Source organism: Micromonospora sp. B9E7 (genome assembly GCF_039871815.1).
Classification (GTDB): Bacteria; Actinomycetota; Actinomycetes; order Mycobacteriales; family Micromonosporaceae; genus Micromonospora.
This window is the reverse complement of sequence record NZ_JBDPLX010000005.1, coordinates 287,515-345,185: the sequence shown is the minus strand read 5'-3', so window position 1 is coordinate 345,185 and position 57,671 is coordinate 287,515. Positions and strand designations below refer to the sequence as shown.

Below are 57,671 nucleotides of genomic sequence, written 5' to 3'. Positions count from 1 at the left end.
CGGCTACATCGGGCCGCAACTGCTCGACAAGCTGGGCATCCGTTTCCTGGTCGATCCTCGGGTGGTGAGCGGCTCGGCCTGGTTGACCGGCGCGAATGAGCCGGGCCGCCACGCGACCGATGTGGTCTGCGGGCGGGACTTCACACCCGACGGCACGATCGAGGCGGCCGAGGTGCGGGCCGGTGACCCCTGCCCGGACTGCGACGACGGTGCGCTGACCATCCGGCGGGGCATCGAGATCGGGCACATCTTCCAGCTGGGCCGCCGGTTCACCGACGCCTTCGCGGTCGACGTGCTCGGGCCCGCCGGCAAGCCGGTCCGGCCGACCATGGGTTGCTACGGCATCGGGGTGTCCCGGGCGGTGGCGGCGGTCGCCGAGCAGCACCACGACGACCGAGGACTGGTCTGGCCGGCGGCGATCGCGCCGTGCGACGTACACCTGGTGGTCGCGGGCAAGGGCCCGCAGCTCGACGCGGCGCTGGAGCTCGGCAGGCGTCTCGCCGCCGCCGGCCTGCGGGTGCTGGTCGACGACCGCACGCACGTCTCGGCCGGGGTGAAGTTCACCGACGCCGAGCTGATCGGCATCCCCCGGGCCGTCGTGGTCGGCCGCGGACTCGCCGACGGGTACGTCGAGCTGCGCGAGCGGGCCGGCGACGGGCGCTCCGAGCTACCGCTGGAAGGTCTGGTGGAGCGGCTCGTCCACGAGGTACGCCAGGAACGTGGAAACCTGGTGTAGCTGCCGCGTCACGGGGTAGTGCTGTCGGATCGGTGGAAACGTCTTCGGAGAGGCTCTCATGACCGAATACCGGGTCAGTGACGTGATGACCAAACAGGTCGTGTACCTGCCGGCCGAAACCACCCTGGACGAGGCGGCCCGGGTGATGAAGGAGGCCGACATCGGCGACGTGGTGGTCACCGACGGCGCCAGCCTGGCCGGCATGCTCACCGATCGGGACATCGTGGTGCGGGCCGTGGCGGAGAACAGCTCCCCCGCGGCCACCACCATCGGCTCGATCGTCACCCGCGAGGTCGTCATGATCGAGCAGCACTGCACGGCGGGTGAGGCGGCGGCGCTCATGCGGGATCGGGGCATCCGACGGGTGCTGGTCTGTGACACCGACCGCAAGCTGGTGGGGATCGTCTCGCTCGGCGACCTGGCCATGCAGCTCGACCCCACCAGCGCGCTCAGCGAGATCAGCGAGCAGTCGCCCACCGTCTGACCGGGGCCCCGGCACGACGGCGGTAGCCTCGACGCATGGCTGACATGCCGGCCCGACTGGCCGAGATCGTTGACGAGTTCGCCGCCGCGCCGCGCGATCTGGTGCTGGAGATGCTCCTGGAGTACGCGGACGTCATCCCGGTGCTGCCGGAGGGCACCGCCGAACGCGAGGGCATGGAGCAGGTGCCCGAGTGTCAGACATCGTTCTTCCTGCGCGCCAAGGTGACCCCGGACGGCACCGTGGCGACGATCTTCGACTGCCCGCCGGAGGCGCCGACCACCCGGGCGTTCGCAGGGATCCTCGCCGAAGGGCTGGCCATGGCGAGCCCGGAGGAGGTACTCGCCGTACCGGACGACCTCTACCAGCGGATGGGGCTGGCGCAGGCGATCAGCCCGCTGCGGATCCGCGGCGGCACGGCGATCCTGGGGCGCCTCAAGCGTCAGATCCGGGAACAACTCGCCTGACCGCGAGGTTGCCAACGACCATGGAGATCGAGATCTACGCGGACGTGATCTGCCCGTGGTGCTACATCGGCAAGCGCCGCCTGGACGAGGCCATCGCCAGTTACGAGGGTGAGGTGACGGTCCGCTACCGGCCGTTCCAGCTCGACCCGTCGCCGGTCCCCGAGCCTCTTCCGCTGGTGGAGGCGCTGGCTGGCAAGTTCGGCGGCCCGGAGCGCGCCCGGCAGATGGTCGCCCACGTGACCCAGGTCGCGGCGGGTGACGGTCTCCACCTGGACTACGACCGCGCGGTGATCGCGAACACCTTCGACGCGCACCGGCTGGTCTCCTACGCCACCGACCACGGTCGGACGGCCGAGATGGTGGAGGCGCTCTACCAGGCGCACTTCAACCATGGCGTCGACGTCGGCTCCCGGGAGGCGCTGGCCGCGCTGGCCGGTGACATCGGTCTGGATCCGGCCGACGCACGACGATTCCTCGACTCCGACGAGCGCGTCGCCGACGTCGAGGCCCAGCTCGCCACCGCTCGGAACCTCGGCATCACCAGCGTGCCGATGTTCGTCCTGGCCGGGAAGTACGCGGTCTCCGGTGCGCAGGAGGTGCAGACGCTGCTCGCCGCGCTCGCCGAGGTCGAGCAACGCGAGGCCGCAGCCCACTGAGTCAGCGCGGCACCCGGCACCCGGCACCCGGCATCGATGATCACGATGTTTCACGTGCAACAACATCGATGCCGGTTGCTGGTCAGGCCGGCCTGGCCAGGCCTTCCACCACCTGAGCACCGGGCAGTGCACCCAACGCCGGCCCCGGCAGTGCGATCTTGCTGTGCCGTACGCCCGATCCGACGATCACGTGCGGGGTGGCGATCACCCGCGAGTCGACCAGGATCGGCCACTGCGCCGGCAGCCCGATCGGGGTGATGCCGCCGTACTCCATACCGGTCAACTCCACCGCATCGGCCATCGGCGCGAAGCTCGCCTTACGGACGTCCAACGTCCGGCGGGCCACCCCGTTCACGTCGGCCCGAGTGGTGGCCAGGACGATGCAGGCCGCGTAACGCACCACACCGTCACGCTTGCCCGCCACCACGACGCAGTTGGCCGACACGTCCAACCCCACCTCGTACGCCTCGCAGAATGCGGCCGTGTCGGCGAGGTCCGCGTCGATCGGCGCCACCAGTACGTCGTTGACGTCCACCGGCGCGTCGGCGGGCCACTGCGCGATGGCCTCCGCCACCGGCGGGGCGAGCAGGTCGGGGCGAGCGCGGGCCGGTTCGGTCTTCAGCGTTCCCATCACGGGTGCGATCCTCGCATCCGTGCTGCCGAACCGCCCGGCGGCTCCCGGGCCGTCCTGCGACACGACCGGTCCGGGCCGGACCGCGCCGGTGCTCAACTGCCGGCGAGGAACGCGTTGTCGCGCATGAAGGAGCGGTCGCGGTCAGCCGCCAACTCCTCCTCACGCCGGGCCTTGGCCCGTTGCAATTCCAGGTCCTCCATCGCGTGGCGGACACCCAGCCGGATCACGCCGTAGAGGAAGACGAAGCCGAAGACGTAGAGAATCACCGTGGTGACGACAGCGAACATGGCGTCACCGTAAGACGAACGTGAACCGTTGTTGCTCTCATCTCCGGTCGGTTCCCCCGTACGTGTCGGCGAGGTGGTCGGCCCAGGTACGGACGCCCCGGGGCAGTGCCTCGGTGACGAGGCCACCGGCTCGCAACTCGCGACCGAGTCGGCCGGGGATCCGCACCGGCAGCAGCGGTCGGTGTGAGCCTCGGGCCTCCCGCCACGCCCGAACCGCCTCGTCGAAGCGGAGCACCTGCGGCCCGCCGAACTCCTCGATGCCGCCCAGCGGACCGGCGACCAGCCGAGCCGTCAACCGCGCCGCCACCTCGCCCGGATCGACCGGTTGGGCGAGCACCGCCCGGTCCCCGATCACCGGTCCCAGCCGCGAGCTGGTGGTGAGCAGCTCGTCGAGGAACTGCGGGAACTGGGTCGCCCGCAGCACCGACCACGGCACCGGTCCGGCCGCGACCACCTGTTCGGCGGAGAGCTTGTGCCGGTAGTACGGGATCGGCACCCGGTCCACCCCGACGATCGAGATGTAGACGAGGTGTCCCACACCGGCGGCACCGGCGGCCACCACGAGCCGGCGGGTACCCAGCACGTCCACCTGGTAGGTCTGCCCGCCCTGCGGGGCGGACGCCAGGTGCAGCACGGCGTCCACCCCGGACACCGCCTCGTCCAGCCCGTCGCCCGTCGTGAGGTCCGCCACCACCCACTCGACCTCGGAGCCGGTACGCCACTGCCGGCTGGTGGCCCGGACCGTGACACCGTCGTCGTGCAGCCGGGCGAGCACCGCGCGCCCCAGGCGACCGCCCGCTCCGGTGACCAGAACCCTCATCTCGTCCTCCTCTCTCCGGCCGCGAACCGCGGCACACCCGCCCGATCGATGAGCCGTCGGCCCACTCGGTGTCGACGGCACAAGCGGCGCTCCCGTGACCGGGAGTGCGGCGGCTCACCCGGAACGGATCAGGTCCAGCACGGTCAGCAACGCGAAGAACGCGATCACGATCTCGTTGACGATCCAGGCGTGCCCCTCGGCCCATTCCCGCATCCGGGTCAGCGCCCGAGCCGCCCTGTCCCCGAGCAGCAGCAACGCCAGCAGGGGCAGCGCGAGCAGGAGCACGGTGAGCAGCACGAACGGCACCAGGTGCCACCACGGCAGGTTGTGCCGGGCCACGCTCGCGCCGACGGCGGCCATGGTCAGGTCGTCGGTAGGGGTCACCACGAAGAGCAACGCGCCCAGTCGCATCGCCCGACGGGGGTCGGCACGTTCGATGCCTCCCAGCCATCTCGGTGGCCCGGACCGGTTGCGCCTGACCCACACCACCACGGCCAGGCAGACCAGCAACGCGAGAACCACCAGGTCGATGGCGGGACCGCGATCGACCTTGCCGGCGACGGCACTGGCGTCGGTGGCCAGGCCGCCCACCCAACGGGTCAACAGCCAGCTCACCGTCACTCCGGCCGCGACCACCAGCCCGGCGCCACCGAGGAAGCCCAGCGACGCCGCCCGGGGCCGGTTCGACGAGGCGAGGAAGACCGCCACGACCAGCTGGGAACCGGCGACCATCACCACGGCGAGCGGCAGGATGGTCAGGAGGTTCATCGCCCGTCATCCTCCCGGCCCGACCGGGTCGGATGGGGCCGTTTCCCCGGATCACCCGAGCGGTCGCGTGCTCCCGCCCACCACGACACGACCGGCCAACAGCGCCCCGAGCAGCGCGAGACCCGCCGCCACCACCAGGGTCAGCGTGTAACTCGCCGGGCCGGGCGCACCGCCCGCCGCCAGCACGGCCCCGGTCAGCGCCAACACGGTCGCCGCGAAGAGAGAGTCGCCCAGTTGCAACGACGAGCTGTTGCGGCCCTGCTCACCTGGGGCGGACAGCTCCAGGGTGAGCACCGACAACGACGGGTAGAGCAGGCCCATGCCGAGACCGGCGACCGCCCAGCCGACCACGGCGACGCTCACCGGCAGCTCCGGCCGAACGGCCAACGCCACCGTGGCGGTGCCGACGGTGATGCAGGTCAGTCCGGCGCGCGGCAGGCTGGCCCGGGAGTCCGGCACCGGAATCCGACCCTGCAACCAGGAGCCCACCGACCAGGCCAACGCGCCGACCGTGAGGACCAGCCCGGCCGCAGTCGGCGAGAAGCCCCGCTCCCGGGAGAGCATCAACGGGATGACGACCTCGGCGCCGACGAACGCCGCCGACGCCAGACCGCGCAGACCGACGACCGTCGGCAGCCCGCGAGCCGCCCTGAGGAAGCCGGCCGGCAGCAGGCGCGGGGCGCAGACCAGCAGGCCGGCCACCGCGATCACGATCAACATCAGGGCGGAGGCGCCGCGCTGCTGACCCCCGATGTGCAGCAGCGCGGCACTCAGCGCGGCACCGCACGCCCACCCGATCCGCGTCGCCGCGCCGGCCGGCGGACCGGTCGCCGCACTCCGACCCAGCGACCGAAGGCCCGGGTGGATCAGCAGGACCGCCGGCACGGCCACCGCCGGGACCGCCAGGAAGACCCACCGCCAGCCCAGGTACTGCACGATCAGGCCGGCGACCGCAGGACCCACCAGCGACGGTACGACCCACGCCGCCGCGAACGCCGCGAAGATCTTCCGGTGCAGTTCCTGGGGGTACGCCTGCCCGACGATCACGTAGAGCGCCACCGAGAGCAGCCCGGAGCCGAAACCCTGCACCGCCCGCCCGACGACCAGCGCACTCATCACGGGCGCGGTCCCGGCGATCAGCAACCCCACCACGAACCAGGCGACGCCGTGCCACATCGGTCCCCGCGGCCCCCGGGCGTCACACCAGATGCCGGACACGACCATGGCCAGCACACCGGTGGCGAACGGTCCGCCGAACGCGATTCCGTACAGCGCCAGCCCGTCCAGGCTGCGGGCGACGGTCGGCATCGCCGTACCGACTGCCAACGCCTCGAACGCGAGCAACGAGATCAACGCGACGCTGCCCACCGTCATCGCTCGCAGCCGGGGTGCGAACAGCCCGGCTGCGGCGGGTGTGGCGGGGGCGACTGTGCTCGGCATGGACCGAGCATGCGACCTCAACCCGGATTCAGGTCAATCGCCGGTGACCTGGCTCTCGTCAGGCGTCCTGCAACGCCTCCCCGATCCCGCGCACCAGGCCGGAAAAGTGCTGGTCTGCCAGGAGGTGACCGGCGGTGATCACCAGAGCGATCGGCCACTCGATGACCTGGAGAGCGGCCAGCACGCCGAGCCCGGCGTAGTACACGACCTTGTCCGGTGGCGGCACCGCCACCTCGCCCAGCATCGGCAACTCGACTCGTCGCTGGTACATCTGGACGTTCTCGTGCGAGCCGTTCAGGTGTCGCGTCAGCGTGCTCATTCCGGCCTCCCCGTGTCCGGTGATGGTCGTCGGATTCCACGCCGCACCCCGTCCATGCGCCGGCCTCGGCGCAAAGTTCCGCCACCCAGGGGGCATAACGGACGGCAGGTCGGGAAGCCAGGCCGCCGGACGTGCGGCGGTGGGAGGACGAGATGGCGAAGGTCAGGACCAACAGCAACAGGGAGCCGGGCCGGCGCCCGTCCAGCCGTACGCCTCGATGACGGCGGCGGGCCGCGCTGCCGGCCGCATCCTGCCGTCCTTCGGCGTGCCGAACCTGGTCGGCGAGGCGTCCCGGACCCTCGGGTCGGCCGCGACCCGGCTGGCCCGGTCGGTCGGGCTCGCCCGGCGTCGGGTCTGGTCCCGGCCCGGTCGGCACCACATCGAGGTGCACGGCGTGTGCCAGGACGGCGGCGACAAGCTCGCCCGGCAGGTGGAGGGTGCGCTGGAGCGGATGCCCGGGGTGGCCTGGGCCAGGGTGAACGCCCCATCCGGGCGGGTGGTGGTGGCCGTGCAGGCCCCCGAACCGGATCTGGCTGACCTCATCGCCACGATCAGCCGGGTCGAGCAAACCTGCGACCACGAGCCCGACCCCGAGATCCCGCCCCCACATCCGCCCGAGGAGGGCCCTCACAACCCGCGCACCCTCGGCGCGCTCGCCTCGGACGCGCTGGGTCTGACCCTCTGGGCGGCCACCCGGATCCTGCCGTTCGCACCGTTGCCCGGTGAGGTGGCCGGCGCGCTGTCGGCGGTCGACCTGCAACCGAAGCTGCACGCGTTGCTCGGCAAGACGTTGCGCTCCGACCCGCGCGCGGAGGTCCTCTTTCCCCTGGTCGAGGCGGTGGTGCAGGGCCTGACCGGCCGCTGGACCGGGATCGTCCTCGACGGCGCCCAACGGCTCGTGCAGTGGGGCGAGGACCGGGCCCAGCTTTCCGCCTGGGAGAGCGCCGAACCGCGGTTGACCGGCGACCCCGAGCGTGCCGTCGCCCGGTGGCCGGTGGCCGACCGTCCCCGACCGAAGCCGCACGGCCCGGTCGAGCGGTACATCAATCGGATGCTCGCCGCTGGCACGGCGGCCGGTGCGGCGGCGGTGCCCTTCGCCGGGCGCAAGCGGGCCGCCGCGCTGGGCCTGTCCGCGCTGCCGAAGGCGCCCGGCAGCGGACGCGAGGGGTACGCCGCCCAGCTCGGCAGGATGCTGGCCCGGCGCGGGGTGATCGCGATGGACCGCAGTGTGCTGCGGGAGTTGGACCGGATCGACACGCTCGTGCTGGACGCCGCGGTGCTCGGCTCGGATCGGGGCGTACTGGCCGATCTGGCACCGGCGACCGGAGCGGACGTCGACCAGGTGGCGGAGCGGGCCTTCGCGCTGTTCGACCCCGACGATCCGGCCGCCTCCCGGACGGCGGACGGCTGGCAGCTCGGACCGCTGGACCAGATGCCCGCTCACGATCCCGGCAACGTCCCGGACGGCGACCGGCTGCGCTCGGCCGGCGGGAAACTGCTCGGCCTCGCCCACGGTGACCGACTCGCCGCCCTGTTGCGGGTCGAGCCGGAACCCGCACCCGGTGTCGCCGGGCTGCCGGCCGCCGCGCGGCAGGCCGGCCTGCGGCTGGTCGTGGCGGGCGGTGACGAGCAGCGGTACGGATTCGCCGACGCGATGCTGCCCGGCGGGGACCGGCTGGCCGAGTCGGTACGCGCGTTGCAGCGCGACGGCGCGGTGGTGATGCTCGTTTCCGCAGACCGCAAGGCCCTCGGCGCATCCGACTGCGGTCTCGGGTTCGCCGCGCCGGAGGACCTGCCGCCGTGGGGCGCGCATCTGCTGGTCGGTTCCGACCTGCGGGTGGTGGCCCTGGTGATCGAGGCGACCGGGGTGGCTCGGCGTACGGCCCAGCAGAACATCCGACTGGCCATGGCCGGCACCGGTCTCGGGGCGCTGGGCGCGTTCACGGCCCCGCCGACCGAGCTGCCCGGCCGCTCGCTCGTCGCGGTGAACGGCGCGGCCGGGTTGGCCTTCGCGAACGGGGTGTGGCAGGCCCGTCGGTTGCACGACCAGTCGGACACCCCGGCGCCGGTCACGACCGCCTGGCACCTGATGCCCGTCGGCACCGTGCTCGACCACCTGCGCACCACGCCGGACGGTCTGGCCAGCACGGAGGCGCAGCGCCGGCACCAGGGAGCCAGCGGAAACGGTGATGCCGGACCGGGGAGCGGAGGGCTGCTGCGTGCCTTCGTGGAGGAGCTGTCCAACCCGCTCACCCCGGTGCTGGTGGCCGGGGCGGTGCTCTCCGCGTCGTTCGGATCGTTGGTCGACGCCGCGCTGGTGGGCAGCGTGGTCGGTGGTTCCGCGCTGATCGGCGCGGTACACGAACGGAACACGGAACGGTCCCTGGCGGAGTTGCTGTCCCGCTCGGCGGTGACCGCACGGGTCCGTCGCGACGGCGCCGAACAGGTGGTCGCGGCCGGAGACCTGGTCCTCGGAGACGTCATCTCCCTCGAACCGGGCGACTCGGTACCCGCCGACTGCCGGGTGCTCGAATCGGTGGGCCTGGAGGCGGACGAATCGTCGCTGACCGGTGAGTCGTTGCCGGTCGCGAAGTCCAACCGGCCGGTGGTGGCCGCCGCGATCGCGGACCGACACTCGATGCTCTACGAGGGAACGACCGTCGCCGCCGGGCATGGCACTGCCGTGGTGGTCGCGACCGGCTCGGACACCGAATCCGGCCGTAGCCTCGCCCTGGTCAAGCAGGCTCCACCGGCCAGTGGAGTGGAAGCCCGACTCGGCTCGTTGACCAGCGCGGCCATCCCGTTGGCCGCCGGCTCCGCGGTGGCGGTGGCGGGCGCGGGGCTGCTTCGGGGCGTACCCCTGGCCGAAACGGCGGCGACCGCCGCGAACCTCGCCGTGGCGTCGGTGCCGGAGGGGCTGCCGTTCCTGGTGAGTGCGGCGCAGCTGGCCGCCGCCCGACGTCTCGCCGAGCACGGCGCGTTGGTCCGCAACCCGCGCACCATCGAGGCGCTGGGCCGGGTGGACGTGCTCTGCTTCGACAAGACCGGCACTCTCACCGAGGGGAAGTTGCTGCTGGCCGGTGTCGGTGACAGCGCCGGCGACCGGTACGCCCCGGTTGACCGGCTGGACGACCGCCTCCAGTTGACGCTGGCCGCCGCGCTGCGGGCCACTCCCGCCGCGGCGAACCCGGAGGAGCTGGCGTTGCAGACCGACCGGGCGGTCCGGCGGGGTGCCGGGGAGGCCGGGGTGGTGGAGCAGACCGGCGCTCCCGGTTGGCGGGCCGCCGGCGGGCTTCCGTTCGAGCCGTCCCGCGGCTACCACGCGAGCATCGGCGAAACCGACGGCCACCTGCTGTTGAGTGTCAAGGGTGCTCCGGAGACGGTGCTGCCGCGCTGTTCGGCCCGGCGCATGGACGGCAGTCAGCAGCCGCTGGACGACGCCGGGCGCGCGGAGCTGGAGCGGATGCTCGCCGACCGGGCCGGGGCGGGGAACCGAATCCTGGCCGTCGCGGAATGCCCGGTGGACGACCCGAAGGTGACCGACTCCGACGTGCGAGGGCTGACCTTCGTGGGCTTCCTGGCCCTCGCGGACGGGGTTCGGGAGAGCGCCGCCCCGGCGGTGCGTCGGATCCGGCAGGCCGGCGTACACACCATCATGATCACCGGCGATCATCCGGCCACCGCCGAGGCGATCGCCGCCACCATCAGCGATCACGACGAGCAGCGCGTCGTCACCGCCGGTGAACTCGACCAACTGGAGGACGACGCGCTCGCCGACCGACTGGCCGACACCGACGTGGTGGCTCGCTGCACGCCGGCCCACAAGGTGCGGATCATCCAGGCGTTGCAGAAGTGCGGGCGAACCGTCGCGATGACCGGCGACGGGGCCAACGACGCTCCGGCGATCCGGCTGGCCGACGTCGGCATCGCCCTCGGTCAACGGGGCACCCCCGCGGCGCGCGCCGCCGCCGACCTGGTGGTCACCGACGACCGGTTGGAGACCATCATCGCCACGCTGGTGGAGGGGCGGGCGATGTGGTCGTCGGTGCGCCACGCCCTCAGCATCCTGGTCGGCGGCAACCTGGGCGAGATCGCGTTCAGCGTGCTCACCGCCGCGGCGACCGGTCGTTCCGCGCTCACCGGGCGACAACTGCTGCTGGTCAACCTGCTCACCGACCTGGCGCCGGCGCTGGCCATCGCGGTCCGGCCACCCGCGTCGGACCGTACCGACAGGCTGCTCCGGGAGGGCCCGGACGCGGCGCTCGGGGAGAGCCTCACCAGGGAAATCGGACTGCGGGCGACAGCCACCACGCTGGGCGCGACCGTGGGTTGGACGTTGGCCCGCTACACCGGACGTCGTCAGCGGGCCGGAACCGTCGCCCTGGTGTCCCTGGTCGGCACCCAGCTCGGGCAGACCATCCTGGCCGGGGGCACCAGCCCGACGGTGCTGGCGTCCACGGCCGCGTCGCTGGGGGTGCTGGTCGTGGTGGTGCAGACGCCAGGCGTGAGCCAGTTCTTCGGTTGTACCCCGCTCGGGCCGGTGGGCTGGACCATCGGGGCCGGCTCGGCGCTCGGTGCCACCTTCGCCAACGGCGCGCTCACCAAGCTGGTGGAACACCTACCGGAGGCACGACCCGACACCGCCCAGCCCTCGCCCGAGGTCGAGCGCACGGATTGACCAACGCCGCCGTACCGGCCGGCGTGCCGTCATCGCCGTTAGGCACGGAAGGGGTCCCGGGCCGGACCCTGCTCGGCCCAACACAGACCACCGCGGAACTCCACCCCCGGGATGCCGTCGCCGAGCTGGCTGATGTCCACCACACCCGCCAACGCGGTGACGAGGTCCGACCGTAGTTCCTCGACGGCCGTTTCGAGATCGTCCTCCTCTTCGGACCAGTCGATGTCAGCGGCCCGCAGGTCGGCGATCGCGTGACCGGTGACCGCCGCGGGGTCGGTGACGACCACCTCGATCCGGCAGTAGATATGCACGGTGACGGGGGTTCGCTGCTCATCCATCCGCTGATCATGACAAGTGCGATGCACGACCCGACAGGTCATTACCGGAGCGGCCTGGGGAGAGGCACTTCCCCTCTCATCGCCTTCCCGGCCAACTCGATGTGCTCAGGGCGTTAGTCGCTACTGTCGACGCGAAACAAGCTCTAGCATCGTCGGCATGGCAACCCGGCTGGTGCAGATCAACATGAAGGCTCGAAACGACTCCGCGCTGGGCGGTTTCTGGGCGGAGGCGCTCGGCTGGGGAGTTTCCAGCGAGGAACCCGGCGTGACCAACCTCGAACCCGAGGGCTTCGTCTACCCCGACCCTGTCGCTGTCTGCATCGACCTCGTCGTCTCCTCCGAACCCAAGACGGTGAAGAACCGGGTGCACGTCGACCTCGCCACCACCTCGGCTGCCCATCAGGCGCAGGTCGTCGCGCGCCTGACGGATCTCGGTGCGACACCTGCCGACGTGGGCCAGGGCGACGTCCCATGGACGGTCCTGGCCGACCCGGAGGGCAACGAGTTCTGCGTGTTGGAACCCCGAGCGATCTACCGGGACACCGGACCGATCGCCGCGGTCGTGGTCGACTGCGCGGATCCGCGTGCCATGGCCCAGTTCTGGGGACAGGCCACGGACTGGATTCTGCACGAGGTGACCGACCGTCAGGCGGTGCTGCGCTCCGCCAAGGGCGTCGGACCATACCTGGAGTTCGTCCGGACACCCGACGAGAAGACCGGGTGGAACCGCGTCCATCTCGACGTCCGCCCGTACCCGGGGGACGACCTGGAAGCCGAGGCGACCAGACTGAGCGCTCTCGGTGCCACCGTGATCGACCTGGGCCAGGACGACATTCCGTGGAAGGTCCTGGCCGACCCGGAAGGCAACGAATTCTGCCTCCTCACCCCTGCCTGACCTGAGCCTTCGTCCGTACCCCGCATCGCGCCGCCGTCGGAGATGAGCCGCCGGTCGACGCCTCCGCTCGCGGTGGCGGCTGGAGCGGCCATCGGCGACCTGTACCGGGCGCTGCTGCTCGTCCCGCTCGGCGCCGTCGCCGTGTGGGCGCTGAGACATCGGGGACCACTTGTGATCCCACGGGCGGCTAACATCTCCATGCTTTGATCTACAACGGGGGAGGAATATCCACATGCGATGGAAGATCCCGGCCGGCGCCCTGATAGCGCTGGCCTTTCTGGTTCCGGCGGCACCGGCGGCTGCTCAGCTCGAATCGCCCGGGCTGAACGAGACCTGCCAGACGGTCGAGCGCAAGGTTTACCAGGACATCCGCAAGCTCGTCACCATCGACCTGGACACCGCTAGTGACCAGCAGCTTCGGGTGTTGACCGCCCAGATCCTCCACGCGGCAGACGTCGACGCATTGCCCGTTCTGCCAGACGTTATTCAGGAGCGACTGAAGGGCACCCCGGATGAACTCCGGGCATTCCTCAAGTCGGACGTGCAGAAAGTCTGGTCGACGGCTCTGCGGGTCACGGTGGTTCGGACGTTGACGAACGCTGGCACCAACGTGGAGGCTGCCGCGCAGAAGGTGCTCAACGACGCGAGCACCGACGTCTACCTGGCCTACCTGAACGACGGTGTGTACGCCGCACGTGCGCTTGACTGCGCGTCCCAGCCCACCCCGACGCCAAGCGTCACGCCCAGCGTGACGCCGAGCGCCACGCCCAGCGTCACGCCGACCGATGCGCCGACGCCTGCTCCCTCCGTGAGCCTGGGCGCCTCCGGCGGCGACGGCGGCGGACTGCCCCTGACCGGTGCCAACACCGCGACCGTGGTCAGCGTTGGCGGTGCGCTTCTGCTCCTCGGCGGCGCCGGCTACCTGATCGGACGCCGACGCCGTTCCCGCTTCGTCGCATAGCTCCACCCGACTCGCCCGGCTCGATGCCTCATCGAGCCGGGCGCTCTCTTTGCGCTACCACCACAGTCCCACCGGTCGGCCCGTCCACTGCCGCTCTGGCCGGTCAACGGCGCACCCGATAGCGCAGGTGAAGCACCCGGTTGCCCTGAATCATCACGTCCGGATCCTCCAACAGGTGCTGCGCGTCGACCGACCCGAAGTAGCGCTTGCCGGACCCGAACACGACGGGCACGACGTCCATGCGCACCTCGTCGACCAGGCCCGCGGCGAGCACCTGGCCACCGACGTCGCCAGCGGCGACCTCGACCACGCGGTCACCCGCAAGCTCCTGCGCCTTGGCCACGGCTGCCTCGACGCCGTCGACGAAGTGAAACGGCGCCTCGGGGTCCCAGCCCTCGGGCTCCGGCCGGTGCGTCACGACGACCACGTGGTCGATCCCGCCCGGAGGCTTCCCGTCCCAGCCGTCCGTCAGGTCGAAGACGTGACGGCCGACGATCGTCGCCCCGATCTGGTCCCAGTACGGCCGGGTGTAGTCGTAGGACGTCTGCGACACCTTCACCTCGCCGCTCTCGTCCAACGGGACGTCACCACTGGTCAACCATTCGAACAGCGGTCCGGGATGGTCATTCTCGTCCGCGACGAAGCCGTCCACCGACACCGAGCTGTACATGACCACCTTGCCCACGGGGCTCTCCTCTGCTTTAGGGTGCCCCCAAATTAGCGTTTCGTGAGCTGTCGCTCTGGTAAGAAATCAGTCGGCCGGCAGCGGCCAGCGGTCCAGCGCGTGGCCGGGATGCTCGTGCAGGGAACCGCCGCCGGACTGACATCGCCGACCCGCAGCTTCCTCATCGGCTCGACGGCATCGGCTCGCCGGACAGGACTCCGTGAACGAGAACGATCAAGAACGTCACGCTGGCCGCAGCGAAGATCGCGCCAATTACCCGCTCCAGCAGAACGAACCGCGCCAGACGCTCGTCGTACTGGACATCCGGAAGCCAGCGCCACGGCGGAACTCGCCGTAACACACTCGCGGTGGCCATCGACCGGCGCATGTGCCACTCGGTCACGCCTCGAAAGTTTGTCGCTAGGGCGACACCGATGAGGCCCATGGTCAAAATCATCGTGACGGCGGCCACGAAGCGCCATGTCTCCATCTGACCTCCTTGACGGGGGCCACCGATCATAGGTGCTCTCGTCCTGCAAAAGATCAAGGCTGCTGTCAGCCGGCGTGGGCAAGGCCCTGTTCCTGCGCTTCAAGCCCATCTCCACCGTGAGTCCGGGCGGAGGCAACGGCCGGGCACCTGGCGCGTCTGCGACTGTCGGCTGTCAACGCCGGCTCAACCTTGACCCCTCTGTTCCGGCCGAATTTTGACCCCCTCGCTGGTTGTTGATGTTCAGTCGTTGGTCTTGGTGGCTGCGGGAACGCGGCCGAGGTCGCGGTCTTTGAGCCGGTAGCTGTCGCCCTTCATGGAGATGACCTCGGCGTGGTGAACAAGGCGGTCGATCATGGCGGCGGCCACCACGTCATCGCCGAAGACTTCGCCCCACCGGCCGAAGGGCTTGTTGCTGGTGACGATCAGGCTCGCTCGTTCGTAGCGGTTGGAGACCAACTGGAAGAACAGGTTCGCGGCTTCGGCTTCGAAGGGGATGTAGCCGACCTCGTCGACGATCAGCAGCGGGATACGGCCGAGTTTGACCAGCTCGTCTTGGAGACGGCCGGCGTGGTGGGCGTCGGCGAGGCGGGACACCCATTGGGCGGCGGTGGCGAACGCGACCCGGTGTCCGGCCTGGCAGGCCCGGATCCCGAGGCCGATGGACAGGTGGGTCTTGCCGGTGCCGGGCGGGCCGAGAAAGACGACGTTCTCCTTCGACGCCACGAAGTCGAGAGTGCCGAGGTGGGCGATCGTCTCCCGCTTCAACGACCGCTGGTGCTCGAAGTCGAACTCCTCCAGGCTCTTGCGGGCCGGGAACCTCGCGGCCCGGATACGGCCCTCACCGCCGTGGGCCTCCCGGGCAGCCACTTCACGTTGCAGGCAGGCGGCGAGGAACTCCTCATGCGTCCACGACTCGGCCCGGGCCCGCTCCGCCAGCCTCTCGACGGCGGCGGCCAGAGACGGCGCCTTCAGGGCGCGGGTGAGGAACGCGATCTCCGAGACGACGTTGCGACTGGTCTTGGCGGCCATCACGCAGCCACCTCATCAAGGCCGAACATGCGGTCGTAGTCGCTCAACGGCCGGCGTTCGACCTGGGCGTCGACGGCAGTCGCCGGAGTGCGTCGGGCGGCCATGCGTAGGTCGACGGCGGCTTGCCGGTGGGCGGGATCGGTGATGCTCTGATGCTTGGCCCAGCAACGGTCATGCCGGGCCACGAGTCGGCCGTCGTAGAACACCGTCACCTGGTCGCAGTCGGCGGTGACCTCGATCCGCCGCCCGACCACCGAGGGATGCACCGAGTAGTCGTTGCCGTCCAAGCGCACGTAATGATCCCGAGGCAGCCGTGTGGTCTGCCGCCAACCGACCACCGGCGCGACCGGCGGCAGCGCCAGCATCACCTGCCGATCAGCGTCCCACCGCTCAGCTGGCCGGCAGCCCAGCATCCGGTGCTGGCGGTTGTTCGCCCGCACCAACCACTCAGCAAGCTGGGTGTTGAAGTCCTGCGGTGAGGTGAACCGGCGCCCGGGCAGAAACGAGGTCTCCAGATAGCCGTTGGCCCGCTCGACCAGGCCCTTCGATTCCGGGTCCGCTGGCCGGCACTGGATCACCTTGATGCCGAGGGTGCCGCGGAAGGCGTTCATCGCCTCCGTCAGCTGAGGCCTGCCGGCCCGCCACTGCCCGACCGCTGATTCGTTGTCCCACACCAACGCCTTGGGCACCCGCCCCCAGCCGGAGATCAGCGTCCAGTGCCCGACCAGCAGGTCCGCCGACTGCCGCGACGGGATCATCGCCGCCGACAGCCACCGCGAATACCCGGACACCATCACCAGCACCGGCGGCCTGCCGACCTGCCCGAAGCCCAACGGCACGTCCGCAGGCGGGAACCACAGATCACACTGCGCCAGCTCTCCCGGCAGATATTCCGTCCGCTGAGCCGGGTCCGGACGGCGGAACAACGGCCGCAGCTGCTGCACCCGATCGGCGAACACCGTCTTACCGCGGGCCCACCCGACCCGCTCCATGATCACCGTCGTGGGCATGTCCGGGAACTCCGCCAACAACGCCCTGATCTGCGGCTCGACTGAGTCCACGATCGAGCCCTTCGCCGCCCGCTGATAACGGGGCGGCTCATGACTCGCCAAGGCCTTGCGCACCGTGTTCCGCGAGACACCCAACCGACGGCAGATGGCCTTGATCGCCATCCGCTCCGCCCGATGCAACCGACGGATCTCCGCCCAGTCCTCCACGCTCAGCACCTCCCGATGCTTCCGGAAGGGGTCAAAATTCAGCCGGAACCACGGGGTCAGTTTTCAGGCGGAGCCGACATCGGCCGGCGCGCCGGCCGTTGCACCGCAAGCAGGCCGAGCGCGGCCCGCTGGCGGGCCACCCTCATGAGCGCGTTGGCCTCCTCGTCCATGGCAAAATTTCTCGATGGGATTCTTCGACGACCTCCTACCCGTATTGGAGCCGCAACCCGAGCCACCCCGGCCGCCTCGGCCTGAATGGATGGAGCCTGAGGGGATGCTGGCCGGCGCCATACCCTACGAAGTCCTGTTGGCACGCACTCCTGACGCTGCAGTTGCCGTCACCCGCCTGCTGGCATTTCCTACCGGATTCGAGTTCACTCTCACCGCCGTGCTGCGCCGTGAGCGTGTCGGCCGACCGTTCGATCCGGGACCACCGCACGGCATCAGGCGCTTCGGCGCTGGGCCGTTGCCGGATGAGATCCTTCGATTCGGCGTGCAGTTCTCTGACGGACGGGTTGCCACGAACCTGGCCCGACCGCCGTTGGCGCATATGCCCGAACCCGCTACACCGGTGCTCCTGCACCAAGGCGGCAGTGGGACCAACCGACGGAACGACATGCGCTACTGGCTCTGGCCGCTACCACCGCCGGGGCCGTTGACTTTCGTCTGCGAGTGGCCGGCCTTCAAGATTCCGGAGTCCCGCGTAACCGTCGACGCTCGGCCGATGATCGATGCTGCCAATCGCGCCGTTGAGCTATGGCCTGACGACGAGTCGTCGGCTTGACGTAGGGCGCTTGCGGTAGTCGGCGGATCTCCTCGTCGGGCGGTCGTAGACCTTCCGGCCTCCCTGGACGGGGGGACAAGGTGGAGCGCCCTACCGGACGAACGGCCCTGCCGTCCGGGGTCCTGAACGCACAGCGTGTGGGCCAGGCCAAGGAACGGCTCGCGGCGGGAGGTGTGGTCGCATCTGGGCTTGGTCTTCGCCAGCACCATCGGCACCGCGATGGAGCTGCGGAATGTCAACCGGCGCTGTGTGTGGTGGAGCCCAGGGGACTCGAACCCCTAACCCGGCTGGCGGCGGCAGATCCACCGAAAGCGGACCGGTCACCCCTCTGACCTGGTTCGCGTTCCTCGGTGTCGCTCAACGCTTCGCATGTCTTGCCGCTGTCGGATGTGCCGGATTTGTGCCCGATGATTTTCCTGAGGCGCAGTGTCACCCCCCGGTCCTATCCTCCAGCCATGAGTACAAATACATGGCCTCGCGATCGATACACGGGGCCTGGTGGCGGTCTTTACACCGGTCCCGGTGGGGGTCTCTCCACCAGGCCTCGTGGTGGAGCATCGATCGGCCCAGGTGGAGGGTTGTCGACCGGCCCGGGTGGTGGAATGTCGACCGGCCCGGGTGGTGGAGTGTCGACCGGCCCGGGTGGTGGAATGTCGACCGGCCCGGGTGGTGGCCTTCAACTGGACCGAGAGGCGGCCTATCCACGGGGCCTGGTGGCGGCCTCTCGACTGGGCTGAGAGGCGGCCAGTCCACCGGACCTGGCGGCGGCCTCTACACGGGACCTGGCGGCGGTCTATGCACCGGCCCCTGCGGGAACGCCTATCGCAGCAATCAGCCGCCCCCCTGGGTGATGCGCGAGTACCTAGAGCGGCTGGGATTGACGCACCTGCTCCGGTACTTCCCACCTCGCTAGCTGCTGTCCATCCCCCGATGCTCTTATGGATGTCAACTCCGCCGGCAGCATCGCTGGCGGAGCTTGACTTCTTCGTTCCGAAAGAACCATGGTGGCGGGCTGGCCTGCTTAGACGCCAGGGCTGAACAGCTGTGACAGTCCACTTGCGTCCATGGCTGTCCGTGCTGGACCGTCGTGGCTGTCACTCAGCTAGTCACTCACTGCACTCGTTCACCGGCTGTCGCTGCCCTGCGTAGAGCAAGCTGGCTGTGTAGCCCGTCGATATAGTCGGTGACGATCGCTGAAACTCCAGGTTGAAGGTGACCACTTGGTCGCCGAAGCTTTTCTTCCCGCAGACGCTTCGGCTTGTGCCGTCAAGGGTCATGTGCCAGCCGTTGGCATTGCCCAACGAGGCGTAGAAGCCTTCGACGGAGGTGTCCCCTGGCGGGGGCGTCTTCGTATGGGAGCGAGTAACAAACGCCCCGCCCCAGTAGTTGCTACCCCACCCCCTGCAGGGTTCGAAACTGTCCGCCGTCTGCAGCTTCGAATCTGGGAAAGCTTGAACCAGCATGGGATCGAACCTCAGCTCATCCGTCAGCCGTGCCTCTACATCTGAGCAAGGGCCACCGGGATAGACGAAGGCATCGACGTAGCTTGTCACGGCCCACCAGCCGGTCGCAGCGATGAGCCCCAACGTGGCAACAACGGTCAGCGCGATAGTGGGAACTCGACCGGGACGCTGCACGAACGCTCTCCTTGTCGGGTTGCCTGCCTTGCTCCTCGATGGTTGACCATATCCTCAAGGGTGCTTGAGTCCGCCGGGCGTTGACGCCTCGACCACGGCGGACCCTGCCATCCCGTCTGCCATCGACCCGCCCTCCTGGGAGCGGACCGCCGCCCGGCCCGCCACGTCAAGACGGCCTTGACGCCCGTTCGGACGCTGACGGGCTGAGCGGTGGTCTGCTCGGCTTGCCCCGGGTCGATGGCAGGCGGGATGGCTACCGCAACCACTCACGGACCGTGACGCGCCGATGGAGCCCCGGCCATCCTGGAGCCGGAGCGCCCCCGCCGGAGAGGCAGTAACCGCAACCCCGCGACCGCCGCCGGCTCGCCGACGCGGCCGGCGTGCGCTCTCCTACGCCGCGCGGGCTCGTGGCCGCGCGGCCCGGCTGCCGGCCCACCCCTCATCGGTCAACGGCCTTTCCTTCTGCGGGCGGCCCACCGGGCTTTCCGCTTCCGCGCCAGCCGCCGGGCGTGTTGCGTGGCCGGAGTCGGAGCACCAGCGGAGCGACGGACGCGCGCCCAGGCGGCGGCGCGTGCGGCCCGTCTAGGGCCGCCTTGACCTGGACCAGGCCGTGCGGGAAGCGCTCGAAACTCACGTCCGCGACTTCCCACCGGTCGAGGTCGAGATGGTCGACATAACCTCCGGCGACCCGGTCCGCCGCTCGGTGCCACTGTTGTTCACGACCACGCGAGGGAATCCGTTCACGGACCGGACCTGGTCGAACGATTGGGTCAAGTGGCGGGACAAGGCGGGATGGCCCAAGAAGCAGGGAGGGTTTCACGCGCTGCGGCACTTCTTCGCCACGACGCTAATCACCATCACGCCGAACCACAGGACGTGCAACGGCTCCTGCGTCACCAGACGCTACGGATCACCTTGGAGACCTACGTCCACTGGTGGCCTCGCCGAGAGCGGCGGCGCGGTGTCATCGGTGATGTCCTGCGGGCTGCGGCGCACCGCCGGTAGATGTCGACCGAGGGAAGATCATTCCCGGTTTGTGCCGGATGATCTCGAACCTAGCTCCGGTGCAGCTCACAGGCTGTGTGTGGTGGAGCCCAGGGGACTCGAACCCCTAACCCCTGCCTTGCAAAGGCAGTGCTCTGCCAGTTGAGCTAGGGCCCCGTGCGTGGGCGCGGGCGTCGAACGCTCGTCGCCCGGCCGGACGTCAGCGCAGGTCGGGCGCGGTGGTCGCCTCGTGCCACAGGGCACGCTCGTCGTTCGAGGCCTTGATCTTGTTGAACACGACGGCAGCCACGCCGACGACGCCAGCCAGAATCAGCAGCTTCTTGAACATTGGGGCGACCCCTCGTGCTCGACTAACGTCGGACGACCGTGCGGTGGGGCTAGATGGAATCGAACCATCGACCTCAGAGTTATCAGCTCTGCGCTCTAACCGACTGAGCTATAGCCCCGCGTTGCGACGAGCAAGATTAACCCATCCACTCAGCCAGCCCCAAATCGGGGTCCAGCCGGACGAGCCAGTCCGTCGACGCCTGCAAAACCTACCTGAGTACGGGACGCCGGAGCGACCGCTTTGCGCGGTGCCCCGGCGTCCCGGTCGCTCAGTCCCGCTCGGCGAGGGTCAGCTCGATCCCGCCGACCAGGTCGGCGCAGACGTTGTAGACGAACGCTCCCAGCGTGGCCAGCGCGGTGAACAACACCACGTTGACCAGGCCGATCAGCGCCGAGCTGAGGATCACGCCCTTGGCGGTGATCTGGAAGCCGCTGGTGCTCTGCCCACCGCCGGCGTTCACCAGGTCACTCAGGCTCTCGTTGACGCTCTGGAACACACCCATCGCGTCCAACGCCAGGTAGAGCACCGACGTGGCGACCACCACGACGATGAAGAGCACCACCGAGACGGCGAACGCGAACTTCATCACGGACCACGGGTCGATCCGCTTCAGGTTCAGCCGGGCCCGGCGCGGTCCGCGGGAGGCGGCCGAGCTGACCGAGGTACGCGCAGCACGCACCGCGTCACCGACGCGGGCGGCCCCGACGGCGGACGCGTTGCCGATGCCCGGTGGCAGACCGCCGCCGCTGGCCGGGCGGCCGGCAGCGGCGGTACGGGCCGTCTCGGGCTGTGGCTGGGTCATGCCCGGTGTGATCCGCGGTTGGGTGCCGGTCGACCCGGTCGACGCCGCCGGACCGGGCCGCACGTTGATCGGCTGGGTGGTCGCCGGACGGGCCGAAGCCGCCGTCGCCGAACCCGAGGGGGTGGCGGCGGTGGACGACGTCGGCGCATCGGTGCCGGAGGACTCGGTCTTGTCGGCCGACCCAGCGTCCTCAGCTTGCGGCTCCGGCGGGGGTGTCATGCCCGGAGCCCTGGTGAATTTCGGGGCAGGCGCGTCGGCGGGGACCGTCGCCCGGCCCACGGCCGCGCGGCCGGTCGCTGGTGTGCCGCCCTTGGCGGCCTCCTCGTCGACCGGGTTGGCCGAGGTCCCCGTGTTCCCCGACTTCGCCTGTGTCTCCGTCATTCAACTAGTCCTGTTCGTCAGGCTCGTCGGCATTGCGAGCAATCGCCACGATAGTCACGCCGTCCGGGAGGTCCATCAGCTTGACCCCCATTGTGTTCCGGTCGCGCGTACGGCGTACAGGCTTCACCGGAGTCCGAATGACACCACCATTGCTGGTGATCGCGAACAGCTCGTCGTCCGGATCGATCACCACCGCGCCGACCAGACCACCGCGCCGTTCGGTGATCTTCGCAGTCAACACGCCCTTACCTCCCCGGCCCTGCACCGGGTATTCCTCGATCGGGGTGCGCTTCGCGTATCCCCCGTTCGTGGCCACCAGAACGTCCAGACCGTCCCGCACGACCTCCATGGCGAGCAGGACGTCGTCGTCCGTGAAGCGCATGCCGATCACGCCCGAGGTGGCCCGGCCCATCGGCCGCAGCGCGTCGTCCGAGGCGTTGAACCGGATCGCCTGTGCCTTCTTCGAGACCAGCAGCAGGTCGTTCTCCGGCGCAACCAGCGCAGCACCGACCAGCTCGTCCTCATCGCGCAGGTTGATCGCGATGATGCCGCCGGAACGGTTGGAGTCGAACTCCTCGAGCCGCGTCTTCTTCACCAGGCCGTTCTTCGTGGCCAGTACCAGATAGGGGGCTACCTGGTAGTTCGGGATCTCAATGATCTGCGCTATCTGCTCGTCCGGTTGGAAGGCGAGCAGGTTGGCCACGTGTTGGCCCTTGGCTACCCTACTGGCCTCCGGCAACTCGTACGCCTTGGCCCGGTAGACACGACCCTTGTTCGTGAAGAACAGGATCCAGTCGTGGGTCGAGCAGACGAAGAAGTGGCTGACGATGTCGTCCTGCCGCAGCGTAGCGCCACTGACGCCCTTGCCGCCGCGCCGCTGCGAGCGGTAGAGATCGACCTTGGTCCGCTTGGCGTACCCGGTCCGGGTGATCGTGACGACCACGTCCTCGCGGGCGATGAGGTCCTCCATCGAGACCTCGCCGTCGAACGGGATGATCTGCGTCCGCCGGTCGTCGCCCCACTTGGCGACGATCTCGCCGAGCTCCTCCGAGACGATCTTCCGCTGCCGCTCCGGCTTGGCGAGGATGTCCTTGAGGTCGGCGATCTCGATCTCGAGCTTGGCCAGGTCGTCCACGATCCGCTGCCGCTCCAGGGCGGCGAGCCGGCGCAGCTGCATGTCCAGGATCGCGGTCGCCTGGATCTCGTCGATGTCCAGCAGCCGGATCAGGCCCTGGCGGGCGTCGTCCACGGTAGGCGAACGCCGGATCAGCGCGATGACCTCGTCCAGCGCGTCCAGCGCCTTGCCCAGACCGCGCAGGATGTGCGCCCGCTCCTCGGCCTTGCGCAGCCGGAACGCGGTCCGCCGGCGGATCACGTCGATCTGGTGCTCGACGTAGTAGCGGATGAACTGCGCCAGGTTGAGCGTGCGCGGCACCCCGTCGACCAGGGCCAGCATGTTGGCGCCGAAGGTCTCCTGGAGCTGGGTGTGCTTGTAGAGGTTGTTCAGCACGACCTTCGCGACCGCGTCGCGCTTGAGCACCAGCACGATCCGCATGCCGGTACGCCCGGAGGACTCGTCGCGGATGTCGGCGATCCCGGCGAGCTTGCCCTCCTTGATCAGCTCGGCGATCCGCTCGGCGAGGTTGTCCGGGTTGACCTGGTAGGGCAGCTCACTGACGACCAGGCAGGGGCGGCCCCGCTTGTCCTCCTCGACCTCCACCACGGCGCGCATCCGGATCGAGCCGCGACCGGTGCGGTACGCGTCCTGGATCGCGGTCTGGCCGACGATCAGGCCGTAGGTCGGGAAGTCCGGGCCCTTGACGATGCCGAGGAGGGCTTCGAGGGTGGTCTCCTCGTCCTCCTCCGGGTGCTCCAGGCACCACTGCACCGCCGCGCCGATCTCCCGCAGGTTGTGCGGTGGGATCTTGGTGGCCATGCCGACCGCGATGCCCTCGGAGCCGTTCACCAGGAGGTTGGGGATCCGCGACGGCAGGATGGTGGGCTCCTTGGCCCGGCCGTCGTAGTTGTCCTGCAGGTCGACGGTGTCCTCGTCGATGTCCCGCAGCATCTCCATGGCCAGCGGGTCGAGCTTGCACTCGGTGTATCGCATGGCGGCAGCCGGGTCGTTACCCGGCGAGCCGAAGTTGCCGTTGCCGTCGACCAGCGGGTAGCGCAGCGACCAGGGCTGCGCCATCCGGACCAGCGCGTCGTAGATCGCCGAGTCGCCGTGCGGGTGGAACTGACCCATCACGTCACCGACGACCCGGGAGCACTTCACGTAGCCGCGGTCCGGCCGGTAGCCGGAGTCGAACATGGCGTAGAGGATCTTGCGGTGGACCGGCTTGAGCCCGTCCCGGACGTCCGGCAGCGCGCGCCCGACGATGACGCTCATCGCGTAGTCGAGGTAGGAGCGCTGCATCTCCACCTCGAGCCCGACCGGTTCGATCCGGTCGTGCGCAACCACCGCGGCGATGGCCTCGGCGGGGACCTCGGGCTCGTTCGGTGTGGACTCGGGAGAATCGGTCACTGTATACCCTTATCAGACTCAGTGTCGTTTTCGTGCTGTGGATAACCGCTGTGGATACCGGCCATGCTGTGGATAACTCTGTGGACCGGTGGATCGACCGGGCAGCACCCGGCCGATCCACCGCAGTCCGTCAGATGTCCAGGAACCGCACGTCCTTGGCGTTGCGCTGGATGAACGACCGGCGCGCCTCGACGTCCTCACCCATCAGCACACTGAACAACTCGTCGGCCGTCGCCGCGTCGTCGAGAGTGACCTGACGCAATGTACGCGTCGCCGGGTTCATCGTGGTTTCCCACAGCTCGGGATAGTTCATCTCGCCGAGGCCCTTGAAGCGCTGGATGTCGTCCGGCTTGGCGTTCGGCTTCTTCTGCTGGCGCAGCAGGATCAGACCGTCCCGCTCGCGGTCGGAGTACGCGTACTGGGCGTCGTCGCCCTTCTTGTTCCACTTGATCTTGTAGAGCGGCGGGGCGGCCAGGTAGACGTGCCCCATCTCGACAAGCGGCCGCATGAAGCGGAACAGCAGGGTGAGCAGCAGAGTCTGGATGTGCTGACCGTCGACGTCCGCATCGGCCATCAGCACCACCTTGTGGTACCGCAGCTTCTCCATGTCGAAGTCGTCGTGGATGCCGGTGCCCAGCGCGGTGATCAGCGCCTGGACCTCGTTGTTCTTCAGCACCCGGTCGATCCGGGCCTTCTCCACGTTGAGGATCTTGCCGCGGATCGGCAGGATCGCCTGGGTGCGTGGGTCGCGGCCCTGCTTGGCCGAGCCACCGGCCGAGTCACCCTCGACGATGAACACCTCGGACTCGCGGGGGTCGGTCGACTGGCAGTCGGCCAGCTTGCCCGGCATCGAGCCGGACTCCAGCAGCGACTTACGTCGGGCCAGCTTGCGCGCCTGCTGGGCGGCGATCCGGGCCCGAGCCGCCTGGGAGGCCTTCGTGATGATCATCTTGGCCTCGGCCGGGTTGCGGTCGAACCAGTCGACGAGCCGGTCGTTGCAGACCCGCTGCACGAAGCTCTTCACCGGGGTGTTGCCCAGCTTGGTCTTGGTCTGGCCCTCGAACTGCGGATTGGCCAGCTTGACCGAGATGATCGCCGCGAGCCCTTCGCGGATGTCCTCGCCGGAGAGCTTCTCGTCGCCCTTGAGCAGCTTCTTGTCGGTGCCGTACCGGTTGACCACGCTGGTCAGCGCGGACCGGAAGCCCTCCTCGTGGGTGCCGCCCTCGTGGGTGTTGATCGTGTTGGCGAAGGTGTAGACCGACTCGCCGTACGACTCGTTCCACTGCATGGCGATCTCGAGGGACATGCCCTCTTCCTCGGCCTCGAACTCGACCACTGTCTTGTGGATCGGGCTCTTCGAGGCGTTGAGGTGCCGGACGAAGTCGGCGATGCCGCCCTCGTAGTAGAAGGTCACCTCGCGCTGCCGGCCGTCCTCTTCCTCGGCCACCCGCTCGTCGAGCAGGTGGATGCGCAGGGCGCGGTTGAGGAAGGCCATCTCCTGCAGGCGTCGGTAGATCGTCTGGAAGTCGAAGTCGACGGTCTCGAAGACGTCGGGGTCGGGCCAGAAGGAGACGGCCGAGCCGGTGCGGTCGGTGGGCTCGCCCTTCTCCAGCGGGCTCGGCTTGGAGTTGGTGTAGTGCTGCCGCCACACGGAGCCGGACTTGTGGATCTCGACGAACATCTTGGTGGAGAGCGCGTTCACCACTGAGACACCGACGCCGTGCAGACCTCCGGAGACCGCGTACGCCTTGCCGTCGAACTTGCCACCCGCGTGCAGGATGGTCAACGCGACCTCGACACCCGGCTTCTTGAGCTTCGGGTGGAGGTCGACCGGGAAACCACGGCCGTTGTCGGTGACCCGGACGCCACCGTCGGCCAGCAGCACCACGTCGATGGTGTCGCAGTATCCGGCGAGCGCCTCGTCGACCGCGTTGTCGACAACCTCCCAGACGAGGTGGTGCAGACCGCGCTCGCCGGTGGACCCGATGTACATACCGGGCCGCTTGCGGACCGCCTCCAGCCCCTCGAGAACGGTGATCGACTCTGCGCCGTACTCCTGCTTTTCCTGCGCTGCCACCCTCGGCCACTTTCTCGCGTCAGCCGCGCCGGTAGGGCGCGGCGGGCGCGGGTTCGGCGGACAGGACGCGACGTCGGCGCGCGGACCGGTGCCGGAGACCTCCGGACCACGGGTCGAACGCGCCGGTCGCCGCGGTTGCCCGCGGATCGCGATCGGCTCGACCCGCCGTGGAGAATGAACCTGGGGCCACCGGCCCCCGTCCCCCGCACCGGGTCTTCGTCTCGCTGTCAATCCTACTGTGCGCGGAGGACAGAACCACCACTCGGCACCCTCGGAGAGGCGGCTGAGAAGTCCGTAGCCGGCAGAACCCCATCGCCCGCGACTCCCCCCACACGCCAGGCTCGGATCGCACGCGCCGCCGCCGAACGGGTTGACCCGCGTCCGGGCGGGTCGGGGGTCGCGGCCGAGGCGTCCGTGCCGTACGTTTGCGGCGCCCAGGAACCAGCCTTGATCTTTACGGGCTGGAACCGGGACGATCGACCCGAACGACCCGACACGTGCTCTTTAAGAGGTGACAGATGGGGCTGGACAACGTCGCGGTGCACTGGCCGCGGACCGGCCGCTTCTACGATCCGGTCGCACCGGCCGAGTTCGTCGACTTCGGCGAGATCGTCGACCTGCCGCGAATCTCCGCGCCGACGGCTGCCCTGGCCGAGCTGATCGCGAAGACCGGCACCATCCGGGCGACCGCGTACACCGAGTTGGTGGACCTGCTACTCGGCCTCGAAGGTGTGTTGTACGCCACAGACGCCGCTGCCGAGGACGAGGATCCGGTGATCGATCCGGACGGCTGCTCCTGGATCGCCAGCGGGATCGAGCGGTTCGTGGCGGGGCACCGCGCGCACGGCGAGGCGGTCACCTTCGAGTCGGTGAGCACGGTGCTGCGTTCCCTGCTCGGGGACGGCAGGCTGGCCGAGCAGCAGTTGCGATGGCTGGAGAGCCGGCTCGACGCGCTGCGCGACGAGCGCGGCGACCCGCCGCAGTGGAACTTCACCTGCGCCGAGCTGGGCGTGCTGGCAGCGTTCTACCGGCGCTGCGCGGAACGCGGCTTCGCCGTCTACGCCGACGCCTGACCCGCGCCGGCCTCCTGGGCGGCCGGGCCGTCGCCGCTCGGTCGGCTGGCCGCCGCGATCAGCTGGGTGAGCACCGCGTGCAGGTGTTGCAGGTCCTCGACGGGCAGCCCGAGGCGCTGCACGATCGCCGCCGGGATCAGTTCGGCCTGGCTTCGGAGAGCGGCGCCGCTGGCGGTCAGGGTGACGGCGAGGCTGCGCTCGTCGCTGGGGTCGCGTTCCCGGCGCAGGTAGCCGGCCGCTTCGAGCCGCTTGAGCAGGGGCGACAGCGTGCCCGGATCGAGCTGCAACAGGCGGCTGAGGTCGCGACCGGACAACGGTGCGTGCTGCCACAGCGCCAACATGACCAGGTACTGCGGGTGGGTCAGGCCCATCGGTTCCAGCAGCGGCCGGTAGACCGCCACCACGCTGCGGGCGGCCACCGAGAGGGCGAAGCAGACCTGCTGTTCCAGCGCCAGCGGGTCGACGCTCTGCGGTCTCTCGCTCATCGGTTGCCCTCCCCACGCACGATGACTATCGTACCAATCATTGGTACACCAACTATTGGGGCACCAACCGTCGAACGGGACGACACGGCGCGGGGAGAGGGCGGGCAGATGAGCGAGGACGGTGCGGTCACCAGAGCTCCGGGCGAGGGAGGCCGGCTCCTGAGCTGGGCCTTCCGGCACCTCGCCGGCCCGGCCGAGGGCGTCCAGGGCGCGGTGCAGGGCGGCTCGGCCGAGGCCCGCGAGGCGTGGAAGCGGGACCTGGCCGAGCGCAAGCGCTACACCCGGGAGCAACGCGAACTCAAGCGGGCCGCCCGCAAGACCGACCGACGGAGCTGAGGCTCCGTCAGCCGTACGTGTCGCGTGGGCCCCGCCCGCGGACCCGGCGCGGCCCCTTCGACCACGACGGCGCGGCCGGCCCATGGATGTGCAGCTTGCGCACCACGTTGTGGCCGACCTCGCTGGCGATCTGCTTGAGCAGCGAGCCGGCGAGCAGCCGCAGCTGGGTGGCCCAGGCCGTCGACCGCGCCTCCACGGTCAGCTCACCGTTCTCCAACTTGACCGGACGGCTGTTCTGGGCGACCTCCGCGCCGACGACCCGCTCCCAGGCGCCGAACACGGTGGCCTCGGCCGCCGGCTGCTGCCAGCCACGCGCCTTCACCAACCGGTTCAGCACCGCACCGAGCGGCTGCGGATCGCGGGGGTCGGGGCCCGGGCCGGAGTAGCCCCGCAACCGCCGCCCCGAGCCGCCAGCGGCGTCGGCGCCCGCGCCGCCAGGGGTACGCCGGGCGCGAGCCGCCGCCTGCCGCTTGGACAACGCCGCGTCGAGCACCGCGCGGGCCAGTTCCGGCCCGCTGGCGGCCGCCGGCTCGCCGCCGGTCGATTCCGCCCCGGGGGTACGCGCGCCTGCGGCGTCGCCTCCGCCCGCTTCCGGGCGGTTGGTGCGTGCCGCCTCTGGGCGGTTGGTGCGTGACTCATTCGACACGGCGTACCGTCCCTTCGCCGACCCGGTAGCGGGTGCCGCGCAGAGCGGCCGGCACGTCGTCGTCCACCGCGCAGGTGACCAGCAGTTGACTCGCCCCGCCGACGAGCTCCGCCAGCCGCTCCCGGCGGCCGGTGTCCAGCTCGGCGAAGACGTCGTCGAGCACCAGTACCGGCTCGATGCCGTCCGCCCGCAGCAGGTCGTAGCCGGCCAGCCGCAGCGCGAGCGCGAACGACCAGGACTCACCGTGGCTGGCGTACCCCTTGGCGGGCAGTGGCCCGAGGGTCAACGCCAGTTCGTCGCGGTGCGGGCCGACCAGGGTGGTGCCCCGTTCGATCTCGGCGGAGCGGGACGCGGCCAGGGCGGCGGTCAGGGCCTCCGCCAACGCGGCCCGGTCGGTGGTCGGCTCGGCCAGCTCGATCGAGGGCCGGTAGGCGATGCTGGCGGCACCCCGGCCGGCAGCCACCGCGTCGTACGCCTTCGCGACGTGCGGGGTGAGCGCGGCGACCAGCTCCAACCGGCCGGCGAGCAACTCCGCGCCGTGCTGGGCCAGGTGGGTGTCCCAGACCGCGAGGGTGCCCAGGTCGCCGCCTCGGGATCCGCCGGTCTTGCGAGCCAGGTACGCGGTGCGCAGCAGGGCGTTGCGCTGCTTGACCACCCGCTCGTAGTCGGCCCGCACACCCGCATACCGGGGTTGGCGGTTGACCAGCAGGTCGTCCAGGTAGCGGCGGCGCTCGGCCGGGTCACCCCGGACCAGCTCAAGGTCTTCCGGGGCGAACAGCACGAGTCGCAGGGCACCCAGCACGTCCCGGGCCCGCCGGGCCGGTGAGCGGCCCAGCCGGGCACGGTTGGCCTTGCCGGGCACGATCTCCAACTCGACCAGGAGCTCCCGCCCGTCGTGTGCCACCGCGCAGCGGATCACCGCCGACGCGGCACCCATCCGGACCAGCGGTGCGTCGGTGGCGACCCGGTGCGAGTCCAGGGTCGCCACATAGCCCAACGCTTCGACGAGATTCGTCTTGCCGACGCCGTTGGCGCCGATCAGGACGTTCGCCCCCGGTTGGAGGTCGACGGCCACCCGCTCGTACGAGCGGAAGTCGACAAGTTCCAACCGTTGGACGTACACCGGGTGTCGATGCCGCTCAGCGCTTGTGGACGGCGTGGCCGCCGAACTGCTGACGCAGCGCGGAGACGGCCTTCATGGCGGGTGAGTCGTCCTGTCGCGAGGCGAAACGGGCGAACAGCGAAGCGGTGATCACGTTCAACGGAACGGCCAGCCGGACCGCCTCGTCGACGGTCCACCGACCCTCGCCGGTGTCCTCGGTGTAGCCGCTCAGGTCGGCCAGCTCCGGGTCTTCGTCGAGCGCCCGGTCCAGCAGGTCGAGCAGCCAGGAGCGGACGACGGTGCCTTCCCGCCAGGACTTGATGACGCCCGGCACGTTGGTCACCAGCTCGGAGGCCGCCATCAGCTCGTAGCCCTCGGCGTAGGCGTGCATCAGGCCGTACTCGATGCCGTTGTGCACCATCTTCGAGTAGTGCCCGGCACCTACCGGCCCGGCGTGCACGAAGCCGAACTCGCCCTCCGGCTTGAGCGCGTCGAAGATCGGCATCAGCCGGTCGACGTGTTCCTGGGCGCCGCCGACCATCAGCCCGTAGCCGTTCTGCCGGCCCCAGACGCCACCGGAGACGCCGACGTCGAGGTAGCCGATGCCCCGCTCGTTGAGCCGCTCGGCCCGGGGTGCGTCGTCGCTGAACCGCGAGTTGCCGCCGTCGATGATGATGTCGCCCTCGCCGAGCACCGCGGCCAGCTCGTCGATGGTCGCGTCGGTGACGCCGGCGGGCACCATGACCCATACCGCGCGCGGCGACTCAAGCTTCTCTGCCAGGCCCGCGATGGATGCGACGTCGCTGATCTGCGCGTTGTGGTCGAAGCCGACGACTTCGTGACCAGCAGCACGCAACCGCTCCCGCATGTTGCCGCCCATACGGCCGAGTCCTACAAGGCCGAGCTGCATGTGTTTGTACCTCCGTGGATCTGGTGTTGCTTGGCGCGATCAGCGAGACACGCGGATCGGCATGATGAGGTACCGGTACCCCGGAATGACCTCGCCATCCTCGCCGGCGGGGGAGATCACCGCGGGCTTGAAGGCGTCGACGAACGAGAGAACGGCGGTCTGGGAGCCCAGGTTGGCCAGGCCGTCGATGAGGTACTGCGGGTTGAACCCGATGGTCAGCGCGTCACCGGTGAAGGTGGCCTCCATCGCCTCGCTGGCGCGTGCCTCCTCGGAACCGCCGGCCTCGACCACCAGACCGTCGGCGCTGAAGCTGAGCAACACCGGTGTGGTCCGCTCGGCAACCAGCGCGACCCGCTTGACCACCTCGATCAGGGTGCTGACCGGCACCCGGGCCTCGGCGTTGTGGGTGGCCGGGAAGAGCGAACGAACCGGCGGGTAGTTGGCGCCGTCGAGCAGACGGCTGGTGGTGCGTCGGGTGCCACCGGCCAGGCCGACCATGCCCTCGCCCGCAGCACCCTGGGCCAGGGCGAGCGTGACCTCGCCACCCAGCGGGCCGAGAGCCTTGGCGGTGTCGTTCAGGGTGCGGGCCGGCACCAGGGCGTTGATGCTCACGTCGGGGTCGTCCGGTCGCCACTGGATCTCGCGCAGGGCCAACCGGTAGCGGTCGGTGGCGAGCATCGACAGCGTGCTGCCGGAGAGCTCGACGCGAACGCCGGTCATCATCGGAAGGGTCTCGTCCCGGCCGGCCGCGATGGCCACCTGGGAGACCGCCGTGGCGAACGCGGCAGCGTCCACCGTGCCGGCGCTCTGCGGCATCTCGGGCAGTGCTGGGTAATCCTCCACCGGCATGGTGGGGAGGGTGAACCGGGCGCTGCCGCAGACCAGTTCGAGGTGGGCGCCGACCGCGGCGATGTCGACCGGCTTGGCCGGCAACGCCTTGGTGATCTCGGCGAGCAGGCGGCCGGAGACGAGGGCGGCGCCGTCGGCGTCCCCCTGCACCTCGACGGTCACCTGGCTGGAGACCTCGTAGTCGAAGCCGGAAACCCGCAGGTTGCCGTCGGTGACCCGGAGCATCACCCCGGCGAGCACCGGTACGGACGGCCGGTTGGGCAGGCTCTTCGCGGTCCACGCCACGGCCTCGGCGAGCGCGTCGCGCTCCACTCGGAACTTCATCAATGCCTCCGCGTCGACGTCAGCGACAACTCTCTCATGCCGACCGCTGCCTACCGTCCCGCCCGACCGTGCGGGTACCCATCGCACCTTAGGGCGCGGGGGTATCGGCTGTGCGCCCGACCCCATGGTTCGTGTCGGTGCTGACCGGCTGATCCGGCAGCGTTCGGCCCGATCCACAGAAAGCCCAACGGTGATGATTGGTTTTTGTTCTCTTAGAAGAGATAACTCATCGTCTTCATCGCACCTGTGCAAACTGTGGAAAAGCCAGGTCTGCGCAGCTCAGAGAGGTTATCCACCGGTGATTTAGCTGTGGAGAACCGGGGGTACAACTTGCTTGCGTGTCCACAGCCCGGTCTTGGCGTCCGGTTGTCCACCGTCGTCCACCGGTTGTCCACCGGTAATCCACCGACTTTCTCCCCAAGTCTGTGGATGACGATGAAGATCACCATTGCCGTCATCCCCAGAACCTTCAACAGCTCGTACACAGGTGGACGGTCATCGGTGGAAAACGTGGCGGTTGTCCCCAGGCGTCCACAGCCTCGTACACAGGGTTTCTCCACAGCCTGTGGGTAACCGGCGGTGGACGGACCGTAGTTATCCACCGGCGGTGGACAACGAGCTGTGGACAACGAGTGGGAGCCGAGGTGGTCACGGCCTCGATCCTGTGGCCTACACCATGTCGAGAGTCCAGTCGCGCACCGAAAAAAGTACGCCCGGCCGGAGATCCGGCCGGGCGTGTCCCGGGCTGTGCGCCGTCAGAACGGCTGGCGTACGCCTCAGCTGTTCTGCTTGATCCGGTTGGTCAGCTCGGCGATCTGGTTGTAGAGAGAGCGGCGCTCCGCCATCTGCTGCCGGATCTTCCGGTCGGCGTGCATCACGGTGGTGTGGTCGCGACCGCCGAATGCCTGCCCGATCCGGGGCAGTGACAACTCGGTCAACTCCCGACACAGGTACATGGCCACCTGTCGCGCGTTGACGAGCACGCGGGACCTGGACTGGCCCCGGAGGTCCTCCAGGCTCACCCCGAAGTAGTCGGCCGTCGAGGCCATGATCTGGTCGGCGTTGATCTCCGGCCCGGCGCCGTCGGGCATGAAGTCCCGAAGCACCTCCTCGGCCAGGGACAGCTCGACGGTCGACCGCGTGAGGCTGGCGAACGCCGTCACCCGGATCAGCGCCCCCTCCAGTTCCCGGATCGAGTTCGACACCCGGGAGGCGATGAACTCCAACACGTCCGGCGGGGCGTACATCCGCTCCTGCGCCGCCTTCTTCTGCAGGATCGCGATCCGGGTCTCCAGGTCCGGTGGCTGGATGTCGGCCAGCAGCCCCCACTCGAACCGGGTTCGCATCCGGTCCTCGAGGGTGGCGAGCTGACGCGGCGACCGGTCGGAGGTGATCACGATCTGCTTGTTGGCGTTGTGCAGGGTGTTGAAGGTGTGGAAGAACTCCTCCTGGGTGCGCTCGCGGTTCTCCAGGAACTGGATGTCGTCGATCAGCAGGATGTCGACGTCGCGGTAGCGCCGCTGGAACGCGCTGGTCTTGTCGTCCCGGAGCGAGTTGATGAAGTCGTTGGTGAATTCCTCGGTCGAGACGTACCGGACCGAGCGGGCGTTGCCGAGGGTCGTCGCGTAGTGCCCGATGGCGTGCAGCAGGTGCGTCTTGCCCAGACCGGAGTGCCCGTAGATGAAGAGCGGGTTGTACGCCTTCGCCGGCGACTCCGCCACCGCCACGCTCGCCGCGTGCGCGAAGCGGTTGGACGAGCCGATGACGAACGTCTCGAACATGTACTTCGGGTTGAGCCGGTTGCCGCCGGTGTCGGCACCCGGCAGTCGGCGGTCGTCGCGACCACCCGTGCGGTGGTCCACGCCGCTGCGGCCCGGGCCACTGTCCGTGCCGCTGTCCCGGGGGAGCGAGCGGATCACGTGCTGGTCGCGTGGCGACGCCGACTCGTCCCGGTAGCGGGGCTCGTAGGGCCGGGTGTCCGGACCGGGCGGGTCCAGCCGCGCGGCCTGCTCGTCGTAGCCGCGCCGGTCCGGCCCGGGCCGGGCGGCACGCATCGGCTCCGCGAAGGCGGTGCTGAACAACGCCTCCTGCCCGTCCCTGCTGGTGGGGATCAGCCCCGGGCGGTGCGCGTCGACGGCCGGCGCGAGCGGTGGACCCGCAGGTGCGGGTGGCGCGGCCGGTTCGGACGGGTGCCCCGTGTGCGACTGCTCGGGGATCATCGGGTCGGCGGACGACCGAGCGCCCTGGTCGTCGTCGAAGGGTTCGGCGGCCGGACCCTCGACGTCGAACGGCCCGGTCTCCGGAACGCTGCGATACACAGTGCCGGCCGGTCGGCCGGTGGCGTCCTCGGCGACCCGGACGGTGACCGCGACCTGGATCGGCCGACCCAGCCGGCGGGTGAGCGCCTCGGTGATCGCCGGGCGGAGCCGCGACTCGATCACGTCGCGGGTGAACGCGTCCGGGACGGAGAGCAGGGCGGTGTCCTCGACGATCGCCCGTAGCCGGGTCAGTCGGAGATAGGCACGCTGCTGGGCTGAGATGATCTCGTCGGCGAGCTCGTCGGTCGCCGCTAACCACACTGCGGCAAGGTCGGTCGTACCGGCCACCGTCGTGCCACCCCCTCGCCTCTGCTCCCGGCCGCCGCTGTCTGCCAGCCGGCCGTCCCGGGCCCGCCGCGTTCGCGGGTGGAACAACACCCACCTGACGGTCGACCGGTGGTCATCCACAAGTTATCCACAGCCTGTGTACCGACCGATTGTGGCCGCCGCCGGACGCGGGTGGGACCTGCCCCTGCCTGAACGGGCGCTGAAGCGGGTTCACCGTGCCGAACGATTCACTACCTTGTCCGGTCTTGCCTGTGCGACGACCGGAGCTTCCGACGCTCACCGCAATCGGGCACGGTAACAGCGTTGTCCCTGCGCCATCAACCGGCGACGCGGCAGGGGCCTTCCCGGCATCAGCGAAAACCACCCTTCGGCCTCGGGCGCGTCCCGTTCTTCACCTGCTCGGGGTGTTTGACGGTCATTGCCCCCCTGCGTAGGCTGGAACGGCTGCTTTCTCGTCCTCTGCTAGGGTGATGGGTGCTTGCTGTCCACGGTCGCATCCCCGCACCGCCGAGGTCCCGCTCCGCCGGACAGCACCGATCGTGGGCCACCGTCGAGGTGGCCTGGACCACCACACGACCCCGGCGATTCCGTCGTACGGGGCGCGTACGAAAACGGAGAGCCTGACGTGAGCAAGCGCACCTACCAGCCGAACAACCGCCGGCGCGCGAAGACCCACGGCTTCCGGCTGCGCATGCGCACCCGTGCCGGCCGTGCCATCCTCTCGAGCCGTCGCGCCAAGGGTCGCACCACCCTGTCGGCCTGAGCCGATCGGGCCGGTCCAGGGGACGTGGGCAGTCGTGCTGGCCGCCGCGCAGCGACTGCGGCGCAGCACTGACTTCGCCGCAGCGGTTCGTGGTGGCCGGCGCGCCGGACGTGGTGCCGTCGTGGTCCACCTGACCGTGCCGGCGATCACCGACCCCAGCACACCGACCTCGCCGGAGCCGGTGCGGGACAACAGTACGGAGCAGCTCTCCGTGCCGTCCCGTGCCGGCTTCGTCGTGTCCAAGGCCGTCGGAAACGCGGTGACCCGTAACCGGGTCCGGCGACGACTGCGCGCGCTGGTCAGGGAACGGTTGGTTGACCTGCCGTCCGGCAGCACCCTGGTCGTTCGGGCGCTGCCCGCGGCGGCGCAGGCGTCGTACCCGCGGCTCGCCACCGACCTGGACGCCGCGCTCGCGGTCGCCCGGTCACCCCGCGAACGGCGGCCCCGATGAGCGACACCGGGCAGACCAGCCCACGCCCGTCGAGCGGTGCCAAGGTGCTGATCGCGCCCATCATCGCGTACCGTCGGTGGATAAGTCCGGCACTGCCGGCCCGCTGTCGGTTCTACCCGTCGTGCAGTGCGTACGCCCAGGAGGCGGTCGTGCGGCACGGCGCGCTCCGGGGAGCCGTGCTGGCGGTCCGGCGGCTGTTGCGCTGCCACCCCTTTCACCCTGGTGGACATGACCCGGTACCGGAGCCGGGCGGCCGCCGCCGCGCTGATGTGACTGGAGCCCCGAATTGAGTCTCGACTGGATCTACTACGCGATTTCGTGGATCCTGCTGACCTGGCACTCTGCCTGGGACGCCATCGGGGTGCCCGTCGGCGCGGTGATCGGCACCAACTTCGCCTGGATCTTGGCGATCATCTTCCTGGTGGTCACCGTCCGGGTGATCCTGTTCCCCGTCTTCGTCAAGCAGATCAAGTCGCAGCGGGCGATGCAGGCACTCCAGCCCAAGGTCAAGGAGCTGCAGGAGAAGCACAAGGGTGACCGGGAGACGCTCCAGAAAGAAATGATGGAGCTGTACAAGAAGGAGAAGGCCAACCCGCTGATGGGTTGCCTTCCGATGTTCCTTCAGATCCCGGTCTTCCTCGGCCTCTTCCACGTGCTGCGCCGGCTCGACCCGGACAAGCAGAACAAGACGCTGTACGGCTGGACCGCCGACCAGTTCCAGAGCGCCTCGCAGGCGAAGCTCTTCACCGCCCCGATCGCCGGCAAGTTCGGCTCCACCGCGGACGAGCTGGCCAGCCTCGGCGCCAACGGCACCACCGTCAAGGTCATCGCCGGTGTCCTGGTCCTGGTCATGATCGCGACCACCTACCTGACCAGCCGTCAGATGATCCTCAAGACCGGCTGGGCCGAGGACCCGCAGCAGCGGATGATCCAGCGACTGATGCTCTACGGCATCCCCGCGTCGCTGCTGATCTCCGGCGCGATCTTCCCGATCGGTGTGATCATCTACTGGGTCACCAACAACCTGTTTACGCTCGGCCAGCAGCAGTGGGTGCTGCGGAAGTTCCCGCCGCCGGTCACCGCCAAGAAGGCCGTCGCGCCCGCCGCCAGCCGCAACCCGGTGCAGCCCGCCAAGTCCGGCGGCCTGTTCGGTCGGGGCAAGACGGCTCCGCCGGCGCCGGTCAAGGCCGCCGCCCCCAAGGTGGCCGGGCCGAAGCCGGGTGCCAAGCCGGCCAACAACCCGAAGAAGGGTCGCCCCGCCAAGCGGCAGGGCTGACCTGCAAGGGCCGCCGCCGGTGATCCGACGGCGGCCCGTTCCACACCGCGCAGCCGCCGTATGGCCGGCGCCGGATGGAACCGACCGCGCACCGCGCGGCCACGGGCGACACTGCCCGTACAGACGTGCCCGTGGGCACCGGCGACCTCCCGCCGGCCCCGGGAAACCAGTCGGACCCGACGGTCCGGCCGAGCGAGTACGGAGATGAGACCGTGACCGAGACCAGCATCCCCCGCACCGAGCAGCCCCTGGACGAGGAGGAGACCGCGACGCTCGCGGTGGACGGTGACGACACCGAGGACGACGACACCGAGGCGGACGACGACACCGACACCGCCGCGTCCGGCGCCCGGTCGAAGAAGGCCGTCGGCGAGGGCGACCTGTTCCGGCAGAGTGAGATCGCGGCCGACTATGTCGAAGGGTTGCTCGACATCCTCGACTACGACGGTGACATCGACGAGTTGGTGGCCGCAGGGCGCCCCATGGTCGAGGTGGTCGGCGAGCGTCTGCAGAATCTGGTCGGTCAGCGCGGGGCGACCCTGGAGGCCCTCCAGGAGCTGACCCGCCTCGCTGTCTTCCGCCAGACCGGCACCCCGAGCCGCCTGCTGCTCGACGTCGGCGGCTACCGGGCGAACCGCCGCAAGGAACTCGCCGCCGTCGCCAAGAACGCCGTCGAGAAGGTCAAGGAGTACGGCGAGCCGGTCCGCCTGGAGGCGATGTCCGCGTTCGAGCGCAAGTGTGTGCACGACGTGGTCAACGCCATGTCCGGCGTGGCCAGCGAGTCCGAGGGTGTGGAGCCGAACCGGCGCATCGTCGTACGGCCGGCGGACTGACCGGGTGACCCACGACGACAGCACGGCCGACGCCGTGTCCGGCCCGGGCGGTACGCCGCCCGGGCCGTCCCCTGTCCGGCCGGCCGCCGACTCTGCCGACTCCGGCACCGTCCCCTCGCCGGAGGACGCGGCCCTGCCGCCCGAGTTGGCGCCGGCCGCGCTGACCCTCTTCGGCGACCGTCTCGACCTGGCCGCCGCGTACGCCGAGCTGTTGGCCACCGACGGGGTCGTCCGTGGTCTGATCGGTCCCCGAGAGGCACCCCGCATCTGGGATCGCCACCTGCTCAACTGTGCCGCGGTCGCCGAGCGGATCCCGTCCGGCGCGACCGTGCTCGACGTCGGTTCGGGTGCCGGTCTACCGGGTCTGGTGCTGGCCATCGCCCGCCCCGACCTCACGGTCACGCTGATCGAACCCCTCGCCCGACGTACGTCGTTCCTGATCGAGGTCGTCGAGCAACTCGGCCTGGCGAAGTCGGTGCGGGTGTTCCGGGGTCGGGCCGACGAGGCGGCCACCGGGTCGAGCGGCCGGGACCCGATCAGCGGAGACGTGGTGACCGCCCGCGCCGTCGCCCCACTGGATCGGCTGGCGGGTTGGAGTCTCCCCCTGGCTGTTCGAGGCGGTCGTCTGCTGGCACTCAAGGGATCGTCCGCCGCAGCGGAGATCGAGGAGCACGCCGAGGTGGTGACCCGGCTGGGTGGGGGCGAGCCGACCGTGCACCTGTGCGGCGTCGACGTGATCGATCCCCCCACCACTGTCGTGGAGATCGTGCGTGAGCGGATCGTCGGCCCTCGGCCGGCGGCGAGCAAGCGCAACCGGGGCGGTCGCTCCCGCCGACGCTGACAGTTCGCGCCATCGGGCTTCCGGCCGGTGGGTTGCCTCGTTGTACCGGTACGGATGGACGAGGAGATGAGAACCCGACGTGGACCGGCCGCGCCCGTCCGCCGTAGGCTGACCGCGCGTCGATAGTGTGGAGCGGGCGGTGGACGTCGAGGGTCTCCGACCGCTCCCGAGGGCCGTACGCTCCGGGTTGCGAGCGTGGTGTGGCCAAGTTGACCGGGGCGCGGACCGACCATCCGAAGCGGGCAGGGATGACAGGTGCATGACGACGGCAGGTACGACGATCCACACGTGACCGGGGCGAGCAACGATCCCGTTTCACGTGAAACCGACTACCCGAGCTGGTCCCCCGGCGTGACCGGGCAAGGAGAAGGTGATCCGCCGGCCTCACGTGACCACCGTCCGGGGTCGGAACCGCCGGAGAGCTCGACCACCTCGGAGTCCGCGAGCGCTCGCCGGACGCCGGAGAGCCTGAGTCGACCGGTCAACGCCGCCGAGGTTCGGTCTAGCTCGGGCCGCCGCAACACTGCGGCGGCGGTTCGCTTCGAGCCGGCGGTCCCGCACCAACCCACCGCAGCGGTTGTTCGGGATGCCGCCGAGGCGCCTGTCGCTTCGACCGAGTCGTTGGCCGCCGTGGCCGCTGACCCCACGTACGTTTCACGTGAAACCCCGACGCGCGAAGAGGATGACCCACCGTTGGCTATGGAGGCGATGCGCGCCGTGCAGATCCTGAATCCCAGTGGCGAGGTGACCATGCCTCGACCGGACCGGACCCGGGTCATGTGCGTCGCCAACCAGAAGGGCGGCGTGGGTAAGACCACGACCACCGTCAACCTTGCGGTGGCGCTCGCCCTGCACGGCAACCGGGTTCTCGTGGTGGACCTCGACCCGCAGGGCAATGCCTCGACCGGGCTCAACGTCCCGCACCACACCGGCATCCCAGACGTCTACGACTGCCTGATCAACAGCGTGCCCCTGGTGGAGGTGGCGCAGGCGGTGGAGGGCATCCCCAACCTCTGGTGCGTACCCGCGACCATCGACCTGGCCGGCGCGGAAATCGAGCTGGTCTCGGTGGTGGCGCGCGAGTCGCGCCTGGACCGGGCCATCGCCGCCTACCCCGGTCAGTTCGACTACGTCTTCATCGACTGCCCACCCTCACTCGGCCTGCTCACGGTCAACGCCCTGGTGGCCGCGCAGGAGGTGCTGATTCCGATCCAGTGCGAGTACTACGCACTGGAAGGGCTCAACCAGCTGATCAACAACATCAACCTGGTACGCCAGCACCTCAACCCGAAGCTCGATGTCTCCACGATCCTGCTGACGATGTACGACCGCCGTACGCGGTTGGCCGACGCCGTCGAGCAGGACGTCCGGAACCACTTCGGTGACAAGGTGCTCCAGGCGGTCATTCCCCGCAACGTCCGGGTCTCCGAGGCACCGAGCTACGGCCAGTCGGTGATGACCTACGATCCCGGTTCGCGGGGAGCAACGAGCTACTTCGAGGCCGCCCAGGAGATCGCCGAGCGAGGCGTCAAGGAGCCGGTGGGCCGGAATGCGTAGTGCGGACGAGACGCTGGGAGGCGTGGCATGAAGAACCGTCCTCGGGGCGGTCTGGGTAGGGGCCTCGGGGCGCTGATCCCGACCGGGCCGGCGCCGGGTGCCACCGGCACCGCGACGGCTGAACCGGAGAACGAGCACGAGGAGGAGGTTGCTGCCGCAGCCATCCCCGCGGCGGCCGTTGGGGTGCCGGTCCACGAACCGGAGCCCACTCTCAGTCCGGTGCCGGGAGCACGCTTCGCCGAGATCCCGGTCGACGCGATCCTGCCCAACCCGAAACAGCCCCGCCAGGTCTTCGACGAGGAGGCCCTGGAGGAACTCAAGACCTCGATCCAGGAGGTCGGTTTCCTCCAGCCCATCGTCGTCCGTCAGCTCGACGACGAGAAGTACGAACTCGTCATGGGCGAGCGGCGTTGGCGTGCCGCCCAGGCGGTGGGGCGGGAGAACATTCCGGCGATCGTCCGGGACACCCGTGACGACGCCATGCTCCGCGACGCGCTGCTCGAGAACATCCACCGGGCCAACCTGAACCCTCTGGAAGAGGCCGCCGCCTACCAGCAACTGCTGGAGGAATTCGGCGCCACCCACGAGGAGTTGGCCCGCCGGATCGGCCGGAGTCGTCCGCAGATCTCCAACACGATCCGGCTGTTGAACCTGCCGGCTCAGGTGCAGCGTCGGGTGGCGGCGGGGATTCTGTCGGCCGGCCATGCCCGAGCACTGCTGAGCCTGGACGAGGCAGAGGCACAGGAACAGTTGGCGTTGCGCATCGTGGCCGAGGGACTGTCGGTTCGGGCGACGGAGGAGATCGTCGCGCTGACGCTCAACGACGGCTCCGCCAAGGGCCAAGCCGCGAAGCGTCGACCGAAGGCACACGCGCCGGCCTTGAACGACCTCGCCGACCGGCTCTCCGACCGCTTCGACACCCGGGTGAAGGTGGACATCGGTCGGAGCAAGGGCAAGATCACGATCGAGTTCGCGACGGTGGACGACCTGGAGCGGATCGTCGGCATCATCGGAGTGCAGCAGGAGGAGGGAGAGGGCTGACCCCTCCTCCTGCCGACGGCCGCGCTACCCATCGGGTGCGCGGCCGTTCTGTATCCGCTCGCCGTTTCACGTGAAACGCCCGCTGTTCTGATGCGGTCCAGCGATCCAGCGGTCCAGCGGTCCAGCGGTCCAGCGGTCTGGCGGTCTGGCGGTTTGGCGGGGCCGCGGTCTGGCGGTCTGGCGGTTTGGCGGGGCCGCGCGAGCCGAGCCTGTACCTCCAGCGCGGCGGGGACGGGTGAGTGCCGTCTGTGGCGCGCTGGTGTACCAGCCCGTGTGCTCGCTCCGCCTGATTGGAAGCGCTCGCCCGACGGGTCGATCGTGAAGAGTGCGGGCCTCTGCCGGAATGGCCGGCGTCGCCTGATGCGCTGTTTCACGTGAAACCGAGGCTGTCGAGGGCTGCCAGGCCGGCACGGATCCCGGCGATTGTTCATGGTGCGTCCTGCGCACCGCTGAGTGGCCCGCTGCCGCCCCTAAGGTCGTCAGGGGTAGTTGCGGTCGACCAGGCCGCTCGGTGAGCCTCTCAGTGCCTCTGAGCAATCCGAGCTGCCTGCCGTCGCGCTCCGGACGTCCCGTATCCGCTCTGGTTCGCCACGGCCGGGCATCCTGGCCATGGTTCGCGCCGGCCTGCTTCGCGCCGGCCTGCTTCGCGCCGGCCTGCTTCGCGCCGGCCTGCTTCGCGCCGGCCTGCTTCGCGCCGGCCTGCTTCGCGGCCGTCGCGGGGGCGGGGCCGCCGTGGATCAGACTCCCGCCGTGGATCGCGCCGAGGCGCCCCCCGGTCCGCGCGCCCCCGGTCCGCGCGCCCCCGGTCCGCGCGCCCGGGCCCGTGCGGCCGGGTGCCGGCCCGGAGCTGTCGATCGCCGACCGGCATGATCAACACAAGGTCAATGAGATCGGGGTGTCGGAGGCACTGGGATACCCCGACTTCACCAATCCCGAGTCGATCATGGCCGATCTGGCGAGCGGGTCCGACGGATGTGGTCTGTTGCCCGGCGGGCTCTGAGAGGAACGCCGACGGGGATGTCGCGGCGGGTATGTGTTGTGCGCCGTCCACCTCTCGCGCCACTGCGCTTCACGCCTCAGTCCGCGTGATCTGGGTGCCGGTCGGCGTCATGTCGGGGCTGCGACTGCCAGGGCTCGGCCGGGTCCGCCGGTGGCATGCGAGTGCCTCGCCTCCCGTGGCTGACTGGGGTCACCCACCGGCCCGCTCGCAGCACTCGACTCCCCAGGGCGCCGCGATTGATTGAGGATGCGGGTGCGGCATGCCTTGCGGTGGCGCTTGAGTGCCTCGGGCTGGCGCGCGGCTGACCGGCCGCGGCCGCTGCTGCTCCGGCCGCTCCCATGTCGCCACCCTCCTGGGCGACGGGCGAGCACTTGCGGAAGGCGCAGCGGGCTCACGAGCCGTCGCGAGTAGAGGTGCGTGGGCCAGGGATCGCTGTCGTGTTGTGCGTCGGCGTGGATGCGCGCCCGCAGGTATCCCAGCCCTGTGGAAAACGTGCCCCGAGGACTGTGCCCGTACGACCTCCAGATACCGGGGACGACCGTTTCGGCCGGTGACCGTTGGAGAGTGACCGCTAGCGTCGTGCGACCTTCGTGAAGGCGAGGAGCACGCAGGACAGCACCGATCAGGGGCGTCGGCGACAGCCGTCGCAGTCCGTTTCGGTGGTCTGCGGACAACGACCGACAGGCGGAAAAGTTATCCACACCGGTTTTCCACAGGCACCCCCTGTTTCACGTGAAACAGCGCGTGGGAGTGGGTGCAAGCCTGTGGATGACGGCCCGTGTTCAGGATCTCGGCAGCCTGTGGATACCGCTCGACGGGAGGGTCCGTGACCCGGCGTGCCGGGTCGACAACAGGCGCTGATCCGCTACGTCGGGACCGATCATTCAGGTAGGGACAGCGGTGCCAGACTCGGTTAGGGTCAGCGTCGTGCACGACACCCCTCCCTCAGTGCCGGACTTCACCCAGTGGCCGTCGTTTCCCTTCGAAGGGGACCTCCACGTAAAGCAACTCGATGATCCGGTCCCGGTCGAACCGCCCCGGAAGGGCGAGGGTCTCCGGGAATGCACCGCCTGCAACGCGCCCGACGACGCCTACATCTGGGTCGGAGAGCGGTGGCGGGTACGCGCCATGGACCGGCCGACCGGGCTGCCCATGGTGCTCATCCTGGAATCGCGGACTCACCTCGATCTCGGTGACCTGCCGAACCTGCTGGCTGCCGAGCTGGGCGTGATGACGGTGCGTCTGGAGCGGGCCATCCGGTCCCTAGACGGGGTGGCGCGAGTGCACGTCAACCGGTGGGGCGACGGCTCAGCCCACCTGCACATGTGGTTCCTCGCCCGGCCGTATGGCCGCCTTCAGCTTCGGGGCACCTTCCTGTCCCTGTGGGACTCGATCCTGCCGCCGATCTCCGAAGCCCAGTGGCGGGAGAATCTGGCGCTCGTCGCCGCCTGGCTCGCCGAGTTTGGTGGCCGCCCGCTCGCCGAGCCGCCCCGCATCCAGTGGCAGGCACCTTCCAGCCTTCTGGCCCAGTCGGCCGCCGCAGATGCCGCTGCCGCTGCCGCTGATGCTGCCGCTGATGCTGCCGCGGCGGCAGCGGCTGCCTCGGTCATCGAGGCGGCAGAGGAGATCCCCGAGCCAGCACCGGATCCCACCGCCGACGTCGATGTGGCCCGGGGCGATGCCGCGTCCTCGCCCGACGCGGTCGCGCTCGACGGGGACGCCGAGGTCGGCTCCGCCGCACCCATCGGCGATCCGGCGCGCGGATCCGATGACCCGGCATCCGCCAACACCGCGTCGGGCGGCGCACCCACTGGCGGCACGCCAACGCCGGGCACGTCAACGCCGGGCACGTCAACGCCAGGCACGCCGGCCTCCGGCACCCCGACGCCAGGCACGCCGGCCTCTGGCACCCCAGCCTCGGGTACACCAACGCCCGGGATGGCCAGCACGGTCACGGCGCCCGTCAACGCACGCTCGGTCCTCAACGACCCGGATGACGACCCGGATGACGGCGGCACCGAAGACGACGCCACAAAGGGTCGCCCGTAACGAGGCCGCCCTCACGCCCGTAACAAGGCCGCCCAAAGGGCCACCCGGACAGCAGCAGCCCCAGGACAGCAGCAAACCCCAGGACAGCAGCAACCCCAGGACAGCACCCTTCGGACGGACGCTCACTGCGGCAGCAGTCGAGGCCGCGAACACCGACGCCTCGGCGACCCGACCGAGCCGCGCCCAACGGGCTCGACCGACCGTGGGCCGGCGACCGCATCCGCGCGTGACGTACGTGTCGACCTCATGGTCGGCACGTACGTCGTGCGTTCGATGCGGGAAGCGTCGCTGAGTAGATCAGGACGTGGCGAGGCGGGCCGCTGCGCGGCTGACCAGTGTGCCGAGGAGGCGACCGAAGTCCAGCCCTGCCGCCTGCACGGCGAGCGGCAGCAGTGAGGTCTCGGTCATGCCCGGCGAGACGTTGACCTCCAGCACGTGTGGCTGGCCGGAGGCGTCCACGATCACGTCGACGCGGGAGAGATCCCGCAGGCCGAGTGCGGTGTGTGCGGCGAGAGCCACGTCAGCGACAGTGGCAGCCACCTCCGGGTCCAGCCGGGCCGGGGCGTGCCAGGTGGTCCGCCCCGCCGTGTAACGGGCGGCGTAGTCGTACACGCCGTTGCGTGGCACGATCTCCACCGGTGGCAGCGCCTGCGGGCCCTCGCCGAGGTCGACGATGGAGACCGCAACGTCCATGCCGGGAACGTACCGCTCCACCAGCGCGGTGGAGTCGTACGCGAAGCAGCCGACCATCGCGGCGGGCAGCGCCGTGGCGTCCCGGACCACCGCGCCACCGAGCCCGGACCCGCCCTGCGCCGGCTTCACCATGAGAGGTAGGCCCAGGCGGCCGACGATCCGGTCCAGTACGGCGACCGCTCCGAGCTCGGAGAAGCGATCGTGTGGGAGTGCCACCCAGTCCGGGGTGGGGATGCCGGCTTCGCGGAGCACCGCCTTGGCCGAGGGCTTGTCCCAGGCGAGTCGGGATGCTCTGGCGTCACAGCCGACGTAGGGGATGTCGCAGAGGTCCAGGACTCCCCGCAGCGAGCCGTCCTCGCCGGTGGCACCGTGCAGTGCGATCACCACGGCGTCCGGCGGGTCCGCGGCGAGCGCCGGCAGCAGCGCGACGTCGGCGTCCCGCATCTCGGCCTCCACACCGACGGCACGCAGCGCGTCGAGCACCCGGCGGCCCGAGCGCAGTGACACGTCCCGCTCGTAGGAGAGCCCGCCCGCGAGCACCACGACGCGCAGGTCGGGCGAGGCTGCGGAATCGGTCACGAGGAAGCGCTCAGCGGCGGTCGTACCCATGCCGGCATCATGCCAAGTCGGGGCCTGGCACGTCGGAGCCGGCCCGGCCACGTCGGCCGGTGGCGCCACCCACGGCACCGAAGACCCGGCGCATCGCGATCTCCTGCTCCATCACACCGGCGAGCCGGCGGACGCCCTCGCGGATCCGTTCCGGCGGCGGAAAGCTGAAGTTGAGGCGCATCGCGCCGGTGCCGGTGCCGTCGGCGTAGAAGCCGGTGCCGGGCACGTAGGCGACCCGGGCGGTGATCGCTCGCGGCATCATGGCCTTGGAGTCGAGCCCGTCGGGCAGGGTGGCCCACACGAAGAGACCGCCCGCCGGCGTGGTCCAACTGGTGCCCTCGGGCATCAGGTCGGTCATCGCGTCGAGCAGGGCGTCCCGGCGTTCCCGGTAGACCTCGCGATAGACCTTGAGCTGCTGCCGCCAGGGCATCGTGCCCAGGTAGGTGGAGACGGCGGCCTGGGCGTAACCGCTGGGGCAGAGGATCTGGGCCTCGCTGGCGATGACCAGCTTGTCGCGGACCGCGTGCGGCGCCAGGATCCAACCGACCCGCAGCCCGGGCGCGAAGGTCTTGGAGAAGGTGCTGAGGTAGAAGACCCCGTCCCGGCGGCGGGCCCGCAGGGGCGCGGGGGCCTCACCCTCGAAACCCAGCTGGCCGTACGGGTCGTCCTCGACGACGAGCAGGCCGGCGCGCTCACAGATGTCGAGGACCCGTTCCCGACGTTCCTCGCTCAGCGTCACACCGGTCGGGTTCTGGTAGGTCGGGATCGTGTAGAGGAACTTCACCCGGCGGCCGGCGCGGGCAAGGTCGGCGATGGCCGCCTCCAGCGCCTCCGGGACGAGTCCGTCCGCATCCATCGGTACGTGCACGACCTGCGCCTGGGCGGCCTGGAAGACGCCGAGCGCACCGACGTAGGTCGGGCCCTCGGCCAGCACCACGTCACCGGGGTCGAGGAAGAGCCGGGCCACCAGGTCCAGGGCCTGCTGCCCGCCCACGGTGACCACGACGTCCTCCGGAGAGGCGCCGCACGCGGCGTCGATCCCGGAGAGCGACATCACCTCGCAGATCCGCTCGCGCAGCTCGAGGGTGCCCTGACCGATGCCGTACTGAAGGGTGGTGACGCCGTGCTCGGAGCCGAGCCGGCCGAGCATCTCACCGACCGCGTCCAGCGGAAGGGCGGCGATGTACGGTGCGCCACCAGCGAGCGAGACGACCTCCGGACGGCTGGCGACCGCGAACAGTGCTCGGATCTCCGAGGCGGTCATCCCGCGTACCCGCCGGGCGTACCGGTCGGTGTAGTCGTCGAGTGTCGTGCCGGTCATGACCTCACCTCGATCGCTGCTCGGGTGGCTCCCGCCCCGGGTACCCCACTCGCCGGTGACCATGGCGGCGGGGCGCCGATTGTCGATCCTAGTCCGCCCGGCCCCCGCTGCTGGGGTGCCAGGACGGATCGACCACATGGCGGACCGTCTGCTCGGCGTCCCCCGCTGGGGTGGGCATCTGCGCGTCCCCTCCCGCATCGCCGATCGGCGGCGTACGATCGCTCGTCGGGGGCAGGAAGGCGGCGCTGTCGTTCCATGCCGGTCTCACCACCGAGCCTATTGTGGGGATGCGCCATATGTCGCGACGTCTGGTCAGCCTGACCCTCGACACGTTGGAAGACCTTCCCAGCCCGTGCCGGCAGTGCGTCTACTGGGAGCTCGACCCGGTCTCCGCGGATCGGGCCTGCGCCGCGGGTGATCCGGGCCTGGAGAAGGAGGCGTGGGTCTCCCAGACGCTGTTGGAGTGGGGCTCCTGCGGCAAGCTCGCGTACGTCGACGGCATGCCGGCGGGCTTCGTGATGTACGCCCCGCCCGCCTACGTGCCCCGCTCGATGGCGTTCCCGACGTCACCGGTCTCCGCCGACGCGGCACTGCTGATGACCGCCAACGTGGTCGCCGCGTTCGCCGGTGGTGGGCTGGGCCGGATGCTGGTGCAGGGCGTCGCCCGGGACCTGACCAAGCGGGGGATCAAGGCAATCGAGGCGTTCGGGGACGCCAAGTTCGGTGACGCCGACGATCCCTCCGGGGGCTGTGTGGCGCCTGTCGACTTCTTCCTCTCGGTGGGGTTCAAGACCGTACGTCCGCATCCGCGTTTCCCCCGGTTGCGTCTCGAGTTGCGCACCGCGCTGAGCTGGAAGTCCGACGTCGAGTACGCGCTGGAGAAGCTGCTCGGGTCGATGAGCCCGGAAACCCTGCTCCGGCCGGTTCGCCCCGCCCCGGCGACCCGTTCCACCAACGGCTGACGGTCGACTCGCCCTGGCCGACGGTCCGGCAGCGATCAGTCGATCACCGTGCCGGCGGCCACGACCGCCCGCAGTTCACTGACGTCCAGCGAGCCGGTCGGGACGTCCCGTTCGACCGGGTAGTACATCCGTTGCACCGCAGCCACGATCGCCTCCACCACACGGTCCCGGAACCGGGGATCGACCAGTTGGGCGCGGTCCGTGGGCGAGGTGAGGTATCCGACCTCGACCCGCACGGCGGGCATCCGGGTCAGTCGCAGCAGTTCCCAGGTCTTGGCGTGGGTGCGGCAGTCCCGCAGCCCGGTACGCGCGACGATCTCCCGCTGCACGAGCCCGGCCAGGCGTTCACCGGTCGCCGAGGTCACCCCGTTGTCGGTGCCGTAGTGGTAGGTCGCGACGCCCTCCGCGTCCGGGTTGGCGTGGCCGTCCAGGTGCAGGGAAATGAACACGTCGGCACCGAGCGAGTTGGCCAGCAGAGCCCGGTCGGTGTCCGGCAGGCACCTGTCGGGCGACGGCCCTCTGGTGAGCTGCACCCGCACCCCGGACGCGGCGAGTCGCCCCTCCAGCCGGCTGGCCAGGTCGTGCACCAGGTCCGCCTCCGTCCAGCGCAGCGACCCGTCGGGCACCACCATCCCGGGGTCGGTGCCCCCGTGCCCGGGGTCGATGACCACCGTCTTGCCGACCAGCGCCGGCCCGGACTGCCGGATCGCGTCGGACTCGCGGAGCCACTGCGGGCGACCACCGACGACCTTGCGGCCGATCCGGCGCAGCGCGTTCATGGTGTGTGGGCCGCAGGAGCCGTCGGGGGTGAGCCCGACCTCGCGCTGGAACTGCGCCACCGCGCGGGCCGTCCGGATGCCGTAGATGGAGTCCGCCCGGCCCACGTCGTACCCCATCTCCAGCAGCCGTTCCTGGAGCGACCGGACGTCCTCGCCGCTGAGCGGCTCGGGGACGGCGTGGTAGAGGGTTCGGGCGCCGAGCCGCCAGCGTGCCGCGTCCAGGGCGCGCCAGGTCTCCGCACCGACCCGGCCGTCCACGCTGAGCCCGCGGGACTGCTGGAACGCGCGGACCGCCCGCTCGGTGTCGAGGTCGAACTCGTCGGATTGCGTCCCGGCGGCGGCGAGGAGTTCGAGGCCGAGAAGGATGGTACGGATCTCCGTGACCGCGGGTCCTCGGTCACCGGGTCGGATCGGACGCACGCACGACCCCCTCTGCACGACGCTGGCTGGCCGGGCGGCCTCGGCTTGAGGCTATGCGCTCCGGCGCGGCGAGGTGGCGGGCCAGGGAAAACAGCCGGGAACGCCGAACCCCGCACCCGGCGAGCGGGTACGGGGTTCGGTAGGTGTTGCTGCCGATCAGAGAGCCGACTGGATGAGCCGGACCAGCTCGCCCTTCGGCTTGGCGCCGGCGATGGACTGCACCGGCTGACCGTTCTTGAAGACGGTGAGCGTCGGCACCGACATCACCCGGTAGGCGCGTGCGGTCTCCGGGTTCTCGTCGATGTTGAGCTTGACGATGGTGACCTGGTCACCCATCTCGCTGGCGATCTCCTCGAGCAGCGGCGACACCTTGCGGCAGGGGCCGCACCACTCGGCCCAGAAGTCCACCAGAACCGGCTTGTCGGCCTGCAGCACGTCGGCGACGAAACTCTTGTCCGTGACCGCCTTGGTATTTCCCACTATGCCCCTCCTCCGGGATGTGTTTCTTGTTCAGCCGAGCGTCGCGATGAACCGTTCGGCGTCGAGCGCGGCGGCACAGCCGGTGCCGGCCGCGGTGATCGCCTGACGGTAGGTGTGGTCGACCACGTCGCCGGCGGCGAAGACGCCGGGCACGTTGGTGCGGGTGCTGGGGGCGTGGACCTTGACGTAGCCCTCGTCGTCCAGCTCGACCTGGTCGCGGAACAGCTCACTGCGCGGGTCGTGACCGATGGCCACGAAGACGCCGGTCACGTCCATCACCTTGGTCTCGCCGGTGTGCACGTTGCGGACCCGTACGCCGGTGACCTTGCCGTCGTCGCCGAGGATCTCCTCGACGGTGCTGTTCCACTCGACCTTGATCTTCTCGTTGCTCAGCGCCCGGTCGGCCATGATCTTGCTGGCGCGGAACGAGTCGCGGCGGTGGATGATCGTGACCGACTCGGCGAAGCGGGTGAGGAAGGTGGCCTCCTCCATCGCCGAGTCACCGCCGCCGACCACCACGATCTGCTGGTTGCGGAAGAAGAAGCCGTCACAGGTGGCGCACGCGGAGACACCGTGACCCAGGTATTCCTGCTCACCGGGCACGCCCAGCGGACGCCAGGCCGAACCGGTCGAGAGGATGATGGATCGGGCCCGGTAGGCGGTCTCGCCGACCCAGACGGTGCTCACCGCGCCGGAGCCGACGTCGCCGGTGTCCACCAGCTCGACCCGGGTCACGTCGTCGGTGAGGAACTCGGCGCCGAACCGCTCGGCCTGCTTGCGCATGTTGTCCATCAGCTCGGGGCCGAGGATGCCGTCAGCGAAGCCGGGGAAGTTTTCCACCTCGGTCGTGGTCATCAGCGCACCACCGGACTGCACGCCCTCAATGATCAGCGGCTTCAGGTTGGCGCGCGCGGCGTAGACAGCCGCCGTGTAGCCGGCCGGCCCGGAGCCGATGATGATCAGGTTGCGGACCTCGTCCACTGCCGTCTCCCGAGTTGTGTGTGTTCGGCGTCGGCGTGGGCACCGATGCCGATCCGAGTTGCCGACGCCTGGGTGGGGCCGGCAGCTGACTTCCAGAACGTCATCGTACGAACCGGGGATTCCCGAGCCGGGCATCCGGTGGGTCAGGTCACGTGGGCGGTCATCGCGCCATCGACCGTGGATTCACCCTACCCGCGCCGAATACCGGCTGTCCGAGCCGGACCCGGGCACTCCGCACTCCGGGCCGCTCACCCAGGCCCACCGGGCCCCGGTCGCGTCGGTGAAGCGGATGACCAGCGCCGGCTCGCCCTGGAACCGGGCGTAGTCCATCACCTCGATCACCAACGGCCCGTTTCCGTGCTCCGCCGTCACGGTGGTCAGGCAGGTCGTCAGCGCGGTCTCGTCGGTCAGCCGGGCCAGTTGGTCCAGCCCGTCGGTCATGGGACGTCGACTCCCCCCGGCGTCCACCTCCGGCTGGGTGCCGGGCGTGTTGCCGGACGCTCGGCTGGAGCTCGGCGCGCTTTGCAGGGTGCCCTGCTCGTTGCCGAGGGTCTGCGGGGTGTAGTCCGTACCGCTGCGTAGTGCCGGCCCGGTGGTGCGGGCCGCGTCGGCCCCCGCGACGCCCTCGGGTGCGCTGGCCGGCCGTTCTAGGGCGGTGCCACCGGTGTCGTGCGAGACGGTCCCGGGCAGTTGGGTGAGGCCCAGCGCGACGGCGACGACGGCGACCGTGACGGCGGCCACCGGTCCGCCACGGCGGGCCCACTCACGCCAGCGCCGACCGGGGCCGGTGGATGCCCGGCGCCCCGGCCTGACCGACGTGGAGGTGGCGGGTCGGCGGCCGGCCCCGCCCTGGGCCGGTACGACCAGTGGCGTCGAGGGGTCGCCGCCGGCGTCGACCCGGTGCTCGGTCGAGGGACCGCCGGACGTCGGCTCCGCGGCGGCCAACGCGGCGGAGAGGCGGTCGACGATCGCCTGCGGCATTTCCGGTGATGGCTCGGCCCAGCGGGCCAGACTCGCGCGGACCTCCGTCAACGCGGGAGCCAGCTGTGCGTACGCCTCGACCCAGGCCGGGTCCGTGGACACCAGTCGGGCGACTTCCTCCTGCTGCGGGGTGCCGTCCAACGCCCCGCCGAGGTAGTCAGCGAGGAGGTCGTCGTCGACCTCCCGGAACCCCTCGGTCGTCACGTGTCCTCCTGGTTGGCGTCCCGCCGGTATCGGCTCGACCTCGATCCGACGCCCTCCGCCGGGCCTGGGTTCCCGGGCGTGACGCCCGGCACGTCGGTGATCAGGCCGGCTGGCTCCGATCGGGGCGAGGGCGCGGCGACCACGGCAGGGCGGAGATGCCCGAGCATCACGGCCAGACGGGCTCGGCCCCGGGCACACCGGCTCTTCACGGTCCCCTCGGCGACGCCGAGGATGCGGGCGACCTCGGCGACCGCGTAGCCCTGTACGTCCACCAGCACCAGTGCGGCGCGTTGTTCGAGGGGCAGCGCGGCGAGCGCCTCGCGGACCACCAACGCGGTGTCGTGGTCCGGTGCCGGGGCGGCCGGCTCGGGCCCGCCGATGCCCGAGCCGGCCTCGGCGCGGTTGCCGTCCGGCAGCGGCACGGTCGGGTGCGCCTGCCGGCGACGGATCCGGTCCAGGCAGGCGTTCACCACGATGCGGTGCATCCAGGTCGTGACGGCGGAGTCGCCGCGGAACCGGGACGCCGCCCGGTGCGCGGACAGCAGCGCGTCCTGGAGAGCGTCGGCTGCCTCCTCGCGGTCGCCGAGGGTACGCAGGGCGACGGCCCAGAGCCGGTCGCGGTGCCGACGGAACAACTCGGCGAACGCGTGCGGATCACCATCGACATGGGCACGCAGCAGCTCCAGATCGGTAGCTGCTGCGTGCCCGTCCATCACCACGTCCTGTGGAGGAAGTGCCACGAGGAAGCCGCCAGGCTCACGACCCCTGGACCGTGATCTCCTGGACGCCCAGCTTGAAGCCACCCTCGGAAGGGGGCAGTTCGGTGATCCAGAACAGCAGGTACTGGTATTTCTTGTCGGCGTCGAATCCGTTGAACGCCATGGTGGCGCCGTCGTGGTCCTCGAATGGCTGACCGATGAAGTCCGTGTAGTTCGCGACCAGCTGCTTGTCGCCATTCGAAGTCGACGGCGGGTTGGTCGTGCCGGAGATGAGCTGGGCGGACGCGCCCGGGGCCGAGAGCACCGCCTGCACCAACTTGACGCTGTGCGGCTCGCCGAGGTCGAGCCAGACCCCCATGCCCTTCTTGAGGTTGCCGAAGTTGGGCCGGTCCCGGTACGTCTCGGTCTCCCAGCCCTTGTCCTCGTCACCGTCGATGACCTTCTCGGCCCCGCCGACCTCGCTGCGGTTCTTGCTGTCCGGGTCGATGATCCGAACGTTCTTCACCGCCAGCTTGCGCACCTCGTTGGCAGCCGGGGTGGAATCGGCTGGGGCGCTGGAGGTGGGAGCGGGAGGCTGGTTGGCCTGCGGGTCCTTGTCGCCGTCGTCGCCCAGGGTGCTGATCCCGATCAGGAGACCCACCAGGGCGACCACCAGCAGACCGGCGATGCCCAGGGCGACCTTGCGACCCCCGGCCGCAGCCAGTGGCGACGGCTCTTCGCCGGTCTCGGCGGCGAACCGCAGCGGCCCGCTGTTGTCGAGGTAGTGCTCCTCCTCGGCCGGCACGTCGAGGCGGGCAAGCTCGGCGGCGAGCACGTCGGAGGACGGTGGCGCGATCTGGGCGTCGAGCAGATCCATGGTCAGGTCGTCCAGGTACGCGGGCACACCCGCCCGGACCTGGCGGGGTGCCGCGAGGGCGCCCCCGGCGTCCCGAACGGCGTCCGGGATGGCAGCACGGCCGTGGCCGGCGGTGGCGCCACGCAGCGGCGCCTCGGCGTGCGGCCAGTAGCCGGTCAGGGCGAAGTAGAGGACGCCGCCGACCGCCCGGATGTCGTTCTCCTGGCTGTCGTCGCCATCGGTGCGGGCGTCCGCCAGGACGACGCGGCCCTCGTCGCTGATCATGACGGTGCCGGGGTGGACGTTGCCGTGCACCATTCCGGTGGCGTGCACCGCGGCGAGAGCGCTCGCGACGGCGTTGCCGATCGCGGTGGCCCGGGCCGGGTCCAGCGGGCCGTCGGCCGTCAGGTCCCGCAGGGACTGCCCGTCGACCCACTCGCGTACCACGTACGCCCGGTCGGCCTCGTCGATCGCGTCGTAGACGCCGACCAGGTTGGGGTGGATGACCCGGCTGGCCGCGACGGCGGCCTGAAGCATCTCGGTGGCGGAGTCACCGCCCGGGTAGCGCAGCACCACCGCGACGGGACGGCGCAGGATGACGTCGACCCCGCGCCAGACCAGCCGACCCGCGCTGTCGTTGTTGATGTGCTCAACCAGCTCGTACCGCTCGGCGAGGACTTCACCGGCCGTGGGAGCACCGAAGGTCATGACCGGAGGAGCGCTTTCGTCCGCCTCCTGACCCTCGCCGACCTGGGTCACCCGTCCTCCCTCGGTGATCGTGTCGATCGATGGACCCGCACTGCTGGGCATGTGGCTTCCCGCTCTGCCGTTGAAGGAACCGGCCGACCGGTTTCGACGCGCAGCGTCGGCCCCTGCCGTACCCGTCGAGAGCGACCTTACCCGGGTTGCCCGTCTCCCCGACATGTCATCTTCCCGCCGTACCCGGCGGGTTCCCGGCAGTCGGAGAAGTCGTCCGGTTACGACCGTTGTCAGCCACGTTGCTGGCACATGTACTAGCTAATCTACGGCTTCACCGCAAGTGACCGACGCCGGGGCTGGGCTGGTGCGACGCTCCCAACAACTGACCTGTTCCCGCCGATCGGCCTGGCACGCTCAGCCATACGGTTGGTTATCCACAGGACGATGCGGTGGTTGACCGGCGAATCGCGGAGTTATCCACAGCTGCATCCCCAGCCTGGTGATCCGCAGTGACGGTCTGTATGTGTATCAACTTGTTGTGATCGGTTGCTGGCGATCAGCGACCGAGGCGACGCCGGACCATGCCGACCACCTCGGTGATCTCACTGATCCGTAGCAGCATGGCCAGACCCAGGTAGGTCCCCCCGATCACCGCGCCACCAACCACCAGTTGGACGATCGCCTGGAGTCGGCTCGGCGTGGCGTCGCCGGGGAGCAGCTTCACGACGATCAGGCCGACCAGTGCGGCGCCGAGCGCCGCGACCAGGACACGGCCGCCGGTCCGCATGATCTCCCCGAGGCCGATACGCCCGATGCGCGGGCGGAGCAGCCAGGCCGACCCGATGGCCGCCGCCAGGTAGGAGACCGCGTTGCCGATCATCATCCCGGCGCCCGCGAAGCTCGCCGAGAAGGCCACGAAGAGCACGATCTGCACGCCGATCCGCAGCGCCACCACCGGAATGTTGATCAGCGCGGGAGTGCGGGTGTCCGGCAGCGCGTAGAAGGCGAAGGTGAAGAGCTGGCTCACCGCGAACGGGACCAGCGCCAGCGCGGCGGCCAGCAGCACGACGGAGGTGGCGGTGGCGTTGTCCTCGGTGAAGGCGCCGACCCGGAACAGCGTGAACGCGATCGGGGTGGCGAGGACGGCGTAGCAGACCGCGATCGGAGCGAGTACCGCGGTGACCGTGCGGGTGCCCCGAGAAAGGTCGGCGGCGAGGTCGGCGTACCGGCCGTCGGCGGCGGCCGCGCTCATCCGGGGCATCAGCGCCGTGATGATCGAGACGGCGATGATGCCGTGCGCGGTCATCAGCAGCAGGAAGACGTTGTTGTAGATCAGCGGGCCGGCCGCGTTCTCCTTGCCGGCCCGGTTCAGCAGGTTGAACAGCACGATCAGGCCGACCTGGCTCACCGCGACGTAGCAGATCATCCACGCGCCGAGCCGGCCCAGCTCGCGCAGCCCGAGGGCGCGGAAGTCGAAGCGCAGCTTCCAGCGGAAGCCGACCTTGCGCAACGCCGGCAGCAGGCCGGTCGCCTGGATGGCCACGCCGAGCAGGGTGCCGCCACCGATCAGGATGATCCGGCCAGCCGTCATGTCCTCCGGCTGGACGATCTTCGCGCCGAAGATCGCGATGTAGAGGCCGGCGGTGCCGATGACCACCAGGTTGTTGAGGATCGGCGCCCACATCGGGGCGGCGAAGTGACCCCGGGTGTTGAGCACCGCGCTGATCAACGCGGAGAGCCCGGAGAAGAAGATCATCGGCAGCATCAGGTACGACAGGTGCCGGACCAGTTTGGAATACTCCTCCGTCGACTCGCTGCTGCCGTACAACCAGGTGAGCGGCCAGGCCAGGGCCACCGCCAGGACGGCCGCCGCGCCGAGCGCCAGCACCGCGAGGGTGAGCAGACGCTGGGCGTACGCCTGGCCGCCGTCGACGTCGGCCTTCCGTCGACGCACCAGCACCGGGATCAGCACGCTGGTGAGGACGCCGCCGAGCAGGAACTCGTAGACCATCCCGGGCAGGATCTGCGCGGTGGTGTACGCGTCGCCGACCAGCGCGCCGCCGAGCGCCGCCCCGATGACGAGGTTGCGCAGGAAGCCCGTACCGCGGCTCACCAGGCTGCCGATCGCCATCACCGCGCTGTTCGTGGCCGCGCTCGCCTCGGCCACCTGTTCCTGCGGCGGTGCGGTCGACTCCAGGGCCGGCTGGTTCAGCGGCTCGGCGGAGATGAAGGTGGCACCGTCGCCCGGACGTACGCCGGCTCCGGGCCCCCCATCCTGCGCGGCGTTGGCGCTGCGGTAGAGCCCGCCGCTCATCTCCAGCCTCCCAGGGGTACGTCGAGCCGGACACCGACCCGCACGCCACAGACCATAGTCAACCCCCACCCGTTACCCGCGCCCGGCGGATCGGATCACACCCCGGCCCGATAAGCTGGCGATCCCATGTCCGAAGCCTCCGCTCCACACGCCGCCGACCGCCGCGAACTCACCGCCGCGCAGCGCAACGCCGTCGCCGAACTGCTCCGAGTCTCCCCGGTCGCCGACGAGTTGGGCCGCCGCTTCGTCCGCGCCGGTCACGAGTTGCACCTGGTGGGCGGTTCGGTGCGTGACGCGCTGCTCGGCCGACTCGGGGACGACCTCGACTTCTGCACCGACGCGCACCCCGACGAGACCCTGCGGATCCTCAAGGGCTGGGCCGAGTCGATCTGGGAGACCGGTCGCGAGTTCGGCACCATCGGCGCCCAGCGCGACGGTCTCCGGCTGGAGATCACCACGTTCCGCGCGGAGTCGTACGACCAGGTCAGCCGCAACCCGGTGGTGGTCTACGGCACCAGCCTCGACGAGGACCTGAAGCGGCGCGACTTCACCATCAACGCGATGGCGGTCAGCCTGCCGGAACACCGGTTCACCGATCCGCACGGCGGGTTGGACGACCTGTCGGCCAAGGTGATCCGTACCCCGAGCACCCCCGGTGAATCGTTCGGCGACGACCCGTTGCGGATGCTGCGGGCCGCCCGGTTCGCCGCCCAACTGCGCTTCGCCGTACACCCGGACGTGCACCGGGCGATGAGCGAGATGTCCGCCGACCTGGACCGGATCACCGCCGAGCGGATCCGCGACGAGTTCACCAAGCTGCTCTGCGGTGCCGACCCGATCACCGGGCTGCGGCTGCTGGTCGACACCGGGCTGGCCGAACGGTTCCTGCCGGAGCTGACCGGGTTGAAGCTGGAGATCGACGAGCACGCGCAGCACAAGGACGTCTACGAGCACACCCTGACGGTCGTCGCGAACGCCGTCTCGCACGAGGACGAGGGCTGCGACTTCGTCCTGCGGATGGCCGCCCTCATGCACGACGTGGGCAAGCCGGCGACGAAGGCCGCGGCCCCCGACGGTCGGGTCAGCTTCCACCATCACGAGGTGGTCGGCG

The 57,671-nt window shown here is 70.0% G+C and carries 51 protein-coding genes, 2 tRNA genes and 1 pseudogene (2 of these 54 only partly in view); 21 read left to right on the top strand and 33 right to left on the bottom strand.

Annotated elements, in window-relative coordinates:
• The 4 genes in view from ABGB10_RS10840 to ABGB10_RS10825 are tightly spaced (at most 58 nt apart) and all read left to right on the top strand, a layout consistent with a single transcriptional unit that may run on beyond the window.
• Positions 1-736: the 3' end of a proline--tRNA ligase gene (locus tag ABGB10_RS10840; RefSeq protein WP_347660725.1), read on the top strand. It extends 1,034 nt beyond the left edge of the window; only the last 736 of its 1,770 coding nucleotides appear in the window; its start codon lies off the left edge, out of view; the stop codon is at positions 734-736.
• A gap of 58 nt (positions 737-794) precedes the next feature.
• The gene (locus ABGB10_RS10835; RefSeq protein ID WP_347660724.1) at positions 795-1,220 is read left to right on the top strand and encodes a CBS domain-containing protein; all 426 of its coding nucleotides are present in this window, start codon (positions 795-797) and stop codon (positions 1,218-1,220) included.
• A gap of 35 nt (positions 1,221-1,255) precedes the next feature.
• Positions 1,256-1,684, top strand: a complete 429-nt coding sequence (locus ABGB10_RS10830) for a SufE family protein (protein WP_347660723.1) — start codon at positions 1,256-1,258, stop codon at positions 1,682-1,684.
• Positions 1,685-1,704: 20 nt separating this feature from the next.
• Positions 1,705-2,340: a DsbA family oxidoreductase gene (locus ABGB10_RS10825; protein WP_347660722.1), complete on the top strand. Its 636-nt coding sequence runs from the start codon at positions 1,705-1,707 to the stop codon at positions 2,338-2,340.
• 82 nt (positions 2,341-2,422) lie between these two features.
• On the opposite strand, the gene ABGB10_RS10820 is transcribed toward ABGB10_RS10825, so the two are convergent.
• The 6 genes and pseudogenes from ABGB10_RS10820 to ABGB10_RS10795 all read right to left on the bottom strand — a co-directional run bounded on the left by ABGB10_RS10820 (position 2,423) and on the right by ABGB10_RS10795 (position 6,664).
• Entirely contained in the window at positions 2,423-2,971 is a 549-nt protein-coding gene (locus tag ABGB10_RS10820) for a YbaK/EbsC family protein (RefSeq protein ID WP_347660721.1), read from the bottom strand.
• Between the two features lie 95 nt (positions 2,972-3,066).
• On the bottom strand, positions 3,067-3,261 hold the full coding sequence (locus ABGB10_RS10815) for a hypothetical protein (protein WP_347660720.1): 195 nt from the start codon (positions 3,259-3,261) through the stop codon (positions 3,067-3,069).
• Positions 3,262-3,298: 37 nt separating this feature from the next.
• Positions 3,299-4,081, bottom strand: a complete 783-nt coding sequence (locus ABGB10_RS10810) for an NAD(P)H-binding protein (RefSeq protein WP_347660719.1) — start codon at positions 4,079-4,081, stop codon at positions 3,299-3,301.
• 114 nt (positions 4,082-4,195) lie between these two features.
• Positions 4,196-4,849, bottom strand: coding sequence for a GAP family protein (locus ABGB10_RS10805; RefSeq protein WP_347660718.1), 654 nt, complete (start codon positions 4,847-4,849; stop codon positions 4,196-4,198).
• 51 nt (positions 4,850-4,900) lie between these two features.
• Positions 4,901-6,289 (bottom strand): MFS transporter, encoded by a 1,389-nt coding sequence (locus ABGB10_RS10800; protein WP_347660717.1) that lies wholly within the window; start codon positions 6,287-6,289, stop codon positions 4,901-4,903.
• 58 nt (positions 6,290-6,347) lie between these two features.
• Positions 6,348-6,664 (bottom strand): annotated as a pseudogene (locus ABGB10_RS10795) (hypothetical protein).
• 161 nt (positions 6,665-6,825) lie between these two features.
• Here ABGB10_RS10795 and ABGB10_RS10790 point away from each other — a divergent pair.
• Complete coding sequence (locus ABGB10_RS10790) at positions 6,826-11,286, top strand: HAD-IC family P-type ATPase (RefSeq protein WP_347660805.1); 4,461 nt, start codon at positions 6,826-6,828, stop codon at positions 11,284-11,286.
• Between the two features lie 38 nt (positions 11,287-11,324).
• On the opposite strand, the gene ABGB10_RS10785 is transcribed toward ABGB10_RS10790, so the two are convergent.
• On the bottom strand, positions 11,325-11,624 hold the full coding sequence (locus ABGB10_RS10785) for a hypothetical protein (protein ID WP_347660716.1): 300 nt from the start codon (positions 11,622-11,624) through the stop codon (positions 11,325-11,327).
• A gap of 157 nt (positions 11,625-11,781) precedes the next feature.
• Between ABGB10_RS10785 and ABGB10_RS10780 the strand changes: the two genes are divergently transcribed.
• The gene (locus ABGB10_RS10780; RefSeq protein ID WP_347660715.1) at positions 11,782-12,519 is read left to right on the top strand and encodes a VOC family protein; all 738 of its coding nucleotides are present in this window, start codon (positions 11,782-11,784) and stop codon (positions 12,517-12,519) included.
• A 232-nt stretch (positions 12,520-12,751) separates the two neighbouring features.
• Positions 12,752-13,480, top strand: a complete 729-nt coding sequence (locus ABGB10_RS10775; protein ID WP_347660714.1) for an LPXTG cell wall anchor domain-containing protein — start codon at positions 12,752-12,754, stop codon at positions 13,478-13,480.
• A 103-nt stretch (positions 13,481-13,583) separates the two neighbouring features.
• Here ABGB10_RS10775 and ABGB10_RS10770 read toward each other — a convergent pair whose 3' ends face one another.
• The 4 genes from ABGB10_RS10770 to istA form a co-directional block, all read right to left on the bottom strand.
• Complete coding sequence (locus tag ABGB10_RS10770) at positions 13,584-14,165, bottom strand: dihydrofolate reductase family protein (protein ID WP_347660713.1); 582 nt, start codon at positions 14,163-14,165, stop codon at positions 13,584-13,586.
• A gap of 160 nt (positions 14,166-14,325) precedes the next feature.
• Complete coding sequence (locus tag ABGB10_RS10765) at positions 14,326-14,634, bottom strand: hypothetical protein (protein WP_347660712.1); 309 nt, start codon at positions 14,632-14,634, stop codon at positions 14,326-14,328.
• A gap of 240 nt (positions 14,635-14,874) precedes the next feature.
• Entirely contained in the window at positions 14,875-15,663 is a 789-nt protein-coding gene (gene istB / locus ABGB10_RS10760; protein WP_347660711.1) for an IS21-like element helper ATPase IstB, read from the bottom strand.
• Positions 15,663-16,889, bottom strand: a complete 1,227-nt coding sequence (gene istA, locus ABGB10_RS10755) for an IS21 family transposase (protein WP_347660710.1) — start codon at positions 16,887-16,889, stop codon at positions 15,663-15,665. The genes istB and istA overlap by 1 nt, the downstream gene beginning before the upstream one ends.
• A 265-nt stretch (positions 16,890-17,154) precedes the next feature.
• On the opposite strand from istA, the gene ABGB10_RS10750 reads away from it, so the two are divergent.
• Positions 17,155-17,664, top strand: a complete 510-nt coding sequence (locus tag ABGB10_RS10750; protein WP_347660709.1) for a hypothetical protein — start codon at positions 17,155-17,157, stop codon at positions 17,662-17,664.
• Between the two features lie 1,106 nt (positions 17,665-18,770).
• Here the strand turns inward: ABGB10_RS10750 and ABGB10_RS10745 are convergent.
• From ABGB10_RS10745 to gyrB, 7 genes are all read right to left on the bottom strand, one after another.
• Positions 18,771-19,301 carry a hypothetical protein gene (locus tag ABGB10_RS10745; protein WP_347660708.1) on the bottom strand — a complete coding sequence of 177 codons (531 nt, stop codon included), beginning with the start codon at positions 19,299-19,301 and terminating at the stop codon, positions 18,771-18,773.
• Positions 19,302-20,386: 1,085 nt separating this feature from the next.
• Positions 20,387-20,462 (bottom strand) — tRNA-Ala (locus ABGB10_RS10740).
• Between the two features lie 43 nt (positions 20,463-20,505).
• Positions 20,506-20,634 carry a DLW-39 family protein gene (locus tag ABGB10_RS10735; protein WP_209444550.1) on the bottom strand — a complete coding sequence of 43 codons (129 nt, stop codon included), beginning with the start codon at positions 20,632-20,634 and terminating at the stop codon, positions 20,506-20,508.
• A gap of 44 nt (positions 20,635-20,678) precedes the next feature.
• Positions 20,679-20,752, bottom strand: a tRNA-Ile gene (locus ABGB10_RS10730).
• 150 nt (positions 20,753-20,902) lie between these two features.
• Positions 20,903-21,817: a DUF3566 domain-containing protein gene (locus ABGB10_RS10725; RefSeq protein ID WP_347660707.1), complete on the bottom strand. Its 915-nt coding sequence runs from the start codon at positions 21,815-21,817 to the stop codon at positions 20,903-20,905.
• A 4-nt stretch (positions 21,818-21,821) separates the two neighbouring features.
• Complete coding sequence (gene gyrA, locus ABGB10_RS10720; protein WP_347660706.1) at positions 21,822-24,344, bottom strand: DNA gyrase subunit A; 2,523 nt, start codon at positions 24,342-24,344, stop codon at positions 21,822-21,824.
• Between the two features lie 130 nt (positions 24,345-24,474).
• Positions 24,475-26,421 carry a DNA topoisomerase (ATP-hydrolyzing) subunit B gene (gene gyrB, locus ABGB10_RS10715; RefSeq protein ID WP_347660705.1) on the bottom strand — a complete coding sequence of 649 codons (1,947 nt, stop codon included), beginning with the start codon at positions 26,419-26,421 and terminating at the stop codon, positions 24,475-24,477.
• A gap of 518 nt (positions 26,422-26,939) precedes the next feature.
• Between gyrB and ABGB10_RS10710 the strand changes: the two genes are divergently transcribed.
• Positions 26,940-27,494 carry a hypothetical protein gene (locus tag ABGB10_RS10710; RefSeq protein ID WP_278143236.1) on the top strand — a complete coding sequence of 185 codons (555 nt, stop codon included), beginning with the start codon at positions 26,940-26,942 and terminating at the stop codon, positions 27,492-27,494.
• Here ABGB10_RS10710 and ABGB10_RS10705 read toward each other — a convergent pair.
• Positions 27,479-27,979, bottom strand: a complete 501-nt coding sequence (locus ABGB10_RS10705) for a MarR family transcriptional regulator (protein ID WP_347660704.1) — start codon at positions 27,977-27,979, stop codon at positions 27,479-27,481. The two genes, ABGB10_RS10710 and ABGB10_RS10705, sit on opposite strands and share 16 nt — an antisense overlap.
• Before the next feature lie 108 nt (positions 27,980-28,087).
• Here ABGB10_RS10705 and ABGB10_RS10700 point away from each other — a divergent pair, with 108 nt between their 5' ends.
• Positions 28,088-28,315 (top strand): hypothetical protein, encoded by a 228-nt coding sequence (locus tag ABGB10_RS10700; RefSeq protein ID WP_347660703.1) that lies wholly within the window; start codon positions 28,088-28,090, stop codon positions 28,313-28,315.
• Positions 28,316-28,322: 7 nt separating this feature from the next.
• Here ABGB10_RS10700 and ABGB10_RS10695 read toward each other — a convergent pair whose 3' ends face one another.
• The 5 genes from ABGB10_RS10695 to dnaA all read right to left on the bottom strand — a co-directional run bounded on the left by ABGB10_RS10695 (position 28,323) and on the right by dnaA (position 34,752).
• Entirely contained in the window at positions 28,323-28,961 is a 639-nt protein-coding gene (locus ABGB10_RS10695) for a DciA family protein (RefSeq protein ID WP_347660702.1), read from the bottom strand.
• Complete coding sequence (gene recF, locus ABGB10_RS10690; protein ID WP_347660701.1) at positions 28,951-30,084, bottom strand: DNA replication/repair protein RecF; 1,134 nt, start codon at positions 30,082-30,084, stop codon at positions 28,951-28,953. The genes ABGB10_RS10695 and recF overlap by 11 nt, the downstream gene beginning before the upstream one ends.
• 16 nt (positions 30,085-30,100) lie before the next feature.
• Positions 30,101-30,973: a phosphogluconate dehydrogenase (NAD(+)-dependent, decarboxylating) gene (gene gnd / locus ABGB10_RS10685; protein WP_088987036.1), complete on the bottom strand. Its 873-nt coding sequence runs from the start codon at positions 30,971-30,973 to the stop codon at positions 30,101-30,103.
• 39 nt (positions 30,974-31,012) lie between these two features.
• The gene (gene dnaN, locus ABGB10_RS10680) at positions 31,013-32,146 is read right to left on the bottom strand and encodes a DNA polymerase III subunit beta (RefSeq protein ID WP_347660700.1); all 1,134 of its coding nucleotides are present in this window, start codon (positions 32,144-32,146) and stop codon (positions 31,013-31,015) included.
• A 776-nt stretch (positions 32,147-32,922) separates the two neighbouring features.
• Positions 32,923-34,752, bottom strand: a complete 1,830-nt coding sequence (gene dnaA / locus ABGB10_RS10675) for a chromosomal replication initiator protein DnaA (protein ID WP_347660699.1) — start codon at positions 34,750-34,752, stop codon at positions 32,923-32,925.
• Between the two features lie 625 nt (positions 34,753-35,377).
• Here dnaA and rpmH point away from each other — a divergent pair.
• The 9 genes from rpmH (at position 35,378) to ABGB10_RS10630 (ending at position 44,563) form a co-directional block, all read left to right on the top strand.
• Positions 35,378-35,515: a 50S ribosomal protein L34 gene (gene rpmH / locus ABGB10_RS10670; RefSeq protein ID WP_007453904.1), complete on the top strand. Its 138-nt coding sequence runs from the start codon at positions 35,378-35,380 to the stop codon at positions 35,513-35,515.
• A 34-nt stretch (positions 35,516-35,549) separates the two neighbouring features.
• Positions 35,550-35,966 carry a ribonuclease P protein component gene (gene rnpA / locus ABGB10_RS10665; protein WP_347660698.1) on the top strand — a complete coding sequence of 139 codons (417 nt, stop codon included), beginning with the start codon at positions 35,550-35,552 and terminating at the stop codon, positions 35,964-35,966.
• Positions 35,963-36,256, top strand: coding sequence for a membrane protein insertion efficiency factor YidD (yidD, locus tag ABGB10_RS10660; RefSeq protein ID WP_347660697.1), 294 nt, complete (start codon positions 35,963-35,965; stop codon positions 36,254-36,256). Before rnpA ends, yidD begins: the two co-directional genes overlap by 4 nt.
• Complete coding sequence (gene yidC, locus ABGB10_RS10655) at positions 36,253-37,242, top strand: membrane protein insertase YidC (RefSeq protein WP_347660696.1); 990 nt, start codon at positions 36,253-36,255, stop codon at positions 37,240-37,242. The genes yidD and yidC overlap by 4 nt, the downstream gene beginning before the upstream one ends.
• Positions 37,243-37,454: 212 nt before the next feature.
• Positions 37,455-38,075 carry a R3H domain-containing nucleic acid-binding protein gene (locus ABGB10_RS10650; RefSeq protein ID WP_278136705.1) on the top strand — a complete coding sequence of 207 codons (621 nt, stop codon included), beginning with the start codon at positions 37,455-37,457 and terminating at the stop codon, positions 38,073-38,075.
• Between the two features lie 145 nt (positions 38,076-38,220).
• Positions 38,221-38,916 (top strand): 16S rRNA (guanine(527)-N(7))-methyltransferase RsmG, encoded by a 696-nt coding sequence (gene rsmG, locus ABGB10_RS10645; protein ID WP_347660804.1) that lies wholly within the window; start codon positions 38,221-38,223, stop codon positions 38,914-38,916.
• 255 nt (positions 38,917-39,171) lie between these two features.
• The gene (locus ABGB10_RS10640) at positions 39,172-40,473 is read left to right on the top strand and encodes a ParA family protein (protein ID WP_347660695.1); all 1,302 of its coding nucleotides are present in this window, start codon (positions 39,172-39,174) and stop codon (positions 40,471-40,473) included.
• A 27-nt stretch (positions 40,474-40,500) separates the two neighbouring features.
• Positions 40,501-41,514 (top strand): ParB/RepB/Spo0J family partition protein, encoded by a 1,014-nt coding sequence (locus ABGB10_RS10635; RefSeq protein ID WP_347660694.1) that lies wholly within the window; start codon positions 40,501-40,503, stop codon positions 41,512-41,514.
• Between the two features lie 2,152 nt (positions 41,515-43,666).
• The gene (locus ABGB10_RS10630; RefSeq protein ID WP_347660803.1) at positions 43,667-44,563 is read left to right on the top strand and encodes a hypothetical protein; all 897 of its coding nucleotides are present in this window, start codon (positions 43,667-43,669) and stop codon (positions 44,561-44,563) included.
• Between the two features lie 297 nt (positions 44,564-44,860).
• Here the strand turns inward: ABGB10_RS10630 and ABGB10_RS10625 are convergent, their stop codons facing one another.
• Entirely contained in the window at positions 44,861-45,865 is a 1,005-nt protein-coding gene (locus ABGB10_RS10625; RefSeq protein ID WP_347660693.1) for a D-alanine--D-alanine ligase, read from the bottom strand.
• 7 nt (positions 45,866-45,872) lie between these two features.
• Complete coding sequence (locus ABGB10_RS10620; RefSeq protein WP_347660692.1) at positions 45,873-47,186, bottom strand: PLP-dependent aminotransferase family protein; 1,314 nt, start codon at positions 47,184-47,186, stop codon at positions 45,873-45,875.
• A gap of 296 nt (positions 47,187-47,482) precedes the next feature.
• Between ABGB10_RS10620 and ABGB10_RS10615 the strand changes: the two genes are divergently transcribed.
• Positions 47,483-48,148, top strand: a complete 666-nt coding sequence (locus ABGB10_RS10615; RefSeq protein WP_088987047.1) for a GNAT family N-acetyltransferase — start codon at positions 47,483-47,485, stop codon at positions 48,146-48,148.
• A gap of 35 nt (positions 48,149-48,183) precedes the next feature.
• On the opposite strand, the gene ABGB10_RS10610 is transcribed toward ABGB10_RS10615, so the two are convergent.
• From ABGB10_RS10610 to murJ, 7 genes are all read right to left on the bottom strand, one after another.
• Positions 48,184-49,347, bottom strand: coding sequence for an N-acetylmuramoyl-L-alanine amidase (locus ABGB10_RS10610; protein ID WP_347660691.1), 1,164 nt, complete (start codon positions 49,345-49,347; stop codon positions 48,184-48,186).
• Positions 49,348-49,503: 156 nt separating this feature from the next.
• Complete coding sequence (gene trxA / locus ABGB10_RS10605; protein ID WP_347660690.1) at positions 49,504-49,827, bottom strand: thioredoxin; 324 nt, start codon at positions 49,825-49,827, stop codon at positions 49,504-49,506.
• 30 nt (positions 49,828-49,857) lie between these two features.
• Positions 49,858-50,808: a thioredoxin-disulfide reductase gene (trxB, locus tag ABGB10_RS10600; RefSeq protein WP_347660689.1), complete on the bottom strand. Its 951-nt coding sequence runs from the start codon at positions 50,806-50,808 to the stop codon at positions 49,858-49,860.
• 183 nt (positions 50,809-50,991) lie between these two features.
• A complete protein-coding gene (locus ABGB10_RS10595; RefSeq protein ID WP_347660688.1) occupies positions 50,992-51,993 on the bottom strand; it encodes a hypothetical protein in 1,002 nt (333 codons plus the stop codon).
• Positions 51,990-52,706 carry an RNA polymerase sigma factor SigM gene (gene sigM, locus ABGB10_RS10590; RefSeq protein WP_347660687.1) on the bottom strand — a complete coding sequence of 239 codons (717 nt, stop codon included), beginning with the start codon at positions 52,704-52,706 and terminating at the stop codon, positions 51,990-51,992. Before sigM ends, ABGB10_RS10595 begins: the two co-directional genes overlap by 4 nt.
• 43 nt (positions 52,707-52,749) lie before the next feature.
• Positions 52,750-54,357, bottom strand: a complete 1,608-nt coding sequence (locus ABGB10_RS10585) for a protein kinase family protein (RefSeq protein ID WP_347660686.1) — start codon at positions 54,355-54,357, stop codon at positions 52,750-52,752.
• 445 nt (positions 54,358-54,802) lie between these two features.
• Positions 54,803-56,560 carry a murein biosynthesis integral membrane protein MurJ gene (gene murJ / locus ABGB10_RS10580; RefSeq protein WP_347660685.1) on the bottom strand — a complete coding sequence of 586 codons (1,758 nt, stop codon included), beginning with the start codon at positions 56,558-56,560 and terminating at the stop codon, positions 54,803-54,805.
• Between the two features lie 126 nt (positions 56,561-56,686).
• On the opposite strand from murJ, the gene ABGB10_RS10575 reads away from it, so the two are divergent.
• On the top strand, positions 56,687-57,671 hold the 5' portion of the coding sequence (locus tag ABGB10_RS10575) for a CCA tRNA nucleotidyltransferase (protein WP_347660684.1). It continues 476 nt past the right edge of the window; the window shows 985 of its 1,461 coding nt (coding positions 1-985); it begins with the start codon at positions 56,687-56,689; the stop codon falls past the right edge of the window.

Bases quoted from the DNA above. Each gene is read 5' to 3' on its own strand.
- ABGB10_RS10835 (WP_347660724.1), top strand. From the start codon at position 795: ATGACCGAATACCGGGTCAGTGACGTGATGACCAAACAGGTCGTGTAC.
- ABGB10_RS10830 (WP_347660723.1), top strand. From the start codon at position 1,256: ATGGCTGACATGCCGGCCCGACTGGCCGAGATCGTTGACGAGTTCGCC.
- ABGB10_RS10825 (WP_347660722.1), top strand. From the start codon at position 1,705: ATGGAGATCGAGATCTACGCGGACGTGATCTGCCCGTGGTGCTACATC.
- ABGB10_RS10820 (WP_347660721.1), bottom strand. From the start codon at position 2,971: ATGGGAACGCTGAAGACCGAACCGGCCCGCGCTCGCCCCGACCTGCTC.
- ABGB10_RS10815 (WP_347660720.1), bottom strand. From the start codon at position 3,261: ATGTTCGCTGTCGTCACCACGGTGATTCTCTACGTCTTCGGCTTCGTC.
- ABGB10_RS10810 (WP_347660719.1), bottom strand. From the start codon at position 4,081: ATGAGGGTTCTGGTCACCGGAGCGGGCGGTCGCCTGGGGCGCGCGGTG.
- ABGB10_RS10805 (WP_347660718.1), bottom strand. From the start codon at position 4,849: ATGAACCTCCTGACCATCCTGCCGCTCGCCGTGGTGATGGTCGCCGGT.
- ABGB10_RS10800 (WP_347660717.1), bottom strand. From the start codon at position 6,289: ATGCCGAGCACAGTCGCCCCCGCCACACCCGCCGCAGCCGGGCTGTTC.
- ABGB10_RS10790 (WP_347660805.1), top strand. From the start codon at position 6,826: ATGACGGCGGCGGGCCGCGCTGCCGGCCGCATCCTGCCGTCCTTCGGC.
- ABGB10_RS10785 (WP_347660716.1), bottom strand. From the start codon at position 11,624: ATGGATGAGCAGCGAACCCCCGTCACCGTGCATATCTACTGCCGGATC.
- ABGB10_RS10780 (WP_347660715.1), top strand. From the start codon at position 11,782: ATGGCAACCCGGCTGGTGCAGATCAACATGAAGGCTCGAAACGACTCC.
- ABGB10_RS10775 (WP_347660714.1), top strand. From the start codon at position 12,752: ATGCGATGGAAGATCCCGGCCGGCGCCCTGATAGCGCTGGCCTTTCTG.
- ABGB10_RS10765 (WP_347660712.1), bottom strand. From the start codon at position 14,634: ATGGAGACATGGCGCTTCGTGGCCGCCGTCACGATGATTTTGACCATG.
- istB (WP_347660711.1), bottom strand. From the start codon at position 15,663: ATGGCCGCCAAGACCAGTCGCAACGTCGTCTCGGAGATCGCGTTCCTC.
- ABGB10_RS10750 (WP_347660709.1), top strand. From the start codon at position 17,155: ATGCTGGCCGGCGCCATACCCTACGAAGTCCTGTTGGCACGCACTCCT.
- ABGB10_RS10735 (WP_209444550.1), bottom strand. From the start codon at position 20,634: ATGTTCAAGAAGCTGCTGATTCTGGCTGGCGTCGTCGGCGTGGCTGCC.
- ABGB10_RS10725 (WP_347660707.1), bottom strand. From the start codon at position 21,817: ATGACGGAGACACAGGCGAAGTCGGGGAACACGGGGACCTCGGCCAAC.
- ABGB10_RS10710 (WP_278143236.1), top strand. From the start codon at position 26,940: ATGGGGCTGGACAACGTCGCGGTGCACTGGCCGCGGACCGGCCGCTTC.
- ABGB10_RS10705 (WP_347660704.1), bottom strand. From the start codon at position 27,979: ATGAGCGAGAGACCGCAGAGCGTCGACCCGCTGGCGCTGGAACAGCAG.
- ABGB10_RS10700 (WP_347660703.1), top strand. From the start codon at position 28,088: ATGAGCGAGGACGGTGCGGTCACCAGAGCTCCGGGCGAGGGAGGCCGG.
- gnd (WP_088987036.1), bottom strand. From the start codon at position 30,973: ATGCAGCTCGGCCTTGTAGGACTCGGCCGTATGGGCGGCAACATGCGG.
- dnaN (WP_347660700.1), bottom strand. From the start codon at position 32,146: ATGAAGTTCCGAGTGGAGCGCGACGCGCTCGCCGAGGCCGTGGCGTGG.
- yidD (WP_347660697.1), top strand. From the start codon at position 35,963: ATGAGCGACACCGGGCAGACCAGCCCACGCCCGTCGAGCGGTGCCAAG.
- ABGB10_RS10635 (WP_347660694.1), top strand. From the start codon at position 40,501: ATGAAGAACCGTCCTCGGGGCGGTCTGGGTAGGGGCCTCGGGGCGCTG.
- ABGB10_RS10630 (WP_347660803.1), top strand. From the start codon at position 43,667: ATGGTGCTCATCCTGGAATCGCGGACTCACCTCGATCTCGGTGACCTG.
- ABGB10_RS10625 (WP_347660693.1), bottom strand. From the start codon at position 45,865: ATGGGTACGACCGCCGCTGAGCGCTTCCTCGTGACCGATTCCGCAGCC.
- ABGB10_RS10620 (WP_347660692.1), bottom strand. From the start codon at position 47,186: ATGACCGGCACGACACTCGACGACTACACCGACCGGTACGCCCGGCGG.
- ABGB10_RS10615 (WP_088987047.1), top strand. From the start codon at position 47,483: ATGTCGCGACGTCTGGTCAGCCTGACCCTCGACACGTTGGAAGACCTT.
- sigM (WP_347660687.1), bottom strand. From the start codon at position 52,706: ATGGACGGGCACGCAGCAGCTACCGATCTGGAGCTGCTGCGTGCCCAT.
- ABGB10_RS10585 (WP_347660686.1), bottom strand. From the start codon at position 54,357: ATGCCCAGCAGTGCGGGTCCATCGATCGACACGATCACCGAGGGAGGA.
- murJ (WP_347660685.1), bottom strand. From the start codon at position 56,560: ATGAGCGGCGGGCTCTACCGCAGCGCCAACGCCGCGCAGGATGGGGGG.